The organism is Achromobacter sp. RW408, assembly GCF_003184165.1.
Taxonomy (GTDB): domain Bacteria; phylum Pseudomonadota; class Gammaproteobacteria; order Burkholderiales; family Burkholderiaceae_B; genus Achromobacter; species Achromobacter xylosoxidans.
Genome location: NZ_QHHO01000022.1, coordinates 88,754 through 145,969, shown reverse-complemented (window position 1 = coordinate 145,969; position 57,216 = coordinate 88,754). Strand labels below are relative to the sequence as shown.

The 57,216-nt window shown below is 66.9% G+C and carries 51 protein-coding genes (1 of these 51 running past the window's edge); 35 read left to right on the top strand and 16 right to left on the bottom strand.

Translation table 11 applies throughout. From position 1 onward, the window contains the following. A protein-coding gene (gene axyY / locus DK459_RS02925) for a multidrug efflux RND transporter permease subunit AxyY (protein ID WP_006389197.1) crosses the window boundary here: on the bottom strand, positions 1–859 show its start. It extends 2,279 nt beyond the left edge of the window; 859 of the gene's 3,138 nt are visible here — the first part of the coding sequence; the start codon lies at positions 857–859; its stop codon lies off the left edge, out of view. A 6-nt stretch (positions 860–865) separates the two neighbouring features. After that, positions 866–2,041, bottom strand: coding sequence for a MexX/AxyX family multidrug efflux RND transporter periplasmic adaptor subunit (locus DK459_RS02920; RefSeq protein ID WP_038503001.1), 1,176 nt, complete (start codon positions 2,039–2,041; stop codon positions 866–868). Positions 2,042–2,283: 242 nt separating this feature from the next. Between DK459_RS02920 and axyZ the strand changes: the two genes are divergently transcribed. The 7 genes from axyZ (at position 2,284) to DK459_RS02885 (ending at position 10,182) form a co-directional block, all read left to right on the top strand. Then, entirely contained in the window at positions 2,284–2,922 is a 639-nt protein-coding gene (gene axyZ / locus DK459_RS02915) for a multidrug efflux transcriptional repressor AxyZ (RefSeq protein WP_110134443.1), read from the top strand. 86 nt (positions 2,923–3,008) lie between these two features. Next, positions 3,009–3,905, top strand: a complete 897-nt coding sequence (locus tag DK459_RS02910) for a LysR family transcriptional regulator (RefSeq protein WP_006389200.1) — start codon at positions 3,009–3,011, stop codon at positions 3,903–3,905. Between the two features lie 231 nt (positions 3,906–4,136). After that, the gene (locus DK459_RS02905) at positions 4,137–5,639 is read left to right on the top strand and encodes an ABC transporter substrate-binding protein (protein ID WP_024068067.1); all 1,503 of its coding nucleotides are present in this window, start codon (positions 4,137–4,139) and stop codon (positions 5,637–5,639) included. Positions 5,640–5,734: 95 nt separating this feature from the next. Further along, positions 5,735–7,534, top strand: a complete 1,800-nt coding sequence (locus DK459_RS02900) for a gamma-glutamyltransferase family protein (protein WP_035184015.1) — start codon at positions 5,735–5,737, stop codon at positions 7,532–7,534. Positions 7,535–7,610: 76 nt separating this feature from the next. Then, positions 7,611–8,585, top strand: a complete 975-nt coding sequence (locus DK459_RS02895; RefSeq protein ID WP_035184019.1) for a diacylglycerol kinase family protein — start codon at positions 7,611–7,613, stop codon at positions 8,583–8,585. Beyond that, positions 8,582–9,418 (top strand): metallophosphoesterase, encoded by an 837-nt coding sequence (locus DK459_RS02890; RefSeq protein ID WP_024068069.1) that lies wholly within the window; start codon positions 8,582–8,584, stop codon positions 9,416–9,418. The genes DK459_RS02895 and DK459_RS02890 overlap by 4 nt, the downstream gene beginning before the upstream one ends. Beyond that, complete coding sequence (locus DK459_RS02885) at positions 9,415–10,182, top strand: phosphatase PAP2 family protein (protein WP_024068070.1); 768 nt, start codon at positions 9,415–9,417, stop codon at positions 10,180–10,182. The genes DK459_RS02890 and DK459_RS02885 overlap by 4 nt, the downstream gene beginning before the upstream one ends. On the opposite strand, the gene DK459_RS02880 is transcribed toward DK459_RS02885, so the two are convergent. The 3 genes from DK459_RS02880 to DK459_RS02870 are packed head-to-tail and all read right to left on the bottom strand — an operon-like array spanning position 10,153 to position 11,641. After that, entirely contained in the window at positions 10,153–10,587 is a 435-nt protein-coding gene (locus DK459_RS02880) for an NAD(P)-binding domain-containing protein (protein WP_024068071.1), read from the bottom strand. The genes DK459_RS02885 and DK459_RS02880 overlap by 30 nt on opposite strands. After that, positions 10,584–11,030, bottom strand: coding sequence for a PaaI family thioesterase (locus tag DK459_RS02875; protein WP_006389207.1), 447 nt, complete (start codon positions 11,028–11,030; stop codon positions 10,584–10,586). The genes DK459_RS02880 and DK459_RS02875 overlap by 4 nt, the downstream gene beginning before the upstream one ends. Further along, positions 11,027–11,641, bottom strand: coding sequence for a TetR/AcrR family transcriptional regulator (locus DK459_RS02870; protein ID WP_054443114.1), 615 nt, complete (start codon positions 11,639–11,641; stop codon positions 11,027–11,029). The genes DK459_RS02875 and DK459_RS02870 overlap by 4 nt, the downstream gene beginning before the upstream one ends. Before the next feature lie 437 nt (positions 11,642–12,078). Here DK459_RS02870 and DK459_RS02865 point away from each other — a divergent pair, with 437 nt between their 5' ends. The 17 genes from DK459_RS02865 to DK459_RS02785 all read left to right on the top strand — a co-directional run bounded on the left by DK459_RS02865 (position 12,079) and on the right by DK459_RS02785 (position 31,126). After that, entirely contained in the window at positions 12,079–13,212 is a 1,134-nt protein-coding gene (locus DK459_RS02865) for a porin (protein WP_024068073.1), read from the top strand. 421 nt (positions 13,213–13,633) lie between these two features. After that, positions 13,634–13,993, top strand: a complete 360-nt coding sequence (locus tag DK459_RS02860; protein ID WP_020924744.1) for an NADH-quinone oxidoreductase subunit A — start codon at positions 13,634–13,636, stop codon at positions 13,991–13,993. Positions 13,994–14,035: 42 nt separating this feature from the next. Beyond that, the gene (locus tag DK459_RS02855) at positions 14,036–14,512 is read left to right on the top strand and encodes an NADH-quinone oxidoreductase subunit B family protein (protein WP_006217960.1); all 477 of its coding nucleotides are present in this window, start codon (positions 14,036–14,038) and stop codon (positions 14,510–14,512) included. A gap of 82 nt (positions 14,513–14,594) precedes the next feature. After that, positions 14,595–15,221 carry an NADH-quinone oxidoreductase subunit C gene (locus DK459_RS02850; protein WP_049072038.1) on the top strand — a complete coding sequence of 209 codons (627 nt, stop codon included), beginning with the start codon at positions 14,595–14,597 and terminating at the stop codon, positions 15,219–15,221. Positions 15,222–15,224: 3 nt separating this feature from the next. Continuing rightward, a complete protein-coding gene (locus DK459_RS02845; RefSeq protein WP_006389211.1) occupies positions 15,225–16,481 on the top strand; it encodes an NADH-quinone oxidoreductase subunit D in 1,257 nt (418 codons plus the stop codon). 46 nt (positions 16,482–16,527) lie between these two features. Continuing rightward, positions 16,528–17,022, top strand: a complete 495-nt coding sequence (gene nuoE / locus DK459_RS02840) for an NADH-quinone oxidoreductase subunit NuoE (protein ID WP_006389212.1) — start codon at positions 16,528–16,530, stop codon at positions 17,020–17,022. Next, entirely contained in the window at positions 17,019–18,386 is a 1,368-nt protein-coding gene (gene nuoF / locus DK459_RS02835) for an NADH-quinone oxidoreductase subunit NuoF (protein ID WP_006389213.1), read from the top strand. Before nuoE ends, nuoF begins: the two co-directional genes overlap by 4 nt. A gap of 15 nt (positions 18,387–18,401) precedes the next feature. Next, positions 18,402–20,729, top strand: coding sequence for an NADH-quinone oxidoreductase subunit NuoG (nuoG, locus tag DK459_RS02830; RefSeq protein WP_024068074.1), 2,328 nt, complete (start codon positions 18,402–18,404; stop codon positions 20,727–20,729). After that, on the top strand, positions 20,729–21,802 hold the full coding sequence (nuoH, locus tag DK459_RS02825; RefSeq protein WP_006389215.1) for an NADH-quinone oxidoreductase subunit NuoH: 1,074 nt from the start codon (positions 20,729–20,731) through the stop codon (positions 21,800–21,802). The genes nuoG and nuoH overlap by 1 nt, the downstream gene beginning before the upstream one ends. Before the next feature lie 21 nt (positions 21,803–21,823). Continuing rightward, a complete protein-coding gene (gene nuoI / locus DK459_RS02820) occupies positions 21,824–22,312 on the top strand; it encodes an NADH-quinone oxidoreductase subunit NuoI (protein ID WP_006389216.1) in 489 nt (162 codons plus the stop codon). Between the two features lie 17 nt (positions 22,313–22,329). Continuing rightward, on the top strand, positions 22,330–22,980 hold the full coding sequence (locus tag DK459_RS02815; protein ID WP_006389218.1) for an NADH-quinone oxidoreductase subunit J: 651 nt from the start codon (positions 22,330–22,332) through the stop codon (positions 22,978–22,980). After that, positions 22,977–23,285 carry an NADH-quinone oxidoreductase subunit NuoK gene (gene nuoK, locus DK459_RS02810; RefSeq protein ID WP_006217969.1) on the top strand — a complete coding sequence of 103 codons (309 nt, stop codon included), beginning with the start codon at positions 22,977–22,979 and terminating at the stop codon, positions 23,283–23,285. Before DK459_RS02815 ends, nuoK begins: the two co-directional genes overlap by 4 nt. 17 nt (positions 23,286–23,302) lie before the next feature. After that, positions 23,303–25,339 (top strand): NADH-quinone oxidoreductase subunit L, encoded by a 2,037-nt coding sequence (gene nuoL / locus DK459_RS02805; protein WP_006389219.1) that lies wholly within the window; start codon positions 23,303–23,305, stop codon positions 25,337–25,339. After that, positions 25,336–26,838, top strand: a complete 1,503-nt coding sequence (locus tag DK459_RS02800) for an NADH-quinone oxidoreductase subunit M (protein ID WP_020924741.1) — start codon at positions 25,336–25,338, stop codon at positions 26,836–26,838. The genes nuoL and DK459_RS02800 overlap by 4 nt, the downstream gene beginning before the upstream one ends. Before the next feature lie 9 nt (positions 26,839–26,847). After that, positions 26,848–28,332, top strand: coding sequence for an NADH-quinone oxidoreductase subunit NuoN (gene nuoN, locus DK459_RS02795; RefSeq protein ID WP_006389222.1), 1,485 nt, complete (start codon positions 26,848–26,850; stop codon positions 28,330–28,332). 12 nt (positions 28,333–28,344) lie between these two features. Then, a complete protein-coding gene (locus tag DK459_RS02790) occupies positions 28,345–28,674 on the top strand; it encodes a DUF2818 family protein (protein WP_024068076.1) in 330 nt (109 codons plus the stop codon). 217 nt (positions 28,675–28,891) lie between these two features. After that, a complete protein-coding gene (locus DK459_RS02785) occupies positions 28,892–31,126 on the top strand; it encodes a TonB-dependent siderophore receptor (RefSeq protein ID WP_233256748.1) in 2,235 nt (744 codons plus the stop codon). A 61-nt stretch (positions 31,127–31,187) separates the two neighbouring features. On the opposite strand, the gene serB is transcribed toward DK459_RS02785, so the two are convergent. Further along, positions 31,188–32,045, bottom strand: coding sequence for a phosphoserine phosphatase SerB (serB, locus tag DK459_RS02780; RefSeq protein WP_020924737.1), 858 nt, complete (start codon positions 32,043–32,045; stop codon positions 31,188–31,190). Positions 32,046–32,068: 23 nt separating this feature from the next. After that, the gene (gene mfd / locus DK459_RS02775) at positions 32,069–35,551 is read right to left on the bottom strand and encodes a transcription-repair coupling factor (RefSeq protein WP_006389226.1); all 3,483 of its coding nucleotides are present in this window, start codon (positions 35,549–35,551) and stop codon (positions 32,069–32,071) included. Between the two features lie 29 nt (positions 35,552–35,580). Here mfd and ispD point away from each other — a divergent pair, with 29 nt between their 5' ends. The 3 genes from ispD (at position 35,581) to DK459_RS02760 (ending at position 39,104) form a co-directional block, all read left to right on the top strand. After that, positions 35,581–36,264 carry a 2-C-methyl-D-erythritol 4-phosphate cytidylyltransferase gene (gene ispD, locus DK459_RS02770; RefSeq protein ID WP_024068081.1) on the top strand — a complete coding sequence of 228 codons (684 nt, stop codon included), beginning with the start codon at positions 35,581–35,583 and terminating at the stop codon, positions 36,262–36,264. Beyond that, positions 36,261–36,746, top strand: a complete 486-nt coding sequence (gene ispF, locus DK459_RS02765; RefSeq protein ID WP_006389228.1) for a 2-C-methyl-D-erythritol 2,4-cyclodiphosphate synthase — start codon at positions 36,261–36,263, stop codon at positions 36,744–36,746. Before ispD ends, ispF begins: the two co-directional genes overlap by 4 nt. A 300-nt stretch (positions 36,747–37,046) precedes the next feature. Beyond that, entirely contained in the window at positions 37,047–39,104 is a 2,058-nt protein-coding gene (locus tag DK459_RS02760) for a DUF4344 domain-containing metallopeptidase (protein WP_227740054.1), read from the top strand. 116 nt (positions 39,105–39,220) lie between these two features. On the opposite strand, the gene DK459_RS02755 is transcribed toward DK459_RS02760, so the two are convergent. The 4 genes from DK459_RS02755 to ompR form a co-directional block, all read right to left on the bottom strand. Next, positions 39,221–39,739, bottom strand: coding sequence for a carboxymuconolactone decarboxylase family protein (locus tag DK459_RS02755; protein ID WP_006389230.1), 519 nt, complete (start codon positions 39,737–39,739; stop codon positions 39,221–39,223). Between the two features lie 73 nt (positions 39,740–39,812). Beyond that, complete coding sequence (locus DK459_RS02750; protein WP_006389231.1) at positions 39,813–40,361, bottom strand: peroxiredoxin; 549 nt, start codon at positions 40,359–40,361, stop codon at positions 39,813–39,815. A gap of 59 nt (positions 40,362–40,420) precedes the next feature. Continuing rightward, the gene (locus tag DK459_RS02745; protein ID WP_006389232.1) at positions 40,421–41,815 is read right to left on the bottom strand and encodes an ATP-binding protein; all 1,395 of its coding nucleotides are present in this window, start codon (positions 41,813–41,815) and stop codon (positions 40,421–40,423) included. 34 nt (positions 41,816–41,849) lie between these two features. Then, positions 41,850–42,584 (bottom strand): two-component system response regulator OmpR, encoded by a 735-nt coding sequence (gene ompR / locus DK459_RS02740; RefSeq protein ID WP_003813882.1) that lies wholly within the window; start codon positions 42,582–42,584, stop codon positions 41,850–41,852. 131 nt (positions 42,585–42,715) lie between these two features. Here ompR and DK459_RS02735 point away from each other — a divergent pair, with 131 nt between their 5' ends. Continuing rightward, positions 42,716–43,972, top strand: coding sequence for a bifunctional tRNA (adenosine(37)-N6)-threonylcarbamoyltransferase complex dimerization subunit type 1 TsaB/ribosomal protein alanine acetyltransferase RimI (locus tag DK459_RS02735; protein ID WP_047992189.1), 1,257 nt, complete (start codon positions 42,716–42,718; stop codon positions 43,970–43,972). Beyond that, a complete protein-coding gene (locus tag DK459_RS02730; RefSeq protein ID WP_199234252.1) occupies positions 43,969–44,898 on the top strand; it encodes a uracil-DNA glycosylase in 930 nt (309 codons plus the stop codon). The genes DK459_RS02735 and DK459_RS02730 overlap by 4 nt, the downstream gene beginning before the upstream one ends. Positions 44,899–44,962: 64 nt before the next feature. Here the strand turns inward: DK459_RS02730 and lplT are convergent, their stop codons facing one another. Beyond that, complete coding sequence (gene lplT / locus DK459_RS02725) at positions 44,963–46,279, bottom strand: lysophospholipid transporter LplT (protein WP_006389235.1); 1,317 nt, start codon at positions 46,277–46,279, stop codon at positions 44,963–44,965. Between the two features lie 312 nt (positions 46,280–46,591). On the opposite strand from lplT, the gene smc reads away from it, so the two are divergent. The 3 genes from smc to ligA are packed head-to-tail and all read left to right on the top strand — an operon-like array spanning position 46,592 to position 53,335. After that, positions 46,592–50,125, top strand: a complete 3,534-nt coding sequence (gene smc / locus DK459_RS02720) for a chromosome segregation protein SMC (protein ID WP_006389236.1) — start codon at positions 46,592–46,594, stop codon at positions 50,123–50,125. A 46-nt stretch (positions 50,126–50,171) separates the two neighbouring features. Beyond that, positions 50,172–51,236, top strand: a complete 1,065-nt coding sequence (locus tag DK459_RS02715) for a cell division protein ZipA C-terminal FtsZ-binding domain-containing protein (protein WP_006389237.1) — start codon at positions 50,172–50,174, stop codon at positions 51,234–51,236. After that, the gene (gene ligA, locus DK459_RS02710) at positions 51,236–53,335 is read left to right on the top strand and encodes an NAD-dependent DNA ligase LigA (protein WP_006389238.1); all 2,100 of its coding nucleotides are present in this window, start codon (positions 51,236–51,238) and stop codon (positions 53,333–53,335) included. Before DK459_RS02715 ends, ligA begins: the two co-directional genes overlap by 1 nt. 196 nt (positions 53,336–53,531) lie before the next feature. On the opposite strand, the gene DK459_RS02705 is transcribed toward ligA, so the two are convergent. The 4 genes from DK459_RS02705 to msrB all read right to left on the bottom strand — a co-directional run bounded on the left by DK459_RS02705 (position 53,532) and on the right by msrB (position 55,633). Continuing rightward, entirely contained in the window at positions 53,532–54,308 is a 777-nt protein-coding gene (locus tag DK459_RS02705) for a peptidylprolyl isomerase (RefSeq protein ID WP_006389239.1), read from the bottom strand. Positions 54,309–54,325: 17 nt separating this feature from the next. After that, positions 54,326–54,595: a BolA family transcriptional regulator gene (locus DK459_RS02700; RefSeq protein WP_006389240.1), complete on the bottom strand. Its 270-nt coding sequence runs from the start codon at positions 54,593–54,595 to the stop codon at positions 54,326–54,328. Positions 54,596–54,671: 76 nt separating this feature from the next. Beyond that, on the bottom strand, positions 54,672–55,238 hold the full coding sequence (locus DK459_RS02695) for a septation protein A (RefSeq protein ID WP_054496691.1): 567 nt from the start codon (positions 55,236–55,238) through the stop codon (positions 54,672–54,674). Continuing rightward, a complete protein-coding gene (gene msrB / locus DK459_RS02690; RefSeq protein ID WP_006389242.1) occupies positions 55,235–55,633 on the bottom strand; it encodes a peptide-methionine (R)-S-oxide reductase MsrB in 399 nt (132 codons plus the stop codon). Before msrB ends, DK459_RS02695 begins: the two co-directional genes overlap by 4 nt. 52 nt (positions 55,634–55,685) lie before the next feature. Between msrB and DK459_RS02685 the strand changes: the two genes are divergently transcribed. From DK459_RS02685 to DK459_RS02675, 3 genes are all read left to right on the top strand, one after another. Continuing rightward, positions 55,686–56,363: an energy-coupling factor ABC transporter ATP-binding protein gene (locus tag DK459_RS02685; RefSeq protein ID WP_024068089.1), complete on the top strand. Its 678-nt coding sequence runs from the start codon at positions 55,686–55,688 to the stop codon at positions 56,361–56,363. After that, on the top strand, positions 56,360–56,956 hold the full coding sequence (locus DK459_RS02680; RefSeq protein ID WP_054443108.1) for an energy-coupling factor transporter transmembrane protein EcfT: 597 nt from the start codon (positions 56,360–56,362) through the stop codon (positions 56,954–56,956). Before DK459_RS02685 ends, DK459_RS02680 begins: the two co-directional genes overlap by 4 nt. A gap of 53 nt (positions 56,957–57,009) precedes the next feature. Next, a partial coding sequence (locus tag DK459_RS02675) for a biotin transporter BioY (protein WP_199234251.1) occupies positions 57,010–57,216 on the top strand: 207 nt, incomplete at its 3' end.

The window sequence follows — 57,216 nt, the reverse complement described above, 5'->3', positions numbered from 1 at the left end:
CGGTGCCCGTCATGCCGTTGACGCGCGACAGGTACATGTAGTCGGTGCCGCCCAGTTCCACCCGCGCCACGTCCTTCAGGCGCAGCGTGGCGCCGTCCGGTTGCGCCCGCAGCGGAATGTTGGCGAATTGTTCCGGCGTGTGCAGCGATTCCCCCGCCACGATGCTGGCGTTCAGCGGCGCGTCCTGCGGCACGGCCTGGTTGCCCAGTTCGCCGATGGTGACGCGCGCGTTGTGGCTGCGCAGGGCCGAGACGATGTCGCCCGGCGTCAGCGACAGGGCGGTGAGCTTGGCCGGGTCCGGCCAGATGCGCATGGCCGCTTCCGCGCCGAACGATTGCACCTTGCCCACGCCTTCGACCCGGCGCAGCGCCTGCAGCACATTGGATGCGGCCAGTTCGCCCAGCTGCATGTCGTCCAGGCTGCCATCCGACTTCAGCGACACCACCAGCTGGATGTTGTCGGCGGCCTTCTCCACGCGCACGCCGTCGCGCCGCACGGATTCCGGCAGGCGCGGTTCGACTGCTTTCAGGCGGTTCTGCACTTCCACCGCCGCGATGTCGGGGTTGGTGCCCTGCTTGAAGGTCAGGTTGATGCTGGCCCAGCCGGTCGAGTCGCTGCTGGACGAGGTGTACATCAGCCCCGGGGCGCCATTCATCTCGCGTTCGATGATGGCGGTGACAGCCTCCTCGACCACCTTGGCCGAGGCGCCGGGATAGCTGGCGCCGATGTTGACGACCGGCGGAGCGATGTCCGGATACTGCGCCACCGGCAGCGCGCGGATCGACAACAGGCCGACCAGCGCGATCAGCAGCGAGATCACCCACGCGAAGACGGGGCGATCGATAAAGAAACGCGCCATGGCGGTTTACCTTTTTTCGTTATTTCCCGCGGTCGCCATGGGCGCGCTTGGCGCGGCCCGCTCGACCGGTTTGATTTTCTGGCCGGGGGCCAGCTGCGCGGCGTTTTCCACGACCACACGTTCGCCGCCCTCGAGCCCCTCGGTGATGACCCAGTTCGGCCCCAGCAGGCGGTGCGCGGCCACCGCCACGCTGCGCAGCTCGCCGTCGTCGCCCGCCACCAGCAGGTGCGCGCCGTCGGCATTGCGCAGCAGGGCGTCGCGCGGCACCAGGTAGGTGTCGCGGTTGACGGCCTGTTCCAGCCGCACGCGCACGTACATGCCGGGCAGCAGCACGCGGTCCGGGTTGTCGAACAGCGCGCGCATGGTCACGTTGTCGGTGCCCGGGTCCACCGCCAGGTCGGCGAACGACAGCGTGCCGCCCTGGCCGTATTCGGAGCCGTCGGGCAGCAGCAGGCGCACCCGCATCTTGTCGGGCGCAACGCCCTCCAGCGCGCCGGCGCGGATCTGCTTCTGCAACTGCATGACCTCGGCGGCGGGCTGCGAGAAGTTGACGTAGATCGGGTCGAGCTGCTGCACCACGGTCAGCGGCGTGGCCTGGCCTTCGCCCACCAGCGCGCCCTCGGTGACCAGCGCGCGGCGCGCGCGGCCGTCGATCGGCGAGGTGACGCGGGCGTATTCCAGCCGCAGCCTGGCGCTCTGCAGGTTGGCCTTGGCCAACGCCACTTCGGCGCGCGCCTGGCGTTCCTCGGCCACGCTCTCGGCGTGGTCGCGTTCGCTGATGGCGCGGTCCGACACCAGGTCGGCGTAGCGGCGCAGCTTGTCGGCGGCGGCGGACAGGTTGGCCTGGGCGCGCGCCAGCGCGGCCGCCTCGGAATCGTAGGCCGCCTGCAGCGGCGCCGGATCGATCTGGAACAGCGGGGCGCCGCGCGCCACTTCCTGGCCTTCTTCATACAGGCGGCGGGTGACGATGCCGGCCACGCGGGCGCGCACTTCGGCCTCGCGATAGGGCTCCAGCCGGCCGGGCAGTTCGCTGGCCACCGAGGTGGGCGTGGCCTTGGCCACGATGACGCCGATTTCGGCGGGCGCCTTGGCGGCTTCGGGGGCTTCCTTCTTCGAGCAGGCGGAAACAAGAAGCAGTACGGATACGAGTGCGAGCGTTCTGAGAGGGACTCGGTGCGACATTTTTAGAAGTTATTGTGGGTTGCCCATGGCGGGCGAGGAAGGGAAAGTGCGCGGGTTTTCCCTGTGGGGTCCGCAGTCTATCATTTAATCCGTCATGCTTGATTAATTGTTTTGTTCAAAAGTATGCTGGCGGCTGCATACATCTTTACAGTGCGCAGACGGCGGCCTCCGCAAACGGGGCCGCCGTTTTCACGTCGATCCGTTTTTCCCCGCAACCCGTTCATTTACAAGGAGATCTTTGTATGGCCCGCAAGACGAAAGAAGAATCCCAACGCACCCGCGACCGCATCCTGGACGCCGCCGAGCACGTGTTCCTGTCCAAGGGGGTGGCCAGTACCACCATGAGCGATATCGCCGATTTCGCGGGCGTTTCACGGGGCGCCGTCTACGGCCATTACAAGAACAAGATCGACGTCTGCATCGCCATGTGCGACCGGGCCCTGGGCGAAGCCGTGTCGCTGACCCGGGTCTCGACCGACGGCGAGGCGCTGGAATCGCTGTATGCCTCGATGCGCCAGTACGTGCACATCTACGCCGAGGAAGGCTCGGTGCAGCGCGTGCTTGAAATCCTGTACCTGAAATGCGAGCGCAGCGACGAGAACGCGCCACTCCTGCGCCGGCGCGACCTGTGGGAACGCCACGCCCTGCGCACCTCCGAAAAACTGCTGCGCGCCGCGGTCAGCCGCGAAGACCTGCCGCGCGCGCTGGACGTGCGCCTGTCCAATGTCTACCTGCACTCCCTGATCGAGGGCGTGTTCGGCACTATCTGCTGGTCCGATCGCCTCAAGGGCGATATCTGGCCGCGCGTCGAGCGCATGCTCCGCGCCGCCATCGACACCCTGCGGCTGTCGCCGCAACTGCGGACGCCGCAGGCCGCTTGACCCCCTGGACGCGGCCGACCCGTTAGCCCGCGTCCCGATGCCGCGCCGGCCGCCGCCACGCCAGGCCGTGCCCCTACAATCCGGCCATGACCCTCAAGCAACTCGAAGCCTTCTACTGGGCCGCCACCTGCGCCAGTTTCGCCGTGGCGGCCGAGCGCCTGCACCTGTCGGTGTCGTCACTGTCCAAGCGCATCGCCGAACTCGAGGACGCATTGGGGCGGCCGCTGTTCGACCGCAGCGGCCACAAGGCCGTGCTGACCGACGCCGGCCAGCGGCTGCTGCCGCAGGCGCGCGAACTGCTGGCCGCGGCCGACCAGATTCGCGCCTCCCTGGCGGAAACCCCGGTCCTGCGCGGCCGCTGCCGTTTCGGCGTGGGCGAACTGACCGCGCTCACCTGGCTGCCGCGCCTGATCGGCGTGGTGCGCGCCGCCTATCCCGAACTGGTGCTGGAACCCTACGTGGACATCGGCCAGGTGCTGGAGCAGCGGGTCGCCGACGGCGAACTGGACTTCGCCGTCATCGCCGGGCGTTCCTCGCGGCCCAACATCGCTTCCGCGCCGATCGGCGAAGCCGCGTTCGCCTGGGTCGCCGCGCCCGCCGTGCTCGAGGGCGACACCCGCATGTCGCCGGCATTGCTGGCGCGGTTGCCGCTGGTGACCTTGCCGCCGGGCGCCGGCACCACGCGCATCATCGACGACTGGCTGGCCGGGCGCGACGTGGCCGGCGAGCGCCTGTGCTGCAACAACTGGGGCGCCATTGCCGGCCTGCTGATCGAGGGCACCGGCGTCGGCCTGCTGCCCAGCCACTGGGCGCAGGCCTTGCAGGCGGAAGGCAGCCTGTGCGTGCTGCACTGCGAGCCGGCGCCGGCGGCGCTGCCGTATTCATTCCAGTACCGGCGCGACGACGCCCGGCCGCTGGTCGCCAGATTGCGTGAAGCGGTGCTGGAGGCGGTGGATTTCTCGGCGCCCTGCCGGTTGCCCTGAAGGATCGACGTCGTTCCGTCCGCAAGGCGGTCGTCCGGGACCAGGGGCGGGCGCCTGGCGGCCGCCGCTCTATACAATCGCCGCGCGCCTGGCGCAGAATCCAACAAGAACGTGCGCAACGGGGGGATGGGCCCGGCGATGCAGCACGGCTCGGGGTCTGTTCCCTCATTGCCGGGCGGCGTGCCGTCGGCGCGCGGGGAAGCAGGCCGCCTGAATCGACGGAGATCATTCATGCGTAAACTCTGCCTCGCCATGGCCATGGCGGGAATGCTGGCCAGCGGGCTGGCCCACGCCCAATCGACCCTGCGGGTCGGCCTGCAGGACGACCCGGACGTGCTCGATCCGACCCGCGCCCGCACCTTTGTCGGCCGCATCGTGTTCGCCTCGCTGTGCGACAAGCTGGTCGACATCACGCCGGACCTGAAGTTCGTGCCGCAGCTGGCCCAGTCCTGGAGCACCAGCCCGGACAACAAGACCCTGACGTTCAAGCTGCGCACCGATGCCGTGTTCCATGACGGCACGCCGATCGACGCCGCTGCCGTCAAGGCCAACCTGGACCGCGCCCGCACGCTGCCCGACAGCAACCGCAAGAGCGAACTGGCCACCGTGGCCAGCGTCGACGCGCCCGACGCCGGCACCGTGGTGCTGCACCTGTCCGAACCCGACGCCTCGCTGCTGTCGCAACTGTCCGACCGGGCCGGCATGATGATCTCGCCCGCCTCGTTCGACAAGGACCCCGGCGGCAAGCCGGTTTGCTCCGGCCCGTACCAGTTCAAGGAGCGGGTGCAGAACGACCGCATCGTGCTCGAGAAATTTCCCAAGTACTGGGACGCCGCCAACTACCACTTCGACCGCGTGGTGTTCACGCCGATCCCCGACAACACCGTGCGCCTGAACAACCTGCGCGCCGGCGACCTCGACATCATCGAACGCGTGGCGCCCAGCGATGCCAAGGCGGTCAAGGACGACGCCAACCTGCGCCTGGCGCCGGTCACGGGCCTGGGCTTCCAGTCGATTTCGGTCAACCTGGGCAACGGCGCGCGCGCCAACAACCCGCTGGCCAAGGACAAGCGCGTGCGCCAGGCGCTCGATCTGGCCATCGACCGCGACGTGCTCAACCAGGTCATCGGCGAAGGCCAGTACCAGCCGGCCTACCAGCCGTTCCCGCCGGCCAGCTTCGCCTACAACAAGTCGTTCGAGCACGCCGGCCGCGATCCCAGGAAGGCCCAGGCCCTGCTCAAGGAAGCGGGCTTCGACCGCGTCAAGTTCGAGATCACCTTCGGCAACAACACTACCATGCAACAGGTGTTCGAGCTGGTGCAGGCCATGGGCGCCGAAGCCGGCTTCGACATCACCCTGCGTCCGGTGGAGTTCGCCTCGCTGCAATCGTCGCTGGCCCGCGGTGACTTCGAAGTCGGGCAGAGCGGCTGGTCGGGCCGGGTCGATCCCAGCGGCAACATCCACCAGTACCTGAGCTGCAAGGGCAACCTGAACGACGGCAAGTTCTGCGACCCTCAGGCCGACAAGCTGCTCAACGACGCCCGCGCCGAGCCGGACACGGCCAAGCGCCGCGCCCTGTACGACCAGGTGCTGTCGGTGATGCAGGACCAGCGTCCCATCGTCTACCTGTTCTATCTGCCGTGGACCTTCGGCACGCAGAAGAAGCTGGAAGGCTTCGTGCCGTATCCCGATGGCCTGATTCGCCTGAAGGGCGTCACCCTGGCCGGGAAGTAGCATCGAGCCAGACACGGGACCCGGTTGCGGGTCCCGTTTTTACTTGTCTCTCGCGGCCGCCGGCCTCGCGCCGTCCGCAACAGGATCGCACCATGATGTTTACGACTCGCCCGGAAATCCTCGGCACCTTTGGTGTCGTGACGTCCACCCATTGGCTGGCCAGCTCGGCCGGCATGTCGCTGCTGGAGCGCGGCGGCAACGCGTTCGACGCCTGTGTCGCCTCGGCCTTCGTGCTGCAGGTGGTCGAGCCCCACCTGGTCGGCCCGGCCGGCGAAGTGCCGGCGGTGTTCTATTCCGCCCGCACCGGCCGCGTCGAAGTGCTGTGCGGCCAGGGCGCCACGCCCGCCGCCGCCACGCTCGAGCGCTACCGCGCCGAAGGCCTCGCGCTGATCCCCGGCAACGGCCTGCTGGCCACCGTGATCCCCGGCGCCTTCGATGCCTGGATGCAGCTGCTGCGCGACCACGGCACGATGCGCGTGCGCGACGTGCTGGAACCCGCCATCTACTACGCCGAACACGGCCACGCGCTGATGCCGCGTATCTCCAACACCATCGCCGGCCTGAAGGACTTCTTCCAGGCCCACTGGCCCACCACCGCGCAGGTCTACCTGCCCGGCGGCAACGTGCCCGAGGCCCGCAAGCTGTTCCGCAACCCGGCGCTGGCCGCCACCTGGACCCGCGTGCTGCGGGAAGCGGAACAGGCCGGCGCCGACCGCGAGCGCCAGATCGAGGCGGCCCGCGACGCCTTCTACCGCGGCTTCGTGGCCGAGGCCATCGACAGGTTCGCGCGCGGCAACGAGGTCATGGACGAAAGCGGCCAGCGCCATCGCGGCGTGATCACCGCCGACGACCTGGCCGGCTGGTCGGCCAGCTACGACCAGCCCGCCACCTATGACTACCACGGCTACACCGTGGCCAAGGCGGGCGCCTGGAGCCAGGGGCCGGTATTCCTGCAGACCCTGGCGCTGCTCAAGGACATGGACCTGGCCGGCGTCGGCCCGACCAGCGCCGAGTTCGTGCACCGCGTCACCGAAGCCATGAAGCTGGCCTTCGCCGACCGCGAGGCCTACTACGGCGATCCCGCCTTCGTCGACGTGCCGCTGGCGCAACTGCTGTCCGACGAGTACAACGACGCGCGCCGCGCCCTCATCGGCGAGCAGGCCTCGCAGGACCTGCGGCCCGGACAGATCCCCGGTTTCGAGGCGCAGGTGGCGCGCGTGATGGACACCCTGCAGCGGCTGTCCAAGGTGTCGGCCCCCGGCAGCGCGACCAACGAACCGACGCTGGCCGACATGCGCGCCTCGGTCAAGCGCGGCGACACCACCCACGTCGACGTCATCGACCGCTGGGGCAACATGATCTCGGCCACGCCGTCGGGCGGCTGGTTCCAGTCCTCGCCGGTGATCCCGGAACTGGGCTTCGGCCTGAACACCCGCGCCCAGATGTTCTGGCTGGAGGAGGGGCTGCCGGGCACGCTGGCGCCGGGCAAGCGTCCGCGCACCACGCTGACGCCGTCGCTGGCGCTGCGCGAGGGCCGGCCCTATCTCGCATTCGGCACGCCGGGCGGCGACCAGCAGGAGCAATGGCAACTGCTGTTCTTCCTGCGCCACGCGCACCACGGCCTGAACCTGCAGGAAGCCATCGACCTGCCGATGTCGCACACCATGCATTTCCCCACCTCGTTCTACCCGCGCGACCGCAAGCCGGGGCACCTGGCGGTGGAAAGCGGCTTCGGCGCCGAGACCATTGCCGCGCTGCGCGCCCGCGGCCACCAGATCGAGGAAGTGCCGCAATGGTCGGTCGGCCGCCTGACCGCCGCCTCGCGCGACGCCGACGGCCTGCTGCACGCGGCCGCCACGCCGCGCCTGATGCAGGCCTACGCGGTCGGCCGCTGAGCCTCGTGCCGGCGCGCCCGCCCGGCGCGCGCCGGCACGGTTGCGGCGATTTGCCGCCATGGGCTATCTTTTGCCCATGACGCCTATCCAGCAGAGCCCGGCGAGCGGGGCTCCTCCCCTGACGGGACACGAACCCCTCTTCATCGTCCTGAACACCGGCTCCGGGCGCGGCGACGCGCAAGCGCTGCAGGACATCATCCGCCGCGTGCTCGACGAGGCCGGCCGCCGCTTCCAGCTGATGCCGGTCGACGATCCGTCGCGCCTGGTCGCCACCGCGCGCGAGGCGGTGGCCCTGGCGCGCGAGGCCGGCGGCATCGTGGTCGCGGCCGGCGGCGACGGCACGCTCAACGCCGTCGCCGGCCAGGTGCTGGGGCAGGGCGTGCCGTTCGGCATCCTGCCGCAAGGCACCTTCAATTACTTCGGCCGCCGCTACGGCATCTCGCAGGACACCGAAGCCGCGCTGCGCGGCCTGCTGGGCGGCGAGCTGCGGCCGGTGCAGGTCGGCCTGCTCAACGGCCGCCTGTTCCTGGTCAATGCCAGCCTGGGCCTGTACCCGCAACTGCTCGAAGACCGCGAAGCCTACAAGCAGCGCTTCGGCCGCAGCCGCCTGGTGGCGCTGTGGTCCGGGCTCGTGACGCTGATGCGCGCGCCGCGCCAGCTCAGCCTGCGGCTCGACTACGAAGGCCGCGTGCGCGACCTGCGTTCGCCAACGCTGGTGGTGGGCAACAATCGCCTGCAACTGGAGCATATCGGCATCGATCCCGCCGAACTGGACCGCGGCCACCTGGTGGCCATGGCGGCGCGGCCGGTCGGCACGCTGGCGCTGTACGGTCTGTTGCTGCGCGGCCTGTTCAGCCGGCTGGGCGAGGCCGAGCACGTCGTCAGTTTCGCCTTCGACCGTCTGATGGTCTCGATCCGTGGGCGCCGCCGCGTCAAGGTCGCCATGGACGGCGAAATATCCTGGATGGACACCCCGCTGGAATTCAAGGTGTCCGACACGCCTCTGCCGCTGGTGGTGCCGGTCGCCGCCCCGGAAGAGGGGCGGCCATGACGCGCATCCTGCAGTTCTCCGACACCCACTTCGGCACCGAGCGCAAGCCGGTGGTCGAGGCCGCGCTGGACCTGGCCCGATCACTTTCACCCGAATTGGTCGTGATCAGCGGCGACATCACCCAGCGCGCGCGGCGCGGCCAGTTCGCCGCCGCCCGCAAGTTCATCGAGCGCCTGTCGCTGCCGGTGCTGGCGGTGCCGGGCAATCACGACATTCCGCTCTTCAACCTGTTCGCGCGGGCGCTCAATCCTTACGGCAACTACAAGCGCGCGCTCGGCGCCGTGCTCGAGCCGGTCTATGAATCCGACGGGCTGCTGGCCATCGGCGTCAACACCACGCGGCCCCGCCGCCGCAAGGACGGCGAGATTTCCGATGCGCAGATCGCGCGCGTGGCGCAGCGCCTGCGCCAGGCCAGGCCGGGGCAGTTGCGGGTGGTGGTGGCGCATCACCCGATGCGCGCCAAGGTCGAATCCGATCACTCCAACCTGCTGATCGGCCGCCAACGTGCGCTGGCCGCCTGGGCCCAGGCCGGGATCGACCTGATCCTGGGGGGGCATATCCACCTGCCCTACGTGCTGCCCGCCAGCGTCGACCCGGCCGTGGCCGCCGGCTGGGTGGTGCAGGCCGGCACCGCATGCTCGCGCCGGGTGCGGGGCAATATCCCCAATTCGGTCAACCTGATCAGTTGCGAAACCACGGGCGATACGCGCGTCTGCCACGTGGAGCGCTGGGACTACGCCGCTGGCGCCCACGCTTTCGTGCCGGCCGACAGGACGCTGGTCACGACGGCTGGCGGCGATGGCCAGGCCGGCCTGCCGGCGGGGGCGCGATGACCGATTCCTGCGCGGCTGGGGTGGCGTCTCACGCGCTGCTCCTGTTCATGCTGGCGCCGCCGGGCATCGCGCTCGTGGCGGTGTTGCTGGCGCGGGCCTATGTCCGGGCCGCGCCAGCGGCCCGCCTGGCTGGCTTCGCCGGCGCGGTCGCCCTGGCCTGCGCCGTCTTCCTGTCGCTGGCCGCGGCCGTGACGCGACCGGGCGTGGTGGTCGAGTTCGATAGCGCCCTGGCAGGCGCCCTGAGCATGTCGATGGCGGATTCCGTGCTGTGGCTGCTGTCGTGGTTCACCACCCTGGGCGATCGCAGCCTGTTGACGGTGCTGGCCATCGCGATGACGGTCGCATTGCTGTGGCACCGGCAGTGGCGCCTGGCTGCTTTCTGCGCCATTGCCACCGGCGGCGGCGGGGCGCTCAACCGGCTGCTCAAGCACGGCTTCGAGCGCGTCCGCCCCGAACATGACCACGGTTTCGCGACGGCATTGGGCTGGAGTTTCCCCAGCGGGCATGCCTCGGCGGCCATGGCGGTGTACGGCGCGGCGTGTTACCTGGCCTGGCGTCTCGCGCCTCAGGCCTGGCGGTTGCCAGGCGTGGCGCTGGCCGCCGCGCTGATCATGGCGATCGGGTTGAGCCGGGTCCTGTTGCAGGTGCACTTCGCCAGCGACGTGGCGGCGGGTTTTGCCATCAGCTTCGCCTGGCTGGCCATTTGCGTGGCCGTGACGGAACGGGCGAGCGCTTCAGCGCGGCGGGAGCAGCGCATCCAGTAGGCGCGCGTCGGTTCCGCGGATATCCCGCGACCTCAGCGCGGCGCAGGCATAGCGGCCGCCGGCGGTGGCGATCGCCTGGTCGAGCCGGCGCGCCCGGTCCGGTGGCGGGGGTTCCAGGTCGACGATCAGCTTGCCGGCCACGGGCGCGGTCACTTCGCCGTCGCTGAAGCGCTCCAGGGTGCGGTCGATCTCGCGTTCGCGCGGCAGCGCCAGCACGATGGTGTCCGACTCGGCCAGGGCTTCACGCGCCGAGGTGGCCAGGGTCGCGCTGCCGCGGAAGTCCTCGCAGCGGTCCGGGTCGATGTCATAGACGGTCAGGGCGATATCGGGCTCGGCCGCCAGCAGCCGCCGCGCCGCCTGGGTGCCGGTGCGCCCCATTCCCACGATGCTGATGCGCAGGCTCATGGCTTGGGCACCGACCAGGTGCTGACGATATGGGCCAGCGGTTCGCCGCCGCCGGCCGCGGTCAGGATGACCTCGCCCGCCGACAGGCGGCCCACCTTGAGCAGCCGGGCGTCGGCGTGGACCGCCCCGGCCGGGCTCTTGCGCAGGAAGTTGATGGTCAGGCTGGCGGTGACGGCATGGGCCTGTCCGGTGGCGCCGACCACCGCGGCATACATGGCCAGGTCGGCCAACCCCATCAGCATCGGGCCCGCGACGATCCCGCCCAGGCGCTGGTGGCTGTCGCGCGCGGGCAGGACGGCGAGGGCGGTGCCGCGGCCGATCCGTTGCACCTCGATGCCCAGCAACAGGGAAAAGGGATGCTGTTCGGCCAGCAATAGCTGGAAGTCGGCCAGGCTGATCAGTGGCGCCTCGGCCTGGGCGCAGGGCAGGGTGGTGGAGGTCATCGTTGTTCCAGCGCGTGGCAATAATGATCCAGCAGGACGTCGGCCTGCTGGCCCAGGGATTTCAGGCGGCGGGTGTGCAACAGCAACAACAGCCCGATGAGGTAGGTGAAGACGTTCATCTGCTCGACCTGCACCGCGCCGGCGGCCCAGGACTTGGTGCGGGCCAGCGCCTGGCCCAGCACGTCGACGCATTGGCGCAGCCGGCCGTTCAGCTGTTCGTCCATGTCGCGGCCCAGGCCGCGCGGCCCCAGGCCCTGGAACAGGTACAGCCCGAGCGAGAAATCGGTGCGGCGCTCGGCGTAGTAGCCGAAAAAGGCCAGGATGGCCTGGCGCGCCGCGGCAGCGGGGGCGCAGTCGGCGGTCGCCGCCCGCAGATGCGCATGCAGGCGCTGCAACGATTCGTCCAGCAAGGCGCCGTACAGGATTTCCTTGCCGGCGAACCAGGGATATATCGCGCCCGTGGTGCAACCGGCTTCCTTGGCGATCGCGCGGATGGTGGTCTTTTCGAGGCCGTCACGCTCGAATACGCGCTGCGCGGCGTCCAGGATCATCTGGCGGCGCAGGGCGCTCAGTCGTTCGTTGCGGTCAGCGCGCGGAGTTGAGGTAGGCATCGGCAGCCAGGGGATTGAGATGTTGTTAAATAATATCGACGATTTATTTAAATAACAACGTTATTAGAGACATCGCCAACAGGCCACGCAAGGGCGCGGGCCGGCGGGACGGCAGGGCCTCAACCGGACGCTGGCGGACCGGGGGAAATCGTTCAAAAGAAATAAGGGCGGTATCAGCGAATTATTGGGGTCAGGGCTGAAAGTCGCGTGAATACGTGATCGTTTGCAAAATTCAGGGTTAGCCCTAGCGGGATTGGTCTGATGTTGCAATATCCCAACAAGGCTGTCGCAAACCTGCACTTTTCTGGTGTCTACCATAGCCAGCCCCCCTGATTTTTGATGCAATAGCGTCAACTTCCCTTCGCGGAGTTAGGGGGGCGGCAGGCTGGTTTGCTGGATTGCTGCTCTTGTCACTCAAATCAACGGAGATTTCTTAAATGAAAAAGACTCTGCTCGCTGCCGCCCTGCTCGCCGGTTTCGCCGGTGTCGCCCAGGCAGAAACGTCTGTCACCCTGTACGGCATCATCGACACGGGTATCGGCTACAACAAGATCAGCGGTGCTGGCGATGCCAACGGCAGCCGTATCGGCATGATCAACGGCGTTCAGAACGGTTCGCGTTGGGGCCTGCGTGGTTCGGAAGATCTGGGTGACGGCCTGCGCGCTGTTTTCCAACTGGAATCGGGTTTCAACTCGGGTAACGGCAACTCCGCTCAAGACGGTCGTCTGTTCGGTCGCCAAGCCACCGTCGGTCTGGCCAGCGACAGCTGGGGCCAACTGGACTTCGGTCGTCAAACCAACATCGCCTCGAAGTACTTCGGTTCGATCGATCCGTTCGGCGCCGGCTTCAACGTCGCCAACATCGGCACCGGCATGAGCGCTGCCAACACCGCTCGCTACGACAACATGGTCATGTACCAAACCCCGTCGTTCAGCGGCTTCCAGTTTGGCGTTGGCTACTCGTTCAGCGCTGATGATCGCAACACCGACGCTCGTCGTTCGGGCTTCCGCACCGCCGACAACGTCCGTGCCATCACGACCGGTCTGCGTTACGTCAACGGCCCGTTGAACGTGGCTCTGTCCTACGACCAACTGAAGGCTTCGAACAAGCAGTTCCAAGACGAAGTCGACGCCACCCCGCGTTCGTACATGATCGGCGGTAGCTACGACTTCGAAGTCGTGAAGCTGGCTCTGGCCTACGCTCGCACGACCGATGGCTGGTTCACCACGTCGAATCCGTCGGGTGCTTCGGGCACGCTGGCCAACGGCAATGACCTGGGCTTCACCAACAACTCGTTCGCTGATGGCTTCAAGGCCAACTCGTACATGCTGGGTCTGTCGGCCCCGATCGGCGGTGCTTCGAGCCTGTTCGGTTCGTGGCAACGTGTCGATCCGTCGAACGACAAGCTGACGGGCGACGACGCCACGATGAACGTGTACTCGCTGGGCTACACCTACGACCTGTCCAAGCGTACCAACCTGTACGCCTACGGTTCGTACTCGAAGAACTACGCCTTCAACGATGGCGTCAAGGCGACCGCCGTCGGCGTCGGCCTGCGTCACCGCTTCTAATCGAAAGCAGGGCGCAAGTCCTGCCTCGATTCGTAGTGCATGAGCGGGCTTCGGCCCGTTCATATGAAGCCACCCTCCGGGGTGGCTTTTTTTATGTCCGAAATGTCTGCTTTTTTAAGCGACAGGTCCGCGCGCATGGCGGTGCGTGCGGGCGGGTGTCGTGTGTCGTCGCGAGGTGTGCGCGATCAGCGGCGAAGGGGGGGGTGAATGGTGTCGCGCGTGGCCGCTGTGCGGGCGTTTTGTGGTACTGGCGGCGCGGGCGTGGAGCGATTGCAGTAAGCTGTTTGCTTCCCGTCAAAGATTGCGATTGTTCCACTGGAGAAATGCAGTCTTTCACCCGCTGTTCACGCTACAGAGTTCAGCCGGAAGTAACCGCGCGAATGCTACAATCCTAAGGTTTGCGCATTTGACGGACGCCTGAATGAACCTGCAACAGTATTTCCCCGTCCTGCTGTTTATCGTAGTGGCCACCCTTATCGGGTTCGCGCTTCTGACGGCCGGCTCCCTCCTTGGCCCGCGGCGTCCCTACGCCGAGAAGCTATCCCCCTATGAGTGCGGCTTCGAAGCGTTCGAAGACGCGCGCATGAAGTTTGACGTGCGCTACTACCTGGTGGCGATCCTGTTCATTCTTTTCGACCTGGAAATCGCGTTCCTGTTCCCGTGGGCCATCGCCCAGGGCACGGTTGGAATCGTCGGCTTCTGGACGGTCATGGTTTTCCTCGCCGTGTTGACCGTCGGCTTCATCTACGAATGGAAAAAGGGCGCGCTGGACTGGGAATGACCCTCCGGGTTATTTCATCACCGCACGCTATCAGAGACGAATATGGCTATAGACGGCATTCTCAAGCAAGGGTTCATCACAACCAGCGCCGACAAGTTCCTTAACTGGGCGAAAACCGGCTCCATGTGGCCCATGACCTTCGGCCTGGCCTGTTGCGCGGTCGAGATGATGCACGCGGGCGCGGCCCGCTACGACCTGGACCAGTTCGGCATCATCTTCCGTCCCAGCCCGCGCCAGTCCGACCTGATGATCGTGGCCGGCACGCTGTGCAACAAGATGGCGCCGGCGCTGCGCAAGGTCTACGACCAGATGCCCGAACCGCGCTGGGTGGTGTCGATGGGCTCCTGTGCCAATGGTGGCGGTTACTACCACTACTCGTATTCCGTGGTGCGCGGCTGCGATCGCATCGTACCGGTAGACGTCTACGTGCCGGGCTGCCCGCCCACGGCCGAGGCGCTGGTCTACGGCTTGCTGCAGATGCAGAACAAGATCCGTCTGACCAACACGATTGCGCGCTGAGTTTGCGCACCGGTCCGCGGCCGCCGCAAACGCCGCCGCAGGACCCCGCGAAACAGCGTATCGGTTCACCTAAGCGTACAAGATGATGACCAGGCTCGAAACCCTGAAAAACAATTTGCAGACCACCCTCGGCGCGGACATCGCGCTGACCGAGGCGCTGGGCGAGCTGACGCTCGAAGTGCCCGCGGAGCAGTGGTTCTCCGTCTGCAACAAGCTGCGCACCGAAGCCGGCCTGCGCTTCGAAATCTGTATCGACCTCTGTGGCGTCGACTACCTCACCTGGGGCAACGGCACGCGCCAGCTGCCCGAGGAAACCAACGCCAAGGTGCACCGCGCGCGCTTCGCCGTGGTCGCGCACCTGCTGTCGGTCGAGAACAACTGGCGCCTGCGCGTGCGCACCTGGGCGCCGGACGACGAGTTCCCGATGGTCGCCTCGCTGATGGAATGCTGGCCGGCCGTGGGCTGGTTCGAGCGCGAGGCGTTCGACCTGTACGGCATCGTCTTCGAAGGCCACCCGGACCTGCGCCGCATCCTGACCGACTACGGCTTCATCGGCCACCCGTTCCGCAAGGACTTCCCGCTCTCCGGCACCGTCGAAATGCGCTACGACCCGGAACAGAAGCGCGTCATTTACCAGCCCGTCACGATCGACCCGCGCGAGATCACGCCGCGCGTGGTGCGCGAAGACACCTACGGCTTGGGACGTTGAATCATGGCAGAAATCAAGAACTACACGCTCAACTTCGGCCCGCAGCACCCGGCCGCCCACGGCGTGCTGCGCCTGGTGCTCGAGCTGGACGGCGAAGTCATCCAGCGCGCCGACCCGCACATCGGCCTGCTGCACCGCGCCACTGAAAAGCTGGCCGAGCACAAGACCTACATCCAGGCGCTGCCCTACATGGACCGCCTGGACTACGTGTCCATGATGTGCAACGAGCACGCCTACGTCATGGCCATCGAGAAGCTGCTGGGCGTCGAAGCCCCGCTGCGCGCGCAGTACATCCGCGTGATGTTCGACGAGATCACGCGCCTCCTGAACCACCTGATGTCGCTGGGTTCGCACGCGCTGGACGTGGGCGCCATGGCGGTGTTCCTGTACGCCTTCCGTGAACGCGAAGACCTGATGGACTGCTACGAAGCGGTCTCGGGCGCGCGCATGCACGCGGCCTACTACCGTCCGGGCGGCGTCTACCGCGACCTGCCGGACACCATGCCGCAGTACGGCGAGACCAGCAAATACCGTGGCGAGAAGGAAGTGCGCGTCATGAACGACGCGCGTTCGGGCTCGCTGCTGGACTTCATCGAAGACTTCACCAACCGCTTCCCCGCCTGCGTCGACGAGTACGAAACCCTGCTCACCGACAACCGTATCTGGAAGCAGCGTCTGGTCGGCATCGGCGTGGTCGATCCCGACCGCGCCAAGGCGCTGGGCTTCACCGGCCCGATGCTGCGTGGCTCGGGCGTGGCCTGGGACCTGCGCAAGATGCAGCCCTACGAAGTCTACGACCTGCTCGATTTCGATATCCCCGTCGGCGTCAACGGCGACTGCTACGACCGCTACCTGGTCCGCATCGCCGAAATGCGCGAGAGCAACCGCATCATCCGCCAGTGCGTGGAATGGCTGCGCAACAACCCGGGCCCGGTCATGATCGAGAACCACAAGATCGCCCCGCCCAAGCGCACCGCCATGAAGACCAACATGGAAGAGCTGATCCACCACTTCAAGCTCTTCACGGAAGGTTTCCACGTGCCCCCGGGCGAAGCGTTTGCTTCGGTGGAGCATCCCAAGGGCGAGTTCGGCATCTACCTGGTGTCGGACGGCGCCAACAAGCCGTACCGCCTGAAGATTCGGGCCCCCGGCTTTGCCCACCTGCAATCGCTGGACGAAATGTCGCGCGGTCACATGATCGCCGACGCCGTCACCATCATTGGTACGCAGGACATCGTTTTCGGCGAGATCGATCGCTGATCCGCCAGACAGTCACGAGCACGCCCGCATAACCCGGATTCAAACTATGCTGCTTTCCGAACAGGCCTACCAGAAAATCGACCGAGAACTCGCCAAGTTCCCGGCCGACCAGCGGCAGTCCGCCATCATGGCCTCTCTTGCCATCGCGCAGGAAGAGAAGGGCTGGTTGGCTACCGACATCATCGAAGATGTAGCGAACTACATCGGCGTCCCGCCCATCGCGGTGCAGGAAGTCGCCACCTTCTACAACATGTTCGACGTCAAGCCCGTCGGCAAGACCAAGATCGCGGTCTGCACCAACCTGCCCTGTGCCTTGCGCGACGGCGAACGTGCGGGTGACTACCTCAAGCGCAAGCTGGGCGTGGACTATCGCGAAACCACCGCCGACGGCCAGTTCACCCTGGTCGAGGGCGAGTGCATGGGCGCCTGCGGCGATTCCCCCGTGCTGATCGTGAACAACAAGCATATGTGCGTGCGCATGACCGAAGAGAAGCTGGACGCGCTGGTCGCGGCCCTCAAGGCGCAAGGAGAGTCGGCATGAACGCGCCGGACATCTACAAGCAGTTCGCGCAGGGCCTGGAGCCCAACCCGCTGAACGACCTGTCCAATTCGATGTGCCTGCACGGCCGTCACATCAAGCCGCAGATCATGGCCGACGTCGACGGCGCCAACTGGCGCCTGGCCGACTACGTCAAGCGCGGCGGCTACGAAGCCCTGCGCAAGATCCTCACCACCGGCATGAAGCCGGAAGACGTGATCGCCGAAGTCAAGGCGTCGGGCCTGCGCGGCCGCGGCGGCGCGGGCTTCCCGACCGGCCTGAAGTGGAGCTTCATGCCGCGCGCCTTCCCGGGCCAGAAGTACCTCGTCTGCAACTCGGACGAAGGCGAACCGGGCACGTTCAAGGATCGCGACATCCTGCGCTTCAACCCGCACATCGTGATCGAAGGCATGGCGATCGCCGCCTACGCGATGGGCATCAGCGTCGGCTACAACTACATCCACGGTGAAATCTTCGAAGTCTACGAGCGCTTCGAAGAGGCCCTGGAAGAGGCGCGCGCCGCCGGTTTCCTGGGCGACAGGATCCTGGGTTCGGAATTCAACTTCCAGCTGCACGCGTTCCACGGCTATGGCGCCTACATCTGTGGCGAGGAAACCGCGCTGCTGGAATCGCTGGAAGGCAAGAAGGGCCAGCCGCGCTTCAAGCCGCCGTTCCCGGCCAGCTTCGGCCTGTACGGCAAGCCCACCACCATCAACAATACCGAAACCTTCGCGGCGGTGCCCTGGATCATCCGCAACAGCGGCCAGGCCTACCTCGAAGTCGGCAAGCCCAACAACGGCGGCACCAAGCTGTTCTCGATCACCGGCGACGTCGAGCGTCCCGGCAACTACGAGATCCCGCTGGGCACCCCGTTCTCGACCCTGCTGGAACTGGCGGGCGGCATGCGCGGCGGCAAGAAGCTCAAGGCCGTGATCCCGGGCGGTTCGAGCGCCCCGGTGCTGCCGGCCGACATCATGATGGAAACCACGATGGACTACGACGCCATCGCCAAGGCGGGTTCCATGCTGGGTTCGGGCGCCGTGATCGTCATGGACGAGACGCGCTGCATGGTCAAGTCGCTGCTGCGCCTGTCGTATTTCTATTTCGAGGAAAGCTGCGGCCAGTGCACGCCGTGCCGCGAAGGCACCGGCTGGCTGTACCGCATGGTGCACCGCATCGAAAACGGCCACGGCCGTCCGGAAGATCTGGACATGCTGGACAACGTGGCGGGCAACATCATGGGCCGCACCATCTGCGCCCTGGGTGACGCCGCCGCCATGCCCGTGCGTGGCTTCCTCAAGCATTTTCGCGACGAATTCGCGCACCACATCGAGCACAAGTCGTGTGTGGTTCCGCAATATCTGTAGGTCTCAGGAACAGCAATGGTTGAACTAACCGTCGACGGCAATACGGTAGAAGTGCCCGAGGGCAGCATGGTGATGCATGCGGCCCAGAAAGTCGGGCTTTACGTGCCGCATTTCTGCTACCACAAGAAACTGTCCATCGCGGCCAACTGCCGCATGTGCCTGGTCGAAGTGGAAAAGGCGCCCAAGGCGCTGCCCGCCTGCGCCACCCCCGTGACGAACGGCATGGTCGTGCACACCTGCTCCGAGAAGGCTCGCGCCGCTCAGAAGTCGGTGATGGAATTCTTGCTCATCAATCACCCGCTCGACTGCCCGATCTGCGATCAGGGCGGCGAATGCCAGCTGCAGGACCTGGCCGTGGGCTACGGCGGCTCTTCCTCGCGTTACCAGGAAGAAAAGCGCGTGGTGTTCCACAAGGACCTGGGCCCGCTGGTTTCCGCCGAGGAAATGAGCCGCTGCATCCACTGCACCCGCTGCGTGCGCTTCGGCCAGGAAATCGCCGGCGTCATGGAACTGGGCATGCTGGGCCGCGGCGAGCACTCCGAAATCACCTCGTTCGTGGGCCGCTCGATCGAATCCGAACTGTCGGGCAACATGATCGACATCTGTCCGGTGGGCGCGCTGACCTCCAAGCCCTTCCGCTACAGCGCCCGCACCTGGGAACTGGCCCGTCGCCGTTCGGTCAGCCCGCACGACAGCCTGGGCGCCAACCTGGTGGTCCAGGTCAAGGGCGACCGCGTCATGCGCGTGGTGCCGTTCGAGGACGAAGCCATCAACGAATGCTGGATCAGCGACCGCGACCGCTTCTCGTACGAAGGCCTGAACAGCGAAGACCGCCTGGCCGCGCCGATGATCAAGGGCGCCGACGGCAAGTGGCAGGAAGCCTCCTGGGCCGACGCCCTGGCTGCCGTGGCCCAGGGCCTGTCGCGCGTGCGTGACAGCTTTGGCGCCGGCCAGATCGGCGCCCTGGCGTCGGAATACGCCACCACCGAGGAATACGCGCTGCTGGGCCGCCTGGTCCGCGCGCTGGGTTCCGAGAACATCGATTTCCGCCTGCGCCAGACCGACCCGGCCTTCGACGCCGCGCTGACCGGCGCGCCGTGGCTGGGCATGCCCATCGCCGAACTCGACAACCTGGACCGCGTCCTGGTGGTCGGCTCGTTCCTGCGCAAGGATCACCCGCTGATGGCCCAGCGCCTGCGCCAGGCCGCCAAGCGCGGCACGCAGATCCTGATGGTCGACAGTGCCGCCGACGATCCCCTGATGCCGGTCGCCGGCCGCCTCACCGTGGCCCCGTCCGAGCTGCCGCGCGCCCTGGCCGAAGTGGCCGTGGCCCTGGCGCAAGCCAAGGAAGCCGCGGTGCCGGCCGAGTTCGCCTCGGTCACCCCGGGCGAGAACGCCAAGATCATCGCCGCCAGCCTGGCGTCGGGCGCCAACACCGCCGTGCTGATGGGCAACCTGGCCGTGGCCAGCGCCCAGGCCTCGACCCTGGCCGCCAACGGCCGCGCCGTGGCCGACCTGGCCGGCGGCAAGTTCGGTTTCCTGACCTCCGGCGGCAACACCGTCGGTGGTTACCTGGCCGGCGCCATCCCGGGCAAGGGCGGCAAGAACGCCGCCGCCATGCTGGCCGAGCCGCTCAAGGCCTACGTGGTGCTGCACGCCGAGCCGCTGCTGGATGCCGACAATGGCCAGCAAGCCATCGCCGCGCTGCGCGGCGCGCAATTCGCCGTGGCCCTGACGCCTTACCGTTCGGCCGCCGCCGAATGGGCCGACGTCATGCTGCCGGTGGCGCCGTTCACCGAAACCTCGGGCACCTTCGTCAACGCCCAGGGCCTGGCCCAGAGCTTCAAGGGCACGGTCGCGCCTTTCGTCCAGACCCGTCCGGCCTGGAAGGTCCTGCGCGTGCTGGGCAACGTCCTGCACCTGGCTGGCTTCGATGACGAAACCTCCGAGTCCGTGCGCGATGCCGCGCTGGCCGGCGGCGTCGAAGGCCGCCTGTCCAACGACATCAAGGCCCCGCTGGGCCTGGGCCAGCCCCTGACCGGGCTGGAACGCGTCGCCGACGTGCCGATCTACCGCAGCGACGCCATGGTGCGCCGCTCGGAACCGCTGCAGGCCGCGCCGGCTTCGAAGAAGCCCGCCGCCCGCATGAACGGCAACACGCTCACCAGCCTGGGCCTGACCGCCGGCGTCAAGGTCCGCGTGACGGGCGGGCAGGGCGCTGTCGAGCTCGAAACCGTGCAGGACGACGCCGTGGCCGATCGCGCCGTGCGCATCGCCGCAGCCTTTGAAAATACCGCAGCCCTGGGTGGCGCATTTGGTCAACTCAGCGTGGAGCGTGCCTGATGGAATGGCTCAATGTTCTTGAAAGCCACGGAACGGCATTGCTCGGTCCGACGGTCTGGATGGTTCTCTGGACGATCATCAAGATCGTGGTCATCGCCGTGCCCATCATCCTGTGCGTCGCCTACCTGACGTACTGGGAGCGCAAGATGATCGGCGCCATGCACGTGCGCATGGGCCCGAACCGCGTCGGTTTCAAGGGGCTGCTGCAGCCGTTCGCCGACGTGTTCAAGCTGCTGACCAAGGAAGTCGTGGTCCCCAGCCAGGCCAACAAGGTGCTGTTCGTCGTGGCTCCCGTGGTCACGCTGATGCCGGCCCTGGCCGCCTGGGCGGTGGTGCCGTTCGGCCCCGACGTGGTCCTGGCCAACGTCAACGCCGGCCTGCTGTACATCATGGCCATCACGTCGATCGGCGTGTACGGCGTGATCGTCGCCGGCTGGGCCTCGAACTCGAAGTACGCGTTCCTGGGCGCGCTGCGCGCCTCGGCCCAGATGCTGTCGTACGAACTGGCCATCGGCTTCGTGCTGGTGACGGTGCTGCTGGTGTCCGGCAGCCTGAACATGTCCGAGATCGTGCATGTGCAGAACCGCGGCTGGTTCGCCGACAAGGGCCTGACGTTCCTGTCCTGGAACTGGCTGCCGCTGCTGCCGCTGTTCGTGATCTACGTGATCTCGGCCGTGGCCGAAACCAACCGCCACCCGTTCGACGTGGTGGAAGGCGAATCGGAAATCGTGGCCGGCCACATGGTCGAATACTCGGGCATGGCCTTCGCGCTGTTCTTCCTGGGCGAATACGCCAACATGATCCTGCTGTCGTGCATGGCCTCGATCATGTTCCTGGGGGGCTGGGCGTCGCCGATCGACATCGCGCCGCTGACCTGGATCCCGGGTTGGATCTGGCTCGGTCTCAAGACGTTCGTCGTGGTTTCGTTGTTCGTGTGGTTCCGCGCGTCGTTCCCGCGTTACCGCTACGACCAGATCATGCGTTTGGGCTGGAAGATCTTCATCCCGCTGACCGGTGTTTGGCTGGTCATTGTGGCGATCTGGATGCAGACGCCCTGGAACATTTGGCGCTAAGCCGCCAGGCAGAGGCAGGATATGGAAGCGATCAAAGATTTCTTCGGCAGCTTGATGCTGGCCGAACTGCTCAAGGGCATGCGCCTGACGGGCAAGTATTTCTTCAAGCGCAAGGTGACCTTGCGCTACCCGCAGGAAAAGACGCCGACCTCGGCGCGTTTCCGCGGCCTGCACGCGCTGCGCCGCTACCCCAATGGGGAAGAGCGCTGCATCGCGTGCAAACTGTGTGAAGCCGTGTGCCCCGCGCTGGCCATCACCATCGAGTCGGACCAGCGTGACGACGGCACCCGCCGCACCACGCGCTACGACATCGACCTGACCAAGTGCATTTTCTGCGGCTTCTGTGAGGAAAGCTGCCCCGTGGACTCGATCGTGGAAACGCACATCCACGAATACCACGGCGAAAAGCGCGGCGACCTGTATTTCACCAAAGACATGCTGCTCGCCGTGGGCGACCGCTACGAAGCCGAAATCGCCCGCCGCCGGGCCGAAGACGCTCCCTACCGTTGAGCCCAGGGTCCTGATCCATGACTTTTACCACTGTCCTGTTTTACATACTGGCCGCCGTGCTGGTGATCGCGGCGTTCCGCGTGATCACCGCGCGCAGCCCGGTCACCGCCGTCCTGCACCTGATCCTGGCGTTCGCCAACGCGGCCATGCTGTGGATGCTGCTGGGCGCCGAGTTCCTCGCGCTGCTGCTGGTGCTGGTGTACGTGGGCGCCGTGATGGTGCTGTTCCTGTTCGTCGTCATGATGCTCGACATCCGCATGGATGCGCTGCGCCAGGGCATGAAGACCTACCTGCCGCTGGGCCTGGTGATCGGCCTGGTGATGGTGCTGGAAATGGCCTTCGTGCTGGGTTCGACCTGGTACGGCGCGGGCCCGCAGGCCCCGGTCGCCGGCGACTACAACAATGCCCGCGCCCTCGGTGAAGCGATGTACACGCACTACATCTACGCCATCGAAGTCGGCGCCGCGCTGCTGCTGGTCGGCATGGTCGCCGCCATCGCGCTGACCCTGCGCCGCCGCCGCGACGTCAAGTACAACGACCCGGTCGCCGCCGTCCGCGTGCGCTCGAAGGACCGCTTCCGCATGGTGAGCATGCCCGCCCAGAGCGAGCGCGCCCAGGCCCAGAACGGCACCGCCGCGCCCGCCGCGCCCCAAGGAGAAAAACAATGACGCTGACGCTGGCCCATTACCTGATCCTGGGGGCGATCCTGTTCGCCATCGGGATCTTCGGCATCTTCCTGAACCGCCGCAACCTGATCATCCTGTTGATGTCCATCGAGCTGGTGCTCCTGGCCGTCAACATGAACTTCGTGGCGTTCTCCAGCTGGTTCGGCGACACCGCCGGCCAGGTGTTCGTGTTCTTCATCCTGACCGTGGCCGCCGCCGAAGCGGCGATCGGCCTGGCCATTTTGGTGCTGCTGTTCCGCAACCTGAACACGATCAACGTTGACGAACTCGATCGCCTGAAGGGCTGACGGGGTATTGGAAGAAAATGTCTAGCTCACCCAATCTCTACCTGCTCATCGCGCTGGCGCCGCTGGCCGGAGCAATCCTCGCGGGCCTTTTCGGCACCGGGTTCCTGGGCCGTCCGATCGGCCGTCGCGCCTCGCACGTCATCACCATCCTGGGCGTGCTCATCTCCGCCATCGGTTCGGTGGTGGTGCTGGGCGACGTGCTCAACGGCCTGCGCTTCGACGGCGCGGTCTACACCTGGAGCCTGATCGGCCAGACCAAGCTGGAAATCGGCTTCCTGATCGATCCGCTGTCGGCCATGATGATGGTCGTGGTGACCTCGGTGTCGCTGATGGTGCACATCTACACCATCGGCTACATGGCCGACGATCCCGGTTACCAGCGCTTCTTCTCGTACATCTCGCTGTTCACGTTCTCCATGCTGATGCTGGTGATGTCGAACAACATGGTGCAGCTGTTCTTCGGCTGGGAAGCGGTGGGCCTGGTGTCGTACCTGCTGATCGGTTTCTGGTACACCCGCCCGACCGCGATCTTCGCCAACATGAAGGCGTTCCTGATCAACCGCGTCGGCGACTTCGGCTTCGTCCTCGGCATCGGCCTGCTGTTCGCCTACGCCGGCACCATGCACTACGGTGAAGTGTTCGCCCAGGCCGACAAGCTGTCCAAGCTGACGCTGCCCGGTTCGGACTGGATGCTGCTGACCGTGGCCTGCATCTGCCTGTTCATCGGCGCCATGGGCAAGTCGGCGCAGGTGCCCCTGCACGCCTGGCTGCCCGACTCGATGGAAGGCCCGACCCCGATCTCCGCGCTGATCCACGCCGCCACCATGGTGACGGCCGGCATCTTCATGGTCGCGCGTTTCTCGCCGCTGTTCGAGCTGTCGGACACCGCGCTGTCGTTCATCATCGTGATCGGCGCCATCGGCGCGCTGTTCCTGGGCATCCTGGGCATCATCCAGAACGACATCAAGCGCGTGGTGGCGTATTCGACGCTGTCGCAGCTGGGCTACATGACCGTCGCGCTGGGCGCCTCGGCCTACTCGGTGGCGATCTTCCACCTGATGACGCACGCGTTCTTCAAGGCGCTGCTGTTCCTGGGCGCGGGCTCGGTCATCATCGGCATGCACCATGACCAGGACATCCGCAACATGGGCGGCCTGCGCAAGTACATGCCCATCACCTGGATCACCTTCCTCTTGGGCACGCTGGCCCTGGTCGGCACGCCGTTCTTCTCGGGTTTCTACTCGAAGGAACACATCATCGAAGCGGCCGGCGCCGCCCACGTCTGGGGCGCCAGCTTCGCCTACTACGCCACGCTGATCGGCGTGTTCGTGACCTCGCTGTACTCGTTCCGCGTGTACTTCCTGGTCTTCCACGGCAAGGAACGCTTCGACACCAGCGACCACGGTCATGGCCACGGCCACGACGCGCACGGCCATGACGACCACGGCCACGACGACCATGGCCACCACGGCGGCAAGCCGCACGAGTCTCCCTGGGTCGTGACCCTGCCGCTGATCCTGCTGGCGATCCCGTCGGTGCTGATCGGCGCCTGGGCGGTGGATCCGATGCTGTTCGGCAAGTTCTTCAACGGCGTGATCACGGTGCTGCCGCAGCATCCCGCCATGCACGAACTGCATGAAGAATGGCACGGCTGGGTCGCCTTCGGCCTGCACGCCTTCCAGACCCTGCCGTTCTGGCTGGTCGTGGCCGGCGCGGTCATCGCCTGGTACTGCTACCTGATCAACCCGAAGGTCCCGGCCGCGATCAAGTCGAGCCTGTCGGGCGTCAACAAGGTGCTTGAGAACAAGTACTACGTCGACTGGGTCAACGAGCAGATCATCGCCCGCGGCCTGCGCTGCCTGGGTCGTGGCCTGTGGCAGACCGGCGACCGCGGCATCATCGACGGCCTGCTGATCAACGGCAGCGCCCGCGTGGTGGGCTGGGTGTCGGCGATCAGCCGCCACCTGCAGTCCGGCTTCATCTATCACTACGCGTTCGCGATGATCATCGGCATCATGGCGCTGGTGACTTTCTTTGTGCTGATTCCCCAATGATGGCAAGCGAGATGGCATCCAACACTTTCCCCTGGCTCACGCTTGCGATCTTTGTCCCGATCGTATTCGGCCTGCTGGTGCTGGCGGTGGGCCGTGACGACCGTCCCGGCCTGACGCGCGGCCTGTCGCTGATCGGCTCGATCGCCGGCTTCCTCGTCACGATCCCGCTGTACACCGGGTTCGACTCCAAGACGGCTGCCATGCAGTTCGTCGAGAAGACCTCCTGGATCGAAGCCTTCAACGTCAACTACCACCTGGGCGTGGACGGCATTTCGCTGTGGTTCGTGCTCCTGACCGCGTTCATCACCATCATCGTGGTGCTGGCCGGCTGGGAAGTCATCACCAGCCGCGTGTCGCAGTACATGGCCGCCTTCCTGATCCTGTCGGGTCTGATGGTGGGCGTGTTCTGCGCGCTGGACGGCATGCTGTTCTACGTGTTCTTCGAAGCCACGCTGATCCCGATGTACATCATCATCGGCGTCTGGGGCGGACCGAACCGGGTGTACGCGGCCTTCAAGTTCTTCCTCTACACCCTGATGGGCTCGCTGCTGACGCTGGTGGCGTTCGTCTACCTGTGGAATGCCTCGGGCGGTTCGTTCGACATCCTGACCTGGCAGCAGACCAAGCTGGGCTACACCCCGCAGATCCTGATCTTCGTGGCGCTGCTGGCGGCCTTCGCGGTCAAGGTGCCGATGTGGCCGGTGCACACCTGGCTGCCGGACGCCCACGTCGAGGCGCCCACCGGCGGCTCCATCGTGCTGGCCGCGATCATGCTGAAGCTGGGCGCCTACGGTTTCCTGCGCTTCTCGCTGCCGATCGCGCCCGACGCCTCGCACAGCCTGGCCGGCCTGATGATCACGCTGTCGCTGATCGCCGTGATCTACATCGGCCTGGTGGCGATCGTGCAGGACGACATGAAGAAGCTGGTGGCCTATTCGTCGGTCGCCCACATGGGCTTCGTCACCCTGGGTTTCTTCATCTTCAACACGGCCGGCGTCGAAGGCGCCATCGTGCAGATGATCTCCCACGGCTTCGTCTCGGGCGCCATGTTCATGTGTATCGGCGTGCTCTATGACCGCATGCACTCGCGCCGCATCGCCGACTACGGCGGCGTGGTCAACGTGATGCCGCGCTTCGCCACCTTCTTCATCCTGTTCTCGATGGCCAACAGCGGCCTGCCGGCCACCAGCGGTTTCGTCGGCGAGTTCATGGTGATCATGGGCGCGGTCGAGCACAACTTCTGGATCGGCCTGCTGGCGGCCACCGCGCTGATCCTGGGCGCTTCGTATTCGCTGTGGATGGTCAAGCGCGTGGTCCTGGGCGACGTCGCCAACGACCACGTCCGCGAGCTGACCGATATCAACCGCCGCGAATTCGTGATTCTTGGCGTGATGGCGATCGCCGTGCTGTACATGGGGATCTATCCCAAGCCCTTCACCGACGTGATGCACGTGTCGGTCGAGGCCCTGCTGCAACACGTTGCCGTCTCGAAACTGTAAGACAAGACAATGATGCAATCCCAAATCGATTTCGCCCTGGCGACACCGGAAATCCTCCTGCTGGTTTTCGGCCTGGCTATCCTGCTCGTCGACGCGGTCAGCAATCACCCCGAGCGCAAGCCGACGTTCCTGCTGACCATGCTGGCGCTGGGCGTGCTGACCGTGGTGTCGGCGCTGCAGTGGAAGAACGGCGTCACGGGTTCGACCTTCAACGGCCTGTACGTCACCGACGAGCTGTCGCACCTGCTCAAGATCGCCTCGTACATCGCGGTGGCGGTCACGCTGGTCTACGGCCGCGTCTACGCCCAGCTGCGCGACATGATGCGCGGCGGCGAACTGTACGTGCTGACGCTGTTCGCCCTGCTGGGCCAGATGGTGATGATCTCGTCGGGCAACCTGATCTCGATCTACCTGGGCCTGGAGCTGATGTCGCTGGCGCTGTACGCGCTGATCGCGCTGCGTCGCGACAACGTCGTCGCCACCGAAGCCGCCATGAAGTACTTCGTGCTGGGCGCGCTGGCCTCGGGCTTCCTGCTGTACGGCATGTCGATGGTCTACGGCGCCACCGGTCACCTGGACCTGGCCGAAGTCTCCAAGGTCATCGCCGCCGGCAAGGCCGAGAAGCTGGCCCTGGTGTTCGGCATTGTGTTCCTGGTTTCGGGCCTGGCGTTCAAGCTCGGCGCCGTGCCGTTCCACATGTGGGTGCCGGACGTCTACCAGGGTTCGCCGACCGCGGTCACGCTGATCCTGGGCGGCGCGCCCAAGCTGGCGGCCTTCGCCATCACGCTGCGCCTGCTGGTCGACGGCCTGCACGGCCTGGCGGCCGACTGGCAGCCGATGCTGATGATCCTGGCGGTGCTGTCGCTGGCCATCGGCAACCTGACCGCCATCGCGCAGACCAACTTCAAGCGCATGCTGGCCTACTCGACCATCTCGCACATGGGCTTCGTGCTGCTGGGCCTGATGTCGGGCTCGGTGGCCGGCAAGCCGGAACTGGCGTCCGCCGCCTACGGCGCGTCGCTGTTCTACATGCTGACCTACGTGCTGACCACGCTGGCCAGCTTCGGCATCGTGCTGCTGCTGTCGCGCCAGGGTTTCGAGTGCGAGCACATCGACGACCTGAAGGGCCTGAACCGCCGCAGCCCGTGGCATGCCGCCATCGTGCTGCTGCTGATGTTCTCCCTGGCCGGCATCCCGCCGCTGGTGGGCTTCTACGCCAAGCTGGCGGTGCTGCAGGCGCTGGTCAGCGCCGGCCACGTCACGCTGGCCGTGATCGCGGTGCTGTTCTCGCTGATCGGCGCGTTCTACTACCTGCGCGTGGTCAAGGTCGTGTACTTCGACGAGCCGGCGGCCGATGCCGCCCCGATGTCGGCCACCTGCGGCCAACGCGGCGTGCTGTCGGTCAATGGCCTGCTGATCCTGGTGCTGGGCCTGTTGCCCGGCGGCCTGATGGCCCTGTGCGTGCAGGCCATCCGCAGCTCGCTCAGCCTGTAAGCGGAACGGGCCATGAACCAGACCCTGGCGGTATGGCTCCTGATCGCGCTGGCCCTGGTCAGCGCGAACCTGCCTTTCCTGACGGAGCGCGTGTTCGCCGTGCTGCCGTGGAAGCAGGGCGGAGCCGAGGCCGTCAAGCCGTTCTGGATGCGCCTGGTCGAAGTACTGGTGTTCTACCTGATCGTGGGCGCCCTGGGCTTCACGTTCGAGTCCGTGCTGGGCAATCGCTTCGCGCAGACCTGGGAGTTCTACGCCATCACGTTGAGCCTGTACCTGGTGCTGGCTTATCCGGGATTCGTGTATCGCTATCTCTTCAAGCGCCATCCCCGCCTGCGGACCTGAACCGCTCGCCACGCCTTCGCAGTACCTGCAAAACGCCCCGCAAGGGGCGTTTTGCTTATGCGTGCCAGTGTTGCCGTCGATTGCCGTTTTCGTGGCGAAATGGCATCACACCACGCCACTCTCGCGTTACCGCGTCCGATTTCCGGGCACGGCCTGAACTCGATCAGCTTTCCAATACAGAATCGCAACCTGTCATAAACAGGAATGCTTGTCATTCATGTTCTGGAGGTTGATGGTGAAGCACGAAGACTCGTATGCATTGAATACCCTGGCCAGTTCGCTGGCTGCCGCGGTGGCGGTTCCCGCACTGTTCATCGGCCCCTATGCGCTGGCACAGTCCGGCGCCCATGGCGTCACGCAGCTGGCGCCGGTGGAAGTGGAGGGCGAGGATTCGCCCTACCAGCCCGATGCCGCGCAGTCGCCCAAGATGACCGCGCCGCTGCTGGACACGCCGCGTTCGGTGCAGGTGGTGCCCAAGCAGGTCATGTCCGACCAGTCCGCCAGCTCCTTGCAGGACGTGCTGCAGAACTCGCCGGGTATCACCTTCGCTGCTGGCGAAGGCGGGCGCGCCGGCGGCGACCTGCCCGTCATCCGCGGCCAGAATGCCGCCAGCAGCCTGTTCCTGGACGGAATGCGCGATGCCAGCATGCAGGCGCGCGACACCTTCAACCTGGAACAGGTCGAGATCATCAAGGGGCCCGATTCGGTCTATTCCGGCCGCGGCGGGGCGGGCGGCAGCATCAACCTCGTCAGCAAGGCGCCCAAGGCCAAGGATGCCATCGAGGTCACGGGCCAGATCGGCACCGACCGCAACTACCGGGGAAGCGTCGACAGCAACTGGCGGCTGGGCGAAAAATCCGCTTTCCGCCTGAATGTCATGGGCACCAAGGGTGACGTGCCGGGCCGCGACAGGGCGGTGAATTTCGAGCGATGGGGCGTGGCGCCGTCGCTGATGCTGGGGATGGGCACGCCGACCCGCATCACGCTGAGCTACTACCACTACCAGAACGACAGCATGCCGGACTACTCCATCCCCTACGACCCGCGAGTGGGTCTGCCGGTCACGGAGACCCTGGGGATCAGCCGCAAGAACTTCTACGGCCTGGCCGAACGCGACTTCATGAAGACGCGCGATGGCATGGCCACCGTCGATTTCCAGCACGATTTCTCCGACAAGCTCACGTTGCGCAACGTGGTTCGATATGGCCGCGAAACCGCCGATTACCTCGCCACCCAGCCCGACCTCACGCTCGCAAACCTGCCCGCGGGGATCGTGGACAGGCCGGCCTACGGCAGGTACTACACCACCAAGGCATTCGCGAACCAGACCGACCTGAGCGGCGAGTTCCTGACCGGCGCCGTCAAGCACGGGTTCGACCTGGGCTTCGAGTACACCAGCGTGAAGCAGACCATGGCCTATACCAACGACCAGGTCCTGTCTTCGGATGGCGTCACCAAATGCCCGGCCGATCTGACGCAGACCTCGTTGCGCAATCCCGATCCGAACGTGGCCTACCCTTGCCGCACCGCCCGCAGCTGGCCGGCTCCCTACGCCACCGACACCCTGGCGCTGTACGGCTTCGACACCCTCAAGTTCGACGAACAATGGCAGGCCAGCGTCGGCTTGCGCTGGGACAATTACCGCACCAGCGGCCACGACAAGAAAAAGCAGGGCTACAGCCGCACCGACAATCTGTTCAACTACCAGTTGGGCCTGGCCTACAAGCCCGTGCCCCAAGGCACGATCTATGCGTCCTATGGCACGTCGTCCACGCCGTCCGCGGTGGCGGGTGCCACGGCTTCCGACATTCTCAGGAAAAGCTCGGACGAGGCGGCGGCGCCGGAAAAAAGCCGTTCGGTCGAGGCGGGCGTCAAGTGGCTGGTCCTGGATGAACGCCTGACGCTGACGGGCGCGGTGTTCCAGGATACGCGCAGGAACACCAACATCGAGGTGTTGCCGAACGAATACGAGCAGGCGGGCCAGACCCGCGTGCGCGGCATCGAACTGGGCTTCTCCGGTTCCATCACGCCGGCATGGAACATCTATGGCGGCTATACCTTCCTGGACAGCAAGCTGATCCGGGGCGGACGCAAGGACATCGGCGCCGAGGGCCAGGATCTGCCGAACACGCCGCGCAATGCGTTCAGCCTGTGGTCCACCTACAAGGTGCTGCCTGAACTGACGTTGGGCGGCGGCGCCTACTATGTCGACAAGGTCTACGGCAACGCCGACGCGGGCGTCGATGCCAGCGGTGCGCCCAAGGCGCGCTGGGTGCCGTCGTACTGGCGCTTCGATGCGATGGCCAAGTACAAGTTCAGCTCCCACCTGGCGTTGCAGCTCAATGTCCTGAACGTGTTCGACCAGACTTTCTACACCCGGGCCAGGCCGAAGAACCACGCCGCGCTCGGCACGGGCAGGGCGGCGCTGCTGTCCGTGAGACTGCGCTACTGAGCGGTATGCAGACCGGGCGGCCACCTTGCGGTGGCCGCCCTTCTCTGCGGATCCGCCAAGATCAGCTTTCGAACCAGTTCAGCACGCCGTCCAGGCCCGAGACGTTCAGCGCGTAGCGGGTCTGCTGCCGCACCAGCGGCTTGGCGTGGTAGGCCACCGGGAAGCCGGCGGCGCCCAGCATCTTCAGGTCGTTGGCGCCGTCGCCCATGGCGATGACCTGCTCCTTGGTGGCGCCGTGGGTGCGGGCGAACTCGCGCAGGTAGACGGCCTTGGCGTCGGCGTCCAGGATATCGCCCAGCACGCGGCCGGTCAGCACGCCGTTGTCGATTTCCAGCGTGTTGGCGTGCGCGCTGTCCAGCTTCAGGCGCTCACGCAGGCGGTCGGTGAAGAAGGTGAAGCCGCCGGACACCAGCAGCACCTTGATGCCGGCGGCCTGGGCGGTGGTGATCAGGCGTTCTGCACCCGGGTTCAGGCGCAGCTTTTCGGTGTAGACCTGTTCCAGCGCTTCGGCCGGCACGTCCTTGAGCAGCGCCACGCGGCGCCGCAGGCTTTCGGCGAAGTCCTTGATCTCGCCGCGCATCGCGGCCTCGGTGATTTCCGAGACCTTGTCCTTGACGCCGGCCACGCCGGCGATCTCGTCGATGCACTCGATGTTGATGAGCGTCGAGTCCATGTCCATCGCCAGCACCTTGCAGTGCGACAGCTTCAGGCCGGCCGGCACGAAGGCGGTGTCGATGCCATGGCGCTCGGCCCACGCCACCACGTCGGCGCGGGTGGCGTCGTCGTGCTGAACGTCGAGCAGGCGCGCGGCCGTGGCGCTGATGCGGGCCACGCCTTGCGCCTGCGCCAGGGCGGCGAGCTGTTCGGCGTGTTCGACGGTCAGGCCGGGGGATTGGACGACGAGGTGATGGATAGTCATAAAAATGCGAAGGTCGGGGCGGGTTACTTCAAGGCGCGCAGCACGGCGCGCACGGCATCGGCGCGAGCCGGGATCTGCGCGGCCTTGATCTCAACCCGCAATTTATCCTGTCCGGCGAGTTTGATGTGGCGTTGCCGCTGCACCAGCTCGATGATTTTGGCCGGATCGACGCTGGTCTTGGGGCCGAACTGCAGCAGCGCCTGGGTTTCGCTGGCGTCGATCTTGACGATGCCCAGCGGTTGCGCGGCCAGGCGCAGGCGGTGCGTGGTCAGCAGCGTCTGCGCCGCCTCGGGCAGCTTGCCGAAGCGGTCGATCAGTTCTTCCTGGATCTGGATCAGGTCGTCCTCGTCGGCGGCGTGGGCCAGGCGCTTGTAGACGCTCAGGCGCGCGTGCACGTCGGCGCAGTAGTCGGACGGCAGCAGCGCCGGCGCATGCAGGTTGACCTCGCAGGCCAGGTTGAAGGGCGCGTCCAGGTCCGGCTCTTCGCCGGCGCGCAGGGCGCGCACCGCTTCGTTGAGCATCTCGTTGTACATCGAGAAGCCGACTTCCTGGATGTTGCCGGACTGCGAATCGCCCAGCACTTCGCCGGTGCCGCGGATCTCCAGGTCGTGCATGGCCAGGTAGAAGCCCGAACCCAGTTCCTCCATGGCCTGGATCGCTTCCAGCCGCTTCTTGGCGTTGCTGGTGATGGCGTCCTCGCCCGGCGTCAGCAGGTAGGCGTAGGCCTGGTGGTGCGAGCGGCCGACGCGGCCGCGCAGCTGGTGCAGCTGCGCCAGGCCGAAGCGGTCGGCGCGGTGGATCACGATGGTGTTGGCGCTGGGCACGTCGATGCCGGTCTCGATGATGGTGGTGCACAGCAGCACGTTGTAGCGCTGCTGGTAGAAGCCCTTCATCACCTGTTCCAGGTCGCGCTCGGGCATCTGGCCGTGGGCCACCGCGATGCGGGCCTCGGGCACCAGCTCTTCGAGGCGCGCGCGGCGGTTGTGGATGGTCTCGACCTCGTTGTGCAGGAAGTAGCACTGGCCGCCGCGCTTGAGCTCGCGCAGCAGCGCCTCGCGCAGCGTGCTGCCGTCCTCGCGCCGCACGAAGGTCTTGATCGCCAGGCGCTTTTGCGGCGCGGTGGCGATGACCGAGAAGTCGCGGATGCCTTCGAGCGACATGCCGAGCGTGCGCGGGATCGGCGTGGCCGTCAGCGTCAGCACGTCGACCTCGGCGCGCAGCGCCTTGAGCGCTTCCTTCTGGCGTACGCCGAAGCGGTGTTCCTCGTCGATGATGACCAGCCCGAGGCGCTTGAACTTCACGTCCTTGGACAGGATCTTGTGGGTGCCGATGACGATGTCGACGCGGCCGTCGTTGATGCCCTCGATGGCGGCCGATACTTCCTTGGCCGAGCGGAAGCGCGACAGCTCCACCACCCGCACCGGCCAGTCGGCGAAGCGGTCGGAAAAGGTCTGCGCGTGCTGTTCGGCCAGCAGCGTGGTCGGACAGAGCAGGGCGACCTGCTTGCCGTTGGCCACCGCCAGGAACGCGGCGCGCAGCGCCACCTCGGTCTTGCCGAAGCCGACGTCGCCGCACACCAGGCGGTCCATCGGCCGGCCCGAGGTCATGTCGGCGATCACGGCCTCGATGGCGGCGGCCTGGTCGGCCGTTTCCTCGAAGCCGAAGCCTTCGGCGAAGGCCTGGTAGTCGTTCAGCGGCAGGTTGAAGGCGAAGCCCTCGCGCGCGGCGCGCTGGGCGTACAGCGCCAGCAGTTCGGCGGCGGTGTCGCGCACCTGTTTGGCCGCCTTGCGGCGCGCCTTGTCCCACTGGCCCGAGCCGAGCTGGTGCAGCGGCGCGGCTTCCGGATCGGCGCCGCTGTAGCGGGCGATCACGTGCAACTGCGACACCGGCACGTACAGCGTGCTGCCGTTGGCGTATTCGAGATGCAGGAACTCCATCTCGCCTTCGCCCATGTCCATGTTGACCAGGCCGTGGTAGCGGCCGATGCCGTGCTGCGCGTGCACCACCGGGTCGCCGGCGCGCAGTTCGGACAGGTCGCGCACCATCGCTTCGACGTTGCTGGCGCGTTCCTGGTCGCGCTTGCCGCGCCGGCCGGTGGCGGCGACGCCGGGATACAGGTCGTTTTCGGTCAGGAACGCCAGCCCGGCCTGCGGCAGCTCGAAGCCGGTGGCCAGGGGCGCGGCGACGATGCCGAAATGGGCGTCGGACGCGAGAAAGGCCTCGATGGTCTCGGGTTGCGCGTCGGGCGTGACGCCGAACTCGTTCAGCATCTGCACCAGCGTCTCGCGCCGGCCCGCCGAATCGGCGCACAGCAGCACGCGGCCATCGTGCCGCCCCACCAGCGCGCGCAGTTTGGCGATCGGGTCTTCGGCGCGGCGCGCGACGCTGACGTCGGGCGCGGCGCGGAAGTCGGGATGCGGCTGGCCGGCGCCCAGCGCCAGGCGGCGGAAATCCTTCAGGCGGGCGTACAGCGCCTGCTCGTCCAGGAACAGCGCGGACGGGGGCAGCACCGGCCGTTCGCGGTCGCTTTTCAGGAAGCCATAGCGGCTGCCGGTGTCCTGGCTGAAGCGCATCATGGCGTCGTCGATGTCGCCGACCGTGACGGTGAGCGTGCCTTCGGCCAGGTAGTCGAACAGCGTGGCCGTCTCGTCGAAGAACAGCGGCAGGTAGTACTCGACCCCGGCGAAGGGGATGCCGTTGCCGATGTCCTTGTAGGGCAGGGCGCGCGAGGGATCGCCTTCGAACACTTCGCGGAAACGCGCGCGGAAGCGGTTGCGCGATTCCTCGTCCATGGGAAATTCGCGCCCCGGCAGCAGTTGCACCTCGCGCACCGGGTACAGGCTGCGCTGGGTGTCGACGTCGAAGCTGCGGATGGTCTCGATCTCGTCGTCGAACAGGTCAAGCCGGTAGGGCAGCGCCGATCCCATCGGGAACAGGTCGATCAGGCCGCCGCGCAGACAGAACTCGCCGGGCGCGGTGACCTGGGTGACGTGGTTGTAGTTGGCCAGCGTCAGCTGCGCGCGCAGCGCTGCTTCGTTGAGCTTGTCCTTCTGCTTGAAGGAGAAGGTGTAGGCCGCCAGGAACGACGGCGGCGCCAGCCGGTACAGCGCGGTGGTGACCGGCACCGTGAGCACGTCCACCGTCTTCATCATCAGCGAATGCAGGGTATGCAGGCGCTCGGAGATCAGGTCCTGGTGCGGCGAGAAGGCGTCGTACGGCAGGGTTTCCCAGTCGGGCAGCTGGCGCACCCGCAGGCCGGGCGCGAACAGCGCGATTTCCTCGGCCAGGCGCTGGGCTTCCAGCGGCTCCGCGGTCAGCACCACCAGCGGCGCGCCGGCCTGCCGGGCCAGGTCGGCCAGCAGCCAGGCATCGCCCGAGCCGGGTGGCCGGGGTTGCGCATAGCGCGTGCCGGGCTTGAGCGCGGCGAGAGTGGGGGCGGTCGCGGGGACGGGCGGCGCTGCCGTGGCGGAGGAGGTGGGAGCGGGCATCAGGCTGGGAGCAGGCATCAAGCGGAAGATTATAAAATCACCGCACCATGTCTGACTCAATCATCGCAATCGTTCCCGCCGCCGGCGTCGGCGCCCGCGCCAGCCACCCCGGCGTCGAGAGCGTGCCCAAGCAATACCGTCCGTTGGCCGGACAGCCCATGCTGCGCCATGCCGTTGCGGCGCTGCTGGCCGACGAGCGCGTGTCGCAGGTGCGCGTGGCGGTGACGCCCGGCGATGGCTGGGTCGACCACGCCCTGGCCGGCCTGCCGCGCACCGTCTGGCGCGCCTGCGGCGGCGCGACGCGCGCCGATACGGTGGCCGGCGCCCTGGCCGAGAGCGGCGTGGCCGATGACACGTGGGTGCTGGTGCATGACGCGGCCCGCCCCGGCCTGCCGGCGCCGGCCCTGGCGCGCCTGATCGACGCCTGCCTCGCGGATGCGGTGGGCGGGCTGCTGGCGCTGCCCGTGGCCGATACCGTCAAGGCCGGCCACGACCGGGTCGAGCGCACGCTGGACCGCAACGGCCTGTGGCTGGCGCAGACGCCGCAGATGTTCCGCGCCGGCGTGCTGCGCGATGCGCTGACGGCGGCCGCGGTGAACGGCGTTGCCGTCACCGACGAGGCCTCGGCGATCGAGGCCGCGGGCTATGCGCCCCTGCTGGTGCCCGGCGCCATGCGCAATTTCAAGGTGACCTGGCCGGACGATTTCGAACTGATGGAAAAATGGCTATGAGTATTCCCTTCCGCGTCGGCCAGGGGTTTGACGTGCATGCGCTGGTGGAAGGCCGCCCGCTGATCATCGGCGGCGTGACCATTCCGCACAGCCACGGCCTGCTGGGCCATTCCGATGCCGACGTGCTGCTGCACGCCATCACCGACGCGCTGCTCGGCGCCGCCGGGCTGGGCGACATCGGCCGCCACTTCCCCGATACCGATCCGGCCTTCAAGGGCGCGGACAGCCGCGTGTTGCTGCGCGAAGCCGTGGCGCGCGTGCGCCAGGCCGGCTGGACCCCCGTGAACATCGACGCCACCGTGCATGCCCAGGCGCCCAAGATCGGCCCGCATGCGCCCGCCATGGTCGGCAACATCGCCGCCGATACCGGCCTGGCCGAAACCGAGGTCAACATCAAGGCCAAGACCAACGAAGGCCTGGGATACCTGGGGCGCAAGGAAGGCATCTCGGCCACGGTGGTGGCGCTGCTGGCGCGGACCTGAGCGTCGTCCCATACCCCGCTTGCATCGATGGCGCGGTGTTTACCGCGCCATTTTTTCGGTGCGCGGGCGTTGTTTTATTCGCACGGATACATGTCCACAACAAATTAACAAACCGCAAAAAAGGGCGCGGGCCGCGTGGCTGCTGCGGTTTGGCGCGCATCCCGCGTCGTTTGGGGCGCACAGGCCGAAAACGCCCCGTGTTTTCGTCTTGCCGGGGCATTTGAACTGGAATATTCTGCCGCTACTTAACGTCTGGATAATAGGGACACTAGGATGCATGTACGTGGCGCTGCCTTATTCGTGGCTCTCGTCGCCTTTGGTTCGCCTGCACATGCAGAATTCGAGCAACAGCTCGGCCCGCTCGCGGGCGCTGTCCGCACGCAGCTGCTGCAGGGCTGGACCGCAGGGGTCGAGGATGGCTGGTTCACGCTGCGCAACAAGGCCACGGCCGGCAGCGAACAAACGCTCTACCTGAACGTTGGACAACCGCCCGAAGGCGGCCGCATCACCGACGTGAACGTGGTCCTGAATTCGAAGAATCCCAAGGCTTCCATCGGCCTGGCGCTGACCAACCGTTCGCGCAAGGGGCTGTGCCTGCTCGAACTCACGGCCGCCAAGCAGACCTTGCTGTTCTGTCTGGACGGCGACAAGCGCCGCGATATCGCCAACGTGCCGAATGTGGCGAAGCTGGACGGTTCCGACCGCATCAAGGTGGTCGAGGTGCCGGGCGCGGCGCGCTTCATCGTCAACGGCCAGAAGATCGGCGATATCGAGAACGAACCCGCGCTGGGTTCCGAGCTCGGCATCATGGCTTACGAGGTCGGCACCTTCGGGATCGCGGACTTCGCCATCAACACGAACGTCAATGCCAACACCGGCCAGGGCGGCGGCGGGCAACCGCAACAGCAGCCGACGCGCGCGCCGCAGGCCTCGCCGGATTCCGGCGCCAGCAGCGGCTTGCCGGGTTCCGGCCCATATCCGCGCTTTGGCGGCGACTCGCTGCGCATCGTGGCGGTGTACATCGGCATCATGCGCAGCATTTTCATGCATGAGTTCGGCCACGCGCTGATCGGCGAACTGGAGCTGCCCTCGACCGGCGCCGAGGAAGACGCGGTCGATATCTATTCGGCGCTGCAGATCGTCGAGCCGACCATGTACCCGTCCAGCGACAAGGACACCAACGCCATGGCCCAGGGCGCGGCCAAGTACGCGGCCCTGCAGTGGTACTACAGCGGCAAGCTGGCCGAGGCCAAGGGCGCCGGCAACTCGCCCTGGCAGGACGAGCACACGGGCGACCTCAAGCGCTTTCGCAACATGCTGTGCATCATGTATGGCGGCAACCCCGGCGTGTTCGCGTCGCTGGTCGACCAGGTCGGCTTCGAAGACCGCACCAAGGCGCGCTGCGCGGATGAATTCACCAAGCAGAACCGCGCCTGGCGCCGGATCCTGGCGCCGCATACCCGCGTCGGCACGTGGTCGCCCGATGGCCAGCAGCCGGCGAATGCCCCCGGCGCGCCGGTGAACGTGACCTTCGAACCGTCGTCGCGCCGCATCGGCAACCTGTTCGCCAACAACCTGTCCGAAGCCATCACCAACAACATCAAGCTGCTGGGCCAGACCTACGTGCTGCCGCGGCCGGTGAACGTGGTCTTCAAGGATTGCGGCAAGCTCAACGCCTGGTACAGCCCGCGCGAAGGCTCCATCACCATGTGCTACGAGCTGATCGAGAACATCGCGGTGATGATCTCGGATATCGAGATGGGCACGGTCGGTGGCGAGCCCAAGCAGGGCGGGGCGGCGCCGCAGCAAGCCCCGCAACAGGCCCCGCAACAGCAGCCGCGCCAGCAACCGCCCGCCGGCCAGCCGCAGCGCGCGCCCGGCAACGGCGGTTTCGACGAGTTGCAGGATAGCGGCGTGCCGCCGACGACCCTGCTGTTCTCGGCGCCCTACAAGGGCCCGACGCCGAACTCCCATCCCCGCGCCAAGGTGATCACCACCAAGGACGTGGTGGCCCTGTTGACCGATGAAAAGAACAAGAACTTCCTGGTGATCGACACCAGCGGCCTGCGCGACACCATTCCCGGCGCCTTCCCGCTGAGCGATGCGGGTTCGGACGGCAGTGTGACGGACCAGATGCAGGAAGCCTTTGACGGCTGGCTGCACAAGAAGACGGGCACCGAGAAAGAACACAACGTGCCGCTGATCATCGTGGGCGCCGGCATGAACGACCGCTCCTCCTATAACGCCGCGCTGCGCGCCGGCATGATGGGTTGGCCGGTCTACTGGTATCGCGGCGGCATGGAGGCCTGGCTCGCCAACGGCCTGCCGACGGCTCCCGTCAAGTCCCAGGGACAATAGCGGCAGCGGGGCGGCGCAAGCGCCTTCCGGCAAATAAAGAAAGCCCGCCTGTGCGAACAGGCGGGCTTTTTCATTGCCCGCGCGCGGCGGGGCGGGCCTGCGTGGCGGAGGCGGGCTTACTTGCCCTGCGCGGCCAGCGCCAGGGCGGCGGCGTTGACCACCGCGGCGATGCGGCCGGCGTCGCGCAGCTGCTCGGTCGACAGGCCGTCCTGCTTCAGGTTCTCGTAGTGCGAACCGACGCAGAAATGGCACTTGCCGATGATGGAGGCCACCAGCGCGAACAGCTCGAAGCGCTTCTTTTCCACGCCGCCATGGGTGGCGTAGGCATTCATGCGCAGCTGGGCCGGCAGGCTCTTGAGCTGGGCGTCGCCGCTCATCTCGACGTAGGGGTACCAGGTGTTGTTCATGCCCATGAGCGCCGAGGCGGTCAGCGCGGCATTGGCGTCGGTTTCGGACAGGCCGCTCTTGAAGGCTTCGATCAGCACCGGGCTGCGCGCGGCGTAGGCGGCCGACAGGGCGGCGCCGACGGCGTCTTCCGGGGCCAGGGTCGAGCGGGCGATCACGGCGTCCAGATTCAGGCGGATGTCCTTGGCCCAATCCGGCAGCTGTTCCTTAATGGTCGTCAGAAATTCCATAGTTTTTACCTATAATCTAGCGCAGTTAAAGCCCGGCGAGGGACCCGCGAGCAGGTCCCGGCCGGGCTGGAAATTACAGCGTGGCGCCGCCAACCGTACGGTTGCACGGGCACAGCTCGTCGGTTTGCAGGCCGTCGAGCAGACGCAGCACTTCTTCCGGGTTACGGCCGACGTTCAGGTTGTTCACCGAAACGTGCTGGATCGTGTTGTCCGGGTCGACGATGAAGGTGGCGCGCAGGGCAACGCCAGCACCCTTTTCACGCACGCCCAGCTGGTCGATCAGGGCGCCGGTGGTGTCGCCGAACTGGTAGTGACCCAGCTTGTTCAGGTCCGGGTGCTCACGGCGCCAGGCCAGCTTGACGAATTCGTTGTCGCTCGAGCCACCCAGCAGGACGGCGTCGCGGTCTTCGAAATCCTTGGCCAGCTTGTTGAAGCCGACGATTTCGGTCGGGCACACGAACGTGAAGTCCTTCGGGTAGAAGTAGATCACCTTCCACTTGCCGGGGAACGAGCTTTCGGTGATGTCTTCGAAAGCCGAGACGCCGTTTTCTTCGTGCTGGTTGAAGCCGGGCTTGACGCCGGTAACCTTGAAGGGCTCGAGTTTGTCGCCAACAGTTTTCATGTTTACTCCCAGTAGTTGTTGGTGGAATTAAGGCGGTGCCTCAAACCATAAATTCTACGCTATGGATTATCGTTGTCTAATTGATAATTCCTAAACTTCGCTTTGGGCAGCTCTATGCGGGCGGTCAGGCCGCCGCCCTCGCGCGGCAGCATGCGCAGGGCGCCGCCCACGTGCTTGAGCAGGCGTTCGACGATGGCCAGGCCCAGGCCGGCGCCGCTGACGCCGGTGCGGGCGGCCTCGCCGCGCGAGAATGGCCGCAGCAGGCGGTCGACGTCTTCGGGGGCGATGCCGGGGCCGCGGTCGGACACCTCGATGACGATCATGCCGCCCTCAGCTTGCAGTGTCATGACCAGATGGGCCATGCCGTCGGTCGAACGGCCATAGCGGCGCGCGTTCTCGATCAGGTTGCTGACGATGCGTTTCAGGTCCAGCGCGGTGATGCGCGCGCGCAGGCCCGGTTCGAGGGTGGCGTCCAGTTCTCCGCCCAGCGAGGACGTGTGGCTGCGTTCACGCTCGTACAGCTCGGCCAGCACGGCGGAGATATCGGTGGCCAGTTGCGGCAGGGTGCCGGCGGGACGGGCGTATTCCATCAGTTGGCCGATACTGTGGTCGATCTGGCCCAGGTCCTCGTCGATGGCCTGGCGCGCGTCTTCCGACACGCCGCTCAGTTCGATTTCCAGGCGCATGCGCGCCAGCGGCGTGCGCAGGTCGTGGGAAATGCCGGCCAGCATCAGCTCGCGGTCGGCCTCGGCCTGCCGCAGGTCCTTGGCCATGCGGTTGAACGAGGCGTTCAGGTCGCGGATTTCCAGCGGCCCCTGCTCGGGCAGGGGCGCCGGGGTCTCGCCACGCGACAGCACCTGCGCCGCGCGCGCCAGCCGCGACAGTGGCCGGTTGACGAAGCCGACGCTGACCGCCGCGCCCACCAGGGACAGCAACAGCGCCGTGGCGCCCCATCCCAGCCATTCGATGCCGCCCGTCAGTCCGATTTGCTCGCGTTCGAACACCAGCCAATATAGGTCTTTCTCGATCTGGAAACTGACCCAGAAGCCCGGCACCTGGTTCACGCCCCAGGCGATCTGGGTCTCGGGGCCGAAGCGCGTGCGGATGTGCTGCGCCACGCGCTGCCAGTAATCGTCGTCGGGAAGGGCTTCGGCGAAGTCGGTGACCTCGCGCGGATAGACCTGGATGCCTTCATTGGTGGCCAGGTCGAGCAGGAGCTTGCTGCGTTCGCCGTTGTGCGAATAGATCAGCGCGGTGCGCGTGATATTGACGGCCGTGATCACCCGCTGCGCCATTTGATTGGCGCGCGGTCCCAGCTCCATGCTGAAGAAGACTTGTAGCCACGCCCCCAGGCTGACCAGCATGAGCGCGGCCAGCAACAGGAACGTGCGGCCGAACAAGCCGAGCCGCAGACGTGAAGTCAGGTTCCTGAAGGTTTTGCGCAAGCGGGGCACGAGGCTGCGCTCCTGCCCGGGGCGGGCGTGTCGATCAACTGCCACCGTCCGGCACAAACACGTATCCGAGACCCCAGACGGTCTGGATGAATACGGGCTTGGACGGGTTCGGCTCGATCAGCTTGCGCAGGCGCGAGATCTGCACGTCGAGGCTGCGGTCGAAGGCTTCGTATTCGCGGCCGCGGGCCAGTTCCATGAGCTTGTCGCGCGACAGCGGAATCTTCGGGTGGCGCGCAAACACCTTGAGCACCGAGAATTCGCCGGTCGTGATGGGCACCTGTTCGCCGTTGCGCGTGAGCGTGCGGGTCGACAGGTTCAGCACGTAGGGGCCGAAGGCGATGGATTCGTTTTCCTGGCTGGGAGCGCCGGGATGTTCCTCGGTGCCGCGGCGGCGCAGGATCGCGTTGATCCGGGCCAGCAGTTCGCGAGGGTTGAAGGGCTTGGACAGGTAGTCGTCCGCGCCCATCTCCAGGCCGACGATGCGGTCGATTTCTTCCGCCTTGGCCGTCAGCATGATGATGGGGGTGTTGTCGTGGCCACCGCGCAGCCGGCGACAGATGGACAGGCCATCCTCGCCGGGCAGCATCAGATCCAGCACGAGCAGGTCGAAGTGCTCGCGTTGCCAGAGTTTGCCCATCTCTTTGGCGTCTTCGGCAACGAAAACGTTGAATCCCTGCTCGGACAGATACCGGCGCAGCAGATCGCGCAAGCGCGGATCATCGTCGACGACGAGGATTTTTCGGGTGGGGGTGGTGTTTTGCGTATTCATGGCCGGAAATGTAACAGTGACAAGAACCAGCGGCTAGTGGGCGTTCACAAGATATTACACATTGCGAACCATGGTTGAAATCCCCCTTACATACGGGGGCAAGCCCCCGGTATTTCGTACAATCTGCATCTATGGAACTAAACCTGCTGGCTCTGGAAACCTCTTCGTCGCGCTGCGGCGTGGCCCTTTTGCGCGCCTTCGACGGGCGGCTGGAGGTCGCCGTCCGCGAACACGAGGGCTCCCAGGAGCACGCGGAACGCCTTTTGCCCATGGCCAACGAACTGCTGGCCGAGGCCGGCCTGGCGCCCGACGCCCTGCAGGCGGTGGCGTTCGGCCAGGGGCCGGGCGGCTTCACGGGGCTGCGCGTGGCCTGCGGCGTGGCCCAGGGCATGGCCATGGGGCTGGGGATCCCGGTATTGCCGGTGGTGTCGCACCAGGCCGTGGCCGCCCAGGCGGGCGGCGTGCCGGACGACGCCATCGTGGTGGCGCTGGACGCCCGCATGAATGAAGTCTACCTGGCGGTCTATCGCCCGGTTGCCGGCGCCGATGGAGAGTCCGTCTGGGAAACCCTGCAGGCCCCCTTGCTGATCGCGGCGGCCGAGGTCGTGCCCTGGACGGCGCACCACCTGCCCGCGTGGTCCCGCGCCGCTGGCCGGGCGCTGCAGCCCCTGCTGGCGGGCGATGCCTGGGATGCCTACGCCGCGGACATGTCGATACCGGCCGGATGGCGGCGCGCCGACGAGGCGCAGCGGCCCGAGGCCGCCAGCGTCGCCCGCCTGGCGCGCCAGGCCTGGTCGCGGGGCGAGGCCGTCGCGCCGGAGCAGGCCGCGCCGCTCTACGTCCGAGACAAAGTGGCTTTCACCACCGCGGAACGCCTGCGGGGCGAGGGCGGCAACCCCAAGGCGCAATCCACGCTGGCGCCGGCATATCCCCAGCCGCTGACCGACGCCGACCTGGACGAGGTGGTGGCCCTGGAGGCCAATGTCCAGTCGTTTCCCTGGACCCGCGGCAATTTCGCCGACGCGCTGGCGGCCGGCTATGGCGCCTGGACATTGCGCCGTGATGGCCGCGTGGCCGGTTTCTGTATCCTGATGTTTGCGCCCGACGTGGCCCATCTGCTGGTGATCGCGGTGGCGCGCAGCCTGCACCGCCAGGGGCTGGGCAGCGTCCTGCTCGACTGGTGCGAACAGCAGGCGCGCGAGCGCAGCCTGGACGGCGTGCTGCTCGAAGTGCGCCCATCCAATACCGCGGCGGTCGAGTTCTACAAGGCCCGCGGCTACCTGCAGATCGGCCTGCGGCGTGGCTACTATCCGGCCGAAAAGGGCGGACGCGAGGATGCCCTGGTGATGCAGAAGCGCCTGGACAGGCCCAAGGGAGCGACGGCGTGACGGCCCCGAACCCCACGCAGTCGGCGGCCGCGCCCCGCATCAATCCGCTGCAGCGCCTGTGGCTGCGCGAGCTGGGCATGGAGCGTCTGTGGCTGCGCCCGGCGCCCCGGCCCGCGGTCGCGTCCGAGCCCCAGACCGTTGTTTCCAAACAGGATTCGCCGGCAACGGCGGCGCCGGATGGCATGCCGCCGACGCCGGTCCGCGATGCCGCGCCAGCGCCGGCGGCCGTGGCATCGCCCGTCGCCGCGCGTTCCGCCGGGCCCGGTCCGGGCCTGCGCAATGGCCCGCCGCCCAAGCCGGCGCCCAAGCCCGAGGTCGCGGCCGACGCCGCCCCGGCGCCGATTCCGGTGGCCGAAGCGGTCAAGAACGCCAACCTGGACGAATTGCGCGAACAGGTGGTGGCCTGCACTGCCTGCGGCCTTTGCAGCGGGCGGCGCCATGCGGTGTTCGGCCACGGCGGCCAGCCCACGCGCTGGCTGGTGGTGGGCGAGGCGCCCGGCGAACAGGAAGACCGCCAAGGCCAGCCTTTCGTCGGCCGTTCCGGGCAATTGCTGGACTCGATGTTGTCGGCGGTGGGCATGAGCCGCGAGCGCGATGTATTCATCGCCAACGTGATCAAGTGCCGGCCCCCGGGCAACCGCAATCCCAAGCCCGAGGAAATCGCGGCTTGCAGTCCTTACCTGATGCGCCAGATCGCGCTGCTCAAGCCCGAGCGCATCCTGGTGCTGGGCCGGTTCGCGGCCCAGACGCTGCTGGGCACGGACGCGACCATCGGCAGCCTGCGCGGCCGCGTGCACCAGATGAAGACGGAAGAGGGGCGCGAGATCCCGGTGATCGTGAGCTATCACCCGGCCTATCTGCTGCGCAGTCCGGCCGAGAAGGCGCGCGCCTGGCAAGACCTGAAACTGGCGGCCCGGCAGCTCTAGGCCGGGCCCGGCCGGCAAGGCCGCCAATGGGCGGGGCCGCAAGGGCGGCCCGCCGCGATGATGATCAGCGCGTGTGCGGGTCGAGCGCGTGGCCGTGGCCTTCCTGGCCGATCTGGTCATGCAGCTCGGGGTTGGCCGCCAGGTTGCGCCGGCTCCAGCGCATGAACACCACCATCAGCACGGCCACCACGGTGCCGAAGATCACGATGATGATGTTGATCGGCAGTTGCAGCCACAGCAGCAGGGTGTACATGGCCACCATCAGCAGGATGTTGAGCTGCTCGTTGAAGTTCTGCACCGCGATCGAATGGCCGGCCGACAGCAGCACGTGGCCGCGGTGTTGCAGCAGGGCGTTCATGGGCACCACGAAAAAGCCCGCCAGCCCGCCGGTGATCAGCAGCAGCAGGTAGACGCTCCAGGGCGAATAGACCAGCGGCATCAGCAGCACCACCAGCCCCATGGCCGCGCCCACCGGCAGCACCGCCAGGGCGCGCCGCAGCGGAATGCGGCCGGCCAGGATCGAACCCACCACCGTGCCCAGGGCGGCCACGCCCATCAGCATCGAGGCCTTGTCCAGCTGGTAGCCCAGGTGGCTGCGGCCCCATTCGATGACGATCAGTTGCAGCGTCGCGCCGGCGCCCCAGAACAGGGTGGTGACGGCCAGGGAAATCTGCCCCAGCTTGTCCTTCCAGAGCACGCGGACGTAGCCCCAGAAGGTGCGCATCAGCTTGACTGGGTTCTTCTGCTGCGGCGGATAGCGCACGTGGGTCGGCGGAATCAGCAAATTGCACAGCGCCGCCAGCAGGTAGACGAAGGCGATGACCAGGATGGCCGCCTCGGCCGGCGTGTGGACCAGCTTGCCGATGAAGGAATGTTGCAGCAGCGCGGTCGATACCGTGGTCGAGATCAGCAGGCCGCCCAGCACCGTGCCCAGGATGATGGAGAAGACGGTAAGGCCTTCGATCCAGCTGTTGCCCTTGACCAGCATGGTGGGGGGCAGCATTTCGGTGACGATGCCGTACTTGGCGGGGGAGTAGGCCGCCGCGCCGATGCCCACCACGCCGTAGGCGGCGCAGACCAGGTAGGTCTGGTATTCAGGGGCGACGCCGATGCTGGCGTACGAGAACATGAGCAGGCAGCCGGCCACCTTCAGGGCGTTGGTGGAGAACATCACGCGGCCCTTGGGGTAGGAGTCGGCGATGGCGCCGACGAAGGCCGCCAGCACCACGTAGGCCAGCGCGAAGGACCATTTCATGATCGGGGCCAGCCAGTCCGGGCCGTGCAGTTCCTGTATCAGGGCGATCGCGGCGATGAATAGCGCATTGTCCGCCAATGACGAGAAGGCCTGCGCGGCCATGACCAGATAGAAACCTCGTTTCAAGAATGTCCCCGTACTTTGACCTGAGCCCGGTCGGTCTGCGTGAAAATTATGCGTCTTGCGAAAAAGTGTCAGCGAGTATAGCCCGTGGCGCAGGTAGGGCTATTCAGCGTTTGCCCGCGGGTTGCGGCAGGTCAGGCGGCGCGCGGCAAGGGGGAGGGCAGTCCCCGGCTTGACCGTTGTTCACGTTTGGGGACAGACTGCCTGCGGTATCATACGACCCATCCGCGAGCCGGCCCTCCAGGGGCCGGTTTGCAATGTGTGCGGCAGGTCCGTTAACGCCTTTCGTTCAACCCACCCCGTCGTCATCGTACTGTGCGTCTTACTCAGCTCAAACTCGCCGGCTTCAAGTCCTTCGTCGATCCCACCGTGATTCCCGTGCCCAGCCAGCTGGTGGGCGTGGTGGGCCCCAATGGCTGCGGCAAATCGAACATCATCGATGCGGTGCGCTGGGTGCTGGGCGAGGCCAAGGCCTCGGAACTGCGCGGCGAGTCCATGCAGGACGTCATCTTCAACGGCTCGGGCAACCGCAAGCCGGCGGCCCGGGCCTCGGTCGAAATGGTGTTCGACAACAGCGAAGGCCGCGCCGCCGGGCAATGGAGCACCTACGCCGAAATCGCCGTGCGCCGCGTGCTGACGCGCGACGGCACCAGCAGCTACTTCGTCAACAACCAGCAGGTCCGCCGCCGCGACATCCACGACATCTTCCTGGGCACCGGCCTGGGCGCGCGCGGCTACGCCATCATCGGCCAGGGCATGATCAACCGCCTGATCGAGGCGCGCCCCGAGGAACTGCGGGTGTTCCTGGAAGAAGCCGCCGGCGTGTCGCGCTACAAGGAGCGCCGCCGCGAGACCGAAAACCGCCTGTCCGACACGCGCGAGAACCTGACCCGCGTCGAAGACATCCTGCGCGAACTGAACAGCCAGCTGGAAAAGCTGGAAGCCCAGGCCGAGGTCGCCACCCGCTACCGCGAACTGCAGGCAGACGGCGAAAAGAAACAGCATGCGCTGTGGTTCCTGAAGGAAACCGGCGCGCGCGAAGAGCGCGCCAAGAAGGCCCAGGAAATGGCCCAGGCCCAGAACGAGCTGGAAGCCGCCATCGCCGGCCTGCGCGCCGGCGAGGCCGCGCTCGAATCCCGGCGCCAGGCCCATTACGCCGCCAGCGACGCGGTCCACACCGCCCAGGGCGCGCTGTACGAGGCCAACGCCCAGGTCAGCCGCCTCGAGGCCGAGATCCGCCACGTGGTGGATTCCCGCAACCGCCTGCAGGCGCGGCGCGACCAGCTGCAGCAGCAGATCGCCGAATGGAACAGCCAGCGCGAGCACTGCGCCGAGCAGATCGCCCAGGCCGAAGAAGACCTGGCCGCCGGCGCCGCCCGCACCGAAGAGGCGCGCGCCGCCGCCGAGGACGCCCAGGCCGCGCTGCCGTCGGTCGAGCAGCGCGTGCGCGAAGCCGCCTCCGGCCGCGACGAGATGCGCGCCGCCCTGGCCCGCGTGGAACAGAACCTGGCCTTGGTGGCGCAAACCCAGCGCGATGCCGACCGCCAGATGCAGGCCCTGGAGCAGCGCCGCGAGCGCCTGCAGCAGGAACTGCGCGAATTGCACAGCCCCGACCCGGTGCGCCTGGAGCAACTGGCCGGCGATCGCGTCGCCGGCGAGGAACAGCTCGAGGAGGCCCAGGCGGAACTGGCCACCCTGGAAGGCAAGGTGCCGGACGCCGACGCCGAGCGCAGCCGCGCCCAGGCCGCCGCCCAGACCGATGCGCAGAACCTGGCCCGCCTGGAAGCCCGCCTGTCGGCCCTGGTGAAGCTGCAGGAAGACGTGCAGAAGCAGGGCGCCCTGGAACCCTGGCTGGCAAAGCACGAGCTGGCCGGTCTGTCGCGCCTGTGGCAGAAGCTGCACATCGAACCGGGCTGGGAAACCGCCCTGGAAGCCGCCCTGCGCGAACGCATGGCGTCCCTTGAAGTGCGCAGCCTGGACTGGGCTCGCGCCTTTTCCGACGACGCGCCGCCCGCCCGCCTGGCCTTCTACCAATTGCCCCCCGCGGCGCCCGCCCCGGCGGTGCCCGCGGGCCTGACGCCGCTGGCCAGCCTGCTGCGCATCACCGACCCCGACCTGCGCACGCTGCTCAACGACTGGCTGGCCGGCATCTATACCGCCACCGACCTGGCCCAGGCCCTGGCCACCCGCGCCACGCTGCCGGCCGGCGCCGCCTGCGTGGTCAAGGCCGGCCACCTGGTGGATGCGCACAGCGTGCGCTTCTACGCCCCGGATTCCGAACAGGCTGGCCTGTTGGCGCGCCAGCAGGAGATCGAAAACCTGCAACGCGAGATCAAGGCGCAGCAACTGATCGCCGACCAGGCCCGCGCCGCTGTCGCCCGCGCCGAAGTGGCCTGGCAACAGGTGAGCCAGGCGATCGCGCCGGCGCGCCAGCGGGTCGCCGAAGTGACCCGCCGGGTGCACGACATCCAGCTGGAACACTCGCGCCTGCAGCAGCAGGCCGAGCAGTCCGGCCAGCACGCCGCGCGCTTGCGCCAGGATCTCGAAGAGATCGCGGCCCACGAAGAAGACCTGCGCGCCACCCGCGAAGAGGCCGAGGCCCGCTTCGAGGCGCTCGACGAGGAGCTGGCCGAACACCAGTCCCGTTTCGCCGACGCCGAAATGGATGGCGAAACCCTGGCCGCCCAGGCCGAGGCCGCCCGCGCCCGCCTGCGCGAACTCGAGCGCGCCGCCCAGGAAGCCGAGTTCGCCGAGCGCGGCATCCAGGTCCGCATCACCGACCTGCAACGCAACCAGCAGCTGGCGGCCGACCAGAGCCAGCGCGGCAGCGTCGAACTCGAACAATTGCTGGCTGACCTGGTCGACCTGGACGCCTCGGCCTCCCAGGCCGGCCTGCAGGACGCCCTGGAAGTGCGCGCCGAGCGCGAAGAGGCGCTGTCGCGCGCCCGCCAGGAAATGGAAAACCTGGCGGCGCTGCTGCGTGGCGCCGACGAAGACCGGCTGCAACAGGAACGCACGCTCGAGCCGCGCCGCGCCCGCATCACCGAATTGCAGCTGCAGGAACAGGCCGCGCGCCTGGCCGAGGAACAATTCACCGAGCAGCTCAACGCCCGCGAGGTCGACCGCGAGGCCCTGGCCCAGGACCTGGCCAACCAGCCGGACGAATGGCGCCGCGCCAGCTGGCTGCAATCGGAAGTCACCCGCATTTCGCGCCAGATCGAGTCGCTTGGCTCGGTCAACCTGGCCGCGCTGGACGAGCTGAACACGTCGCGCGAGCGCAAGGGCTTCCTGGACGACCAGCACCAGGACCTGATGACCGCCATCGAGACCCTGGAAGACGCGATCCGCAAGATCGACCGCGAAACCCGCGAGTTGCTGCAAGAGACCTTCAACGTCGTCAACGGCCACTTCGGCGAGCTGTTCCCCAAGCTGTTCGGCGGCGGCGAGGCCAAGCTGACCATGACCGGCGAGGAAATCCTCGATGCCGGCGTGCAGGTCATGGCGCAGCCGCCCGGCAAGCGCAACAGCACCATCCACCTGCTGTCGGGGGGCGAAAAGGCGCTGACCGCCACCGCGTTGGTGTTCGCGCTGTTCAAGCTGAACCCCGCGCCGTTCTGCCTGCTGGACGAGGTGGACGCGCCGCTGGACGACGCCAATACCGAGCGCTACGCCAACCTGGTCGCCAACATGAGCGAGCAGACCCAGTTCCTGTTCATCTCGCACAACAAGATCGCGATGCAGATGGCCAAGCAGCTGATCGGCGTCACCATGCAAGAGCAGGGGGTTTCGCGTATCGTTGCGGTAGACATAGATTCGGCCGTCCAGATGATGGCCTCCGAAGCGGCATAAACCCAATATTCAGAATGGCGCCGGCTTCCTGGCGCGGGATTTACACATGAGTGATTTGCAGATCGGGCTGATTGCCCTGGGCGTCTTGCTGATACTGCTGGTGCTGGGCTTCAACTGGTGGCAGGACCGTCGCGTCCGCCGCAAGATGCAAAGCCATTTCCCCACCTCCGAGCAGGATCCGCTGCTGGGGGCGGGCGCCAACGCCGCCGCGGGCGCCGCGGCCGTGCGTCGCGAGCCCGGCATGGGCGACGCGCCCAAGGCGCACCCGGAACAGCCCAAGCCGGTCGATCCGGGCAGCGATGCCGATGATGCCGAGGAACCCGATCCCGCCTGCGAAGTGGTCATCGAGATCAACTTCGCCGAGCCGGTGCGCGGCGCCGACCTGCTGCCTTACATGCAGAGCCTGCGCCAGGTGGGTCGCAAGCCCATGCGCGTGTTCGCCGAAACCGACCAGCGCCGCCATCGCGCCCGTGTCCATGCCGGCGAGTCGTATGCCTCGATGCAACTGGCGGTGCTGCTGGCCAATCGCAGCGGCCCGCTGACCGCCATCGAATGGTCGCAGGCCTGGGCCCGCGCCCAGGACATGGCCGAACGCTTCGATGCCACCATCGAGGGCCCCGACCAGCAGGCCGTGCTGGAGCAGGCCGCGCGCCTGGACGACACTTGCGCCGCGCTGGATACCCAGGTCGGCCTGACCCTGTTGCTGGGCACCGCCCAGCCGGCCGCCGAGGTGCTCAACGTGGCCCGCGACGCCGGCTTCGTCGCCGATGGCAACCGCCTGGCCTGGCCTGCCGAGAACGGCGTGGCCCGTTTCACGCTGGCGCGCGCCGATGGCGCCGCCTTCGACGCCGGCATGGGGGGCATCGAACGCCTGTACCTGCTGCTGGACGTGCCCTGCAGCCCGGCCGACAGCCGCGCCTTCGGCCGCATGGTGGACGTGGGCCGTGAACTGGCCGCCCGCCTGCGCGCCGACCTGGTCGATGACCAGGGCAAGCCGCTGGCCGACGGTTCGGAAAGCGTCATCGACGAACGCCTGCAAGTGCTGTTCGGCCAGCTCGAGCAGGCCGGCCTGCCCGCCGGCAGCGAGCGCGCCCAGCGGGTGTTTGCATAATGAGCAAGGCCGGAGGGACCCCCGCGGCGGAAACCGCGGCACGCCTGCGCGCGGAAATCGAGCAGCACAACGTCCGCTATTACGTCTACGACGACCCGTCGATCTCGGATGCCGAATACGACCGCTTGATGCGCGAGCTGCAGGACCTGGAAGCCGCGCATCCCGAACTGGTCACGCCCGAATCGCCCACGCAGCGGGTCGGCGCGGCGCCGGTCTCGGCCTTCGGCAGCGTGCGCCACGCGGTGCCGATGCTGTCGCTGGGCAACGCCTTCGACGAAGAAGACGTCGTGGCGTTCGACCGCCGCGTCACCGATACGCTGCGCGGCGCCGGCCTGCTGGGCCCGGCGCAGCAGGCCGAATACTTCTGTGAACTCAAGCTCGATGGCCTGGCGATCAGCCTGCGCTACGAGGACGGCCGGCTGGTGCAGGCCGCCACCCGTGGCGACGGCCAGACGGGCGAGGACGTCACCTCCAATATCCGCACGATCAAGGCGATCCCGCTGCAGCTGAGCGGCCCGGCGCCCAAGGTGCTGGAGGTGCGCGGCGAAGTGCTGATGAACCGCGCCGATTTCGAGAAACTCAACGCGGCCCAGGCCAAGCGCGACGAGAAGGTCTTCGTCAACCCGCGCAACGCCGCCGCCGGCAGCCTGCGCCAGCTCGACCCGCGCATCACCGCCAAGCGGCCGCTGCGCTTTTTCGCCTACGGCTGGGGCGAGGTGCGGGGCCTGCCGGGCACGCAGAGCGGCCTGTTCGACGAAGCGTCGGCCGGCGCGGCGGATGCCTCGACCCTGCCCGAGAAATCGCATGGCGCCATGCTCGACTGGCTGGCGTCGCTGGGCCTGCCGGTCAATGTGAAGCACAACCACCGCGCCACCGGCGCCGAGGGCCTGATGGCGTTCTACGCCAAGGTCGGCGCCCTGCGGCCCGAACTGCCCTACGACATCGACGGCGTGGTCTACAAGGTGGATTCGCTGCCGGCGCAGAAACTGCTGGGCTTCGTGGCGCGCGCGCCCCGCTTTGCGCTGGCGCACAAATTCCCGGCCGAGGAAGCCACCACCACGCTGCTGGACATCGAAGTGCAGGTCGGCCGTACCGGCGCCATCACCCCGGTCGCCCGGCTCAAGCCGGTGTTCGTGGGCGGCGTGACCGTCACCAACGCCACGCTGCACAACGAAGACGAGATCCGCCGCAAGGACGTGCGCATCGGTGACACCGTCATCGTGCGTCGCGCCGGCGACGTGATTCCGGAGGTGGTGGGAGCGGTGCTCGAGAAGCGTCCCGCCGACGCGCGCGAGTTCGTCATGCCCAAGGCCTGCCCGGTCTGTGGCTCGGCGATCGAGCGCCTGGAAGACGAAACCATCGCCCGCTGCACCGGCGGGCTGTTCTGCGCCGCGCAGCGCAAACAGACGCTGTGGCACGCGGCCAGCCGCAAGGCGCTCGATATCGAGGGCCTGGGCGAGAAGCTGGTGGAGCAATTGGTGGACAGCGGCCGCGTCAAATCGCTGGCCGACCTGTTCAGCCTGCGCCCGCTCGAACTGGTCGGGCTGGACCGCATGGGCCAGAAGTCGGCCGACAACCTGGTCGAGGCCATCGACAAGGCGCGCGCGCCGGCGTTGGGACGCCTGCTGTTCGCGCTGGGCATCCGCCACGTGGGCGAGACCACGGCGCGCGACGTGGCCCGGCACTTTGGCAGCATCGAGGCCATCATGGACGCAGACGAGGACGCGCTGTCCTCCGTGCCGGACGTAGGGCCGGTGGTGGCGGGTTCGATCCGCCGCTTCTTCGCCGAACAGCATAATCGCGACGTGATCGGGCAGCTCAAGGCCCAGGGCGTGCATGCGGTGGCCGAGGCCGTGCCGCAGGACACCACGCTGGCGGGCAAGACCTTCGTGCTGACCGGCACGCTGCCCAACTGGACGCGCGAGGAAGCCTCCATGCGCATCCAGGCCGCGGGCGGCAAGGTCAGCGGCTCGGTGTCCAAGAAGACCGCCTATCTCGTGGCCGGCGAAGACGCCGGCAGCAAGCTCACCAAGGCCCAGGAACTGGGCGTCACGGTGCTGGACGAGGACGGGCTCAAGGAATTGCTGGGTTCCTCTTGATTAATCCGGGCCGCGTTGCCGGCCCGGCGCCTGGTCCTGTCGAACAGGCCGCCCGCCCTTGGCGCGCGGCCTGTTTCCATTTTCACCGCGCTCGGGGCCGTTCCATCGGGCTTTTGCGGCCGCCCCGCGAGACGTTCTGCCGGACAAAAAAAACTGCCCGCGCAAGGCGGGCAGTTTCTGCGGAAAGACGCCAGGTTTACTGGATCTTGGCCTTCTCGCGCAGTTCCTTCTGGTAGTCGGCCAGGGTTTGCTGGCGCAGCATTTCTTCCAGTTGGGTGCGGACCTGGTCCAGCGGCGGGAATTCAACCGGACGGGTGTCGTCGACCATGATGATGTGCCAGCCGAACTGGGTCTGGACCGGCTTGTCGACCAGTTGGCCCTTCTTGAGCTGGGTCACGGCCTGCGCGAACGGCTGGACGTAGTTGGTGGGAGGCGCCCAACCCAGGTCGCCACCCTTTTCGGCGCTGCCGGGGTCCTTCGAGTTCTTCTTGGCCAGGTCGTCGAACTTGCCCTTGTTGCTCTTCAACTGGGCCAGCAGGTCGTTGGCGGTCTTTTCGTCTTCGACCAGGATGTGACGGACCTTGTATTCCATCTTGCCGGCCTGTTCTTTCTTGATCTTCTCGTATTCAGCCGTGACCTTGGCGTCCGACACCGGGTGCTTGGCGAGGTAGTCGGCCATCAGGGCGCGGACCAGGATGCCTTGGCGGGCCAGTTCGATTTCGGTCTGGACGTCGGCCTGCTTGGCGATGCCGCCGGCTTCGGCGGCCTGCACGAAGACCTGGCGGTTGATCATTTCCTGCTTGACCTGTTCGCGCAGCTGGGGCGAATCAGTGGCGCCCTGGCTGACCAGCAGCTTGACGAATTGATCCAGGCTCTTCTGCGGAATGGCCTTGCCATTCACGGTGGCGACGTTCTGGGCGAAAGCGGGCACGGCGATGACGCAGGCGGCGGCCAGCATGACGATGCGTTTCATGAATATCCTTTTACTTTCTATTTGGGAGCCTGGGCGTCGAGCGCAAGCGCATGAATCGGATAGGGGATCAAATCTTGCAGATGATGATACACCAGCCTATGTCGCGCCACGGCGGAGAGTCCCGCAAAGCAAGACGCCACGATGTGGACGCGATAATGGCCGGCGCCGTTTTTACTGCCTTCGTGACCGGCATGTAAATGGGAGTCGTCCTGGATGTCCAGGGAAACCGGTTCCAGGACGGCCAGGCGCTCCCGGATCAGGGTGATGCGGTCGGTGGTCTCTGACATGGCGTCGATCGTAAAAGTTCCGGCGCGCGGGGCGCGCCCTGGGAGGGAAGCGGGCGCCGGGCCCGGTCGGGATGCGTCAGGCCTTGGGCGGGGTGTTGGCGCCGTCGTCGGCCTGGATGTGCTTGCCCAGCCAGATGGACTGGCCGATGACGAAGACGATCATCAGGCCCATCAGGCCGAAGGCCTTGAAGCTGACCCACTGGGATTCGGTGAAATGCCCCGAGAACGCCACATAGAGGTTGATGGCGCCGGCGATCAGGAAGAAGCCGGCCCAGATCAGGTTGAGCTTGTCCCAGGCGGCGTCCGGCAGCTGGATCTGCTTTTCCATCAGGCGCCGGATCAGGTTGCGGCCGAACAGCAGGCGGGCGAACACCAGGGCGCCGCCGAACAGCCAGTACAGCACCGTCGGTTTCCATTTGATGAAGACGTCGCTGTGCAGCCAGATGGTGGCGCCGCCGAACACCAGGATCACGGTCAGGTTGATCCAGTGCATGGCTTCGGTGGCGCGGCCGGTGGCCTTGAGCCAGACGATCTGCAGCACCGCCGCCGCCATGGCCACGCCGGTCGCCACGAAGATGTCGGTGAACCGGTAGGCCAGAAAGAACAGGAACAGCGGAAAGAGGTCGAACAGGAACTTCTTCATTCTTCTATGGGTTCGAACGTCATCGACAGGGAATTGATGCAGTAGCGCAGGCCGGTGGGCTCGGGGCCGTCGGGGAAGACGTGGCCCAGGTGCGCGTCACAGACGTTGCACAGGACCTCGGTGCGCACCATGCCGTGGGAGGTGTCGCGTTCCTCGCGCACCAGTTCCGGGTCGAGCGCCTGGAAATAGCTGGGCCAGCCACAGCCGGCGTCGAACTTGGTGTCCGACGCGAACAGCGCGGTGCCACAGCCCACGCAGCGGTAGATGCCCGGGGTGAAGGTGTTCCAGTAACGCCCGGTGAATGCGCGTTCGGTACCCTTTTCACGGGTGACGACGTATTCTTCCGGGGACAGCTGGGCCCGCCATTCGGCGTCGGTTTTGCGTACTTTGTCCATATCAGCTCTTGGAGTCCCGATGCCCGAAATGGTTCGGGCATAATCCCGCCCCATGTTAATCGAGTTTGACCAGGCGATTGTATCGACGCCCCAGGCGGAAGTGTTGCGCGGGGTGAGCGCGGCGCTGGACGGGCGCCGGATCGGCATCGTCGGCCCGAACGGCGCCGGCAAGAGCACCCTGGCGCGTCTGGTCAACGGGCTGGTGCTGCCATCCTCGGGCAGCGTGCGGGTCGGCGGCCTGGATACCCGGCATGAATTGAAGGCGGTGCGGCGCCAGGTCGGCTTCGTGTTCCAGAACCCCGAGAACCAGATCGTCTTCCCGATCGTGCGCGAAGACCTGGCGTTCGGCCTCAAACAACTGGAACCCGACCGGGCGCAACGCGAGGCCCGCATCGAGGCGGAGCTGGCGGCCCTGGGCGTGGCGCATCTGGCGGATCGCACCAGCCACACCCTGTCCGGTGGCGAACGCCAGCTGGTGGCGCTGGCCGCGGTGCTGGTGATGCGGCCCGGGCTGGTGGTGTTCGACGAACCCACCACCCAGCTGGACCTGCGCAACCGCAACCGCGTGCGCGACGCCATCGCCGCCATGCCGCAGGACGCCATCGTGGTCAGCCATGACCTGGCGCTGCTGGAAGATTTCGAGCGGGTGCTGGTGATCCAGGATGGCGTCATCGCCGCCGACGACACGCCGGCCGCCGCGCTGCGCTGGTACCGGGACCGCTGCGCGTGATCGAGCCCCTATATATTCCAGGCGACTCGCCGCTGCACCGGCTGCCCGCCGGCCTGAAGCTGCTGGCGTTGGCCGCGGCCGGCGCCGGATTGTTCCTGCTGCGCGATCCCGCCATCCTTGCGGGAGCCTGCGCGCTCGCCGGCTTGCTGCTGTGGTGCGCTGGCGCCACGCCAGCCGGCGTCTGGCGCCAGGTGCGCGGCCTGGTCTGGGTGCTGCTGGCCGTCGGCGTCTTCACGGCCTGGTTCCAGGGCTGGCGCGAGGCGTTGGCGGTACTCTTGCGGATCGCCGCGATGGTCGGGCTGGCGCTGGCGGTGACGCTGTCGACCCGCGGTTCAGACCTGATCGCCGTGTGCGAGCGGGTGTTGATGCCGTTGCAGCGCATCGGCCTGCTGGACGCGGGCAAGGTGTCGCTGGCGCTGGCGCTGGCCCTGCGCTTCGTGCCCGAGATCTGGCGCAATTTCCACGAGATCCGCGAAGCCCAGGCGGCGCGCGGACTCGGCGCCAACCCGGTGGCGCTGATCGTGCCGCTGGTGGTGCTCACGCTGAAGCGGGCGCAGGAAGTGGCCGAGGCCATCGACGCGCGCAGCCTGTGACATTCCAACTCCATCCCTGATTCCCTGTCCCACTAGATAGAAAGGGCATTGCCATGAAATCCAACAACACTGTGCTGGTGGCGCTGTTCGCCGCGCTGATCGTGGTGCTGAGCCTGATTCCGCCGATCCCGCTGCCGGGCATACCGGTGCCGATCACGCTGCAGACGCTGGGCGCCATGCTGGCCGGCGCCATGCTGGGGCCGGGCCGCGGCGCGCTGGCCTGCCTGTTGTACCTGGCGCTGGCGGCCATCGGCCTGCCG

Coding starts and splice junctions, on each gene's coding strand:
- DK459_RS02920 (WP_038503001.1), bottom strand. CDS start 2,041: ATGTCGCACCGAGTCCCTCTCAGAACGCTCGCACTCGTATCCGTACTG.
- axyZ (WP_110134443.1), top strand. CDS start 2,284: ATGGCCCGCAAGACGAAAGAAGAATCCCAACGCACCCGCGACCGCATC.
- DK459_RS02910 (WP_006389200.1), top strand. CDS start 3,009: ATGACCCTCAAGCAACTCGAAGCCTTCTACTGGGCCGCCACCTGCGCC.
- DK459_RS02905 (WP_024068067.1), top strand. CDS start 4,137: ATGCGTAAACTCTGCCTCGCCATGGCCATGGCGGGAATGCTGGCCAGC.
- DK459_RS02900 (WP_035184015.1), top strand. CDS start 5,735: ATGTTTACGACTCGCCCGGAAATCCTCGGCACCTTTGGTGTCGTGACG.
- DK459_RS02895 (WP_035184019.1), top strand. CDS start 7,611: ATGACGCCTATCCAGCAGAGCCCGGCGAGCGGGGCTCCTCCCCTGACG.
- DK459_RS02890 (WP_024068069.1), top strand. CDS start 8,582: ATGACGCGCATCCTGCAGTTCTCCGACACCCACTTCGGCACCGAGCGC.
- DK459_RS02885 (WP_024068070.1), top strand. CDS start 9,415: ATGACCGATTCCTGCGCGGCTGGGGTGGCGTCTCACGCGCTGCTCCTG.
- DK459_RS02880 (WP_024068071.1), bottom strand. CDS start 10,587: ATGAGCCTGCGCATCAGCATCGTGGGAATGGGGCGCACCGGCACCCAG.
- DK459_RS02875 (WP_006389207.1), bottom strand. CDS start 11,030: ATGACCTCCACCACCCTGCCCTGCGCCCAGGCCGAGGCGCCACTGATC.
- DK459_RS02870 (WP_054443114.1), bottom strand. CDS start 11,641: ATGCCTACCTCAACTCCGCGCGCTGACCGCAACGAACGACTGAGCGCC.
- DK459_RS02865 (WP_024068073.1), top strand. CDS start 12,079: ATGAAAAAGACTCTGCTCGCTGCCGCCCTGCTCGCCGGTTTCGCCGGT.
- DK459_RS02860 (WP_020924744.1), top strand. CDS start 13,634: ATGAACCTGCAACAGTATTTCCCCGTCCTGCTGTTTATCGTAGTGGCC.
- DK459_RS02855 (WP_006217960.1), top strand. CDS start 14,036: ATGGCTATAGACGGCATTCTCAAGCAAGGGTTCATCACAACCAGCGCC.
- DK459_RS02850 (WP_049072038.1), top strand. CDS start 14,595: ATGATGACCAGGCTCGAAACCCTGAAAAACAATTTGCAGACCACCCTC.
- DK459_RS02845 (WP_006389211.1), top strand. CDS start 15,225: ATGGCAGAAATCAAGAACTACACGCTCAACTTCGGCCCGCAGCACCCG.
- nuoE (WP_006389212.1), top strand. CDS start 16,528: ATGCTGCTTTCCGAACAGGCCTACCAGAAAATCGACCGAGAACTCGCC.
- nuoF (WP_006389213.1), top strand. CDS start 17,019: ATGAACGCGCCGGACATCTACAAGCAGTTCGCGCAGGGCCTGGAGCCC.
- nuoG (WP_024068074.1), top strand. CDS start 18,402: ATGGTTGAACTAACCGTCGACGGCAATACGGTAGAAGTGCCCGAGGGC.
- nuoH (WP_006389215.1), top strand. CDS start 20,729: ATGGAATGGCTCAATGTTCTTGAAAGCCACGGAACGGCATTGCTCGGT.
- nuoI (WP_006389216.1), top strand. CDS start 21,824: ATGGAAGCGATCAAAGATTTCTTCGGCAGCTTGATGCTGGCCGAACTG.
- DK459_RS02815 (WP_006389218.1), top strand. CDS start 22,330: ATGACTTTTACCACTGTCCTGTTTTACATACTGGCCGCCGTGCTGGTG.
- nuoK (WP_006217969.1), top strand. CDS start 22,977: ATGACGCTGACGCTGGCCCATTACCTGATCCTGGGGGCGATCCTGTTC.
- nuoL (WP_006389219.1), top strand. CDS start 23,303: ATGTCTAGCTCACCCAATCTCTACCTGCTCATCGCGCTGGCGCCGCTG.
- DK459_RS02800 (WP_020924741.1), top strand. CDS start 25,336: ATGATGGCAAGCGAGATGGCATCCAACACTTTCCCCTGGCTCACGCTT.
- nuoN (WP_006389222.1), top strand. CDS start 26,848: ATGATGCAATCCCAAATCGATTTCGCCCTGGCGACACCGGAAATCCTC.
- DK459_RS02790 (WP_024068076.1), top strand. CDS start 28,345: ATGAACCAGACCCTGGCGGTATGGCTCCTGATCGCGCTGGCCCTGGTC.
- DK459_RS02785 (WP_233256748.1), top strand. CDS start 28,892: ATGTTCTGGAGGTTGATGGTGAAGCACGAAGACTCGTATGCATTGAAT.
- serB (WP_020924737.1), bottom strand. CDS start 32,045: ATGACTATCCATCACCTCGTCGTCCAATCCCCCGGCCTGACCGTCGAA.
- mfd (WP_006389226.1), bottom strand. CDS start 35,551: ATGCCTGCTCCCAGCCTGATGCCCGCTCCCACCTCCTCCGCCACGGCA.
- ispD (WP_024068081.1), top strand. CDS start 35,581: ATGTCTGACTCAATCATCGCAATCGTTCCCGCCGCCGGCGTCGGCGCC.
- ispF (WP_006389228.1), top strand. CDS start 36,261: ATGAGTATTCCCTTCCGCGTCGGCCAGGGGTTTGACGTGCATGCGCTG.
- DK459_RS02755 (WP_006389230.1), bottom strand. CDS start 39,739: ATGGAATTTCTGACGACCATTAAGGAACAGCTGCCGGATTGGGCCAAG.
- DK459_RS02750 (WP_006389231.1), bottom strand. CDS start 40,361: ATGAAAACTGTTGGCGACAAACTCGAGCCCTTCAAGGTTACCGGCGTC.
- ompR (WP_003813882.1), bottom strand. CDS start 42,584: ATGAATACGCAAAACACCACCCCCACCCGAAAAATCCTCGTCGTCGAC.
- DK459_RS02735 (WP_047992189.1), top strand. CDS start 42,716: ATGGAACTAAACCTGCTGGCTCTGGAAACCTCTTCGTCGCGCTGCGGC.
- DK459_RS02715 (WP_006389237.1), top strand. CDS start 50,172: ATGAGTGATTTGCAGATCGGGCTGATTGCCCTGGGCGTCTTGCTGATA.
- ligA (WP_006389238.1), top strand. CDS start 51,236: ATGAGCAAGGCCGGAGGGACCCCCGCGGCGGAAACCGCGGCACGCCTG.
- DK459_RS02705 (WP_006389239.1), bottom strand. CDS start 54,308: ATGAAACGCATCGTCATGCTGGCCGCCGCCTGCGTCATCGCCGTGCCC.
- DK459_RS02700 (WP_006389240.1), bottom strand. CDS start 54,595: ATGTCAGAGACCACCGACCGCATCACCCTGATCCGGGAGCGCCTGGCC.
- DK459_RS02695 (WP_054496691.1), bottom strand. CDS start 55,238: ATGAAGAAGTTCCTGTTCGACCTCTTTCCGCTGTTCCTGTTCTTTCTG.
- msrB (WP_006389242.1), bottom strand. CDS start 55,633: ATGGACAAAGTACGCAAAACCGACGCCGAATGGCGGGCCCAGCTGTCC.
- DK459_RS02685 (WP_024068089.1), top strand. CDS start 55,686: ATGTTAATCGAGTTTGACCAGGCGATTGTATCGACGCCCCAGGCGGAA.